Origin of the sequence: Fodinicola feengrottensis (assembly GCF_039530045.1) — a bacterium.
Taxonomy (GTDB): Bacteria; Actinomycetota; Actinomycetes; order Mycobacteriales; family HKI-0501; genus Fodinicola; species Fodinicola feengrottensis.
The window spans coordinates 201,005-258,675 of sequence record NZ_BAAANY010000003.1 but is presented as its reverse complement, the minus strand read 5'-3'; the positions used below and the strand labels follow the sequence as shown (position 1 = coordinate 258,675).

Sequence of the window (57,671 nt, the reverse complement as noted above, 5' to 3'; positions counted from 1 at the left end):
AGCTGTCCCGGCTCGCCGACGCGCTCACCCGCTAGCGCGCTCTGTCGAGCGGCCTTGAGTGGCCATCTGTCGGAAGCTGGCCGCTGCCAGTGGACTTGACATTCGTCATGGCCGAATGATGACAAGTGCTACTTGTTGGAATCGTTTTCCTTGACTAAAACGATGGACCATCCGGCGGCGGTCAGTCCGCGCATTCTCGGCACTATCGCACCGAAAGTCGAGGATTTCCCATGAAACTCAGAACAGCTCTAGCGCTCGCGATCGCCATCCCTTCGGTGGCCGCTGGGTTGGCGCTGCCATCGGCAACAGTCGCCGCCGCGCCGGCGGCACCCCAGCTTTGGGAAGTTGTGGGCGGTTTCGGCAGCCCGGATGCCTGCGACCGTTACGGCAGCGGTGGTGAGGCCATCGGCCGATGGCGAACGTATTACTGCGTGGAGGACGACCGGCCTCTCGGCACGGTTTGGGATCTGTATGCCGACGTCATCTAGATCGTAGAAGCCGGGATCCCAACACACTGCGTGGATCCCGGCTCCGCGAAACGGCCAACCCGCTGTCGTCATCAGGGCAGGATGCCTCTGTGTGTTCGGCTTTTAACAGGTAGTGCTACCTATTGTTCCAGCGCCTTCGGCCTGTCGGAATGAGGACACCCGTCCCGCACCACGCCTGACCGGAGGTTGTGCTCATGAGAAAGACCTTGCGCAGATGGGGTCTCGCAGCGATGACCTGCGGTTTCGCGGTCGTGCTGATGACCGCCGCACCGGGCACTGGGCTAGCTGCCAGCGCGGCACCCGCGCCGGCGGTGCTTGCCACCGACTTCCACGGCATCGTGGCGCTCTCCAACTGCTCGGGCTCGGTGGTGAAGACGCCGACCGCGGCACTCACCGACCCGGCGCTGGTGCTCACCAACGGTCACTGCATCGAGTCCGGATTTCCGCGGCCCGGCCAGGTGATCACCAATCAGGCGTCCAGTCGGACCTTCTCGCTGCTTTCCAAGAACGGGCAGTCCCGGCTCGGCACGCTGCGGGCGAAGAAGGTCATCTACGCGACGATGACCGGCACGGACGTGACCATCTACCAGCTGACCACGACGTACGCGCAAATCCAGCAGACCTACGGGATCGCGCCGCTGGAGCTGTCGGCCAGCCATCCCAGCGCCGGCGTGCACATCGATGTGGTGTCCGGCTATTGGCGGGCGATGTATTCCTGCAATATCGACGGATTCGCGTACGAGCTGCATGAGAGCGACTGGGTCTGGAAGGACTCGATCCGCTACACCTCGCCCTGTCACGTCATTGGCGGCACGTCAGGTTCCCCGGTCGTGGAGACGACAACGGGCAAGGTCGTTGGCGTCAACAACACCACCAACGAAGACGGTGAGCAGTGCACGCTCGACAACCCGTGTGAGGTGGACGCGGCCGGCGGGGTGACGATCCATCAGGGCATCGGCTACGCCGAGGAAACGTACGGCATCCCGGCCTGTCTGAAGGCCGGCAGCGAGATCGATCTGAACCAGCCCGGGTGCACTCTGGCCAGGTAGTAGTCATGCTGTAACGGCATGGCAGCGATGCGAAATCGTCGTTGGACGCATGGGTGTCTGGGTGGCTAGTTTCTCCTTCAGGTACCGATCAAGGAGAGACTTTGAAGCTGATATTGGACAATCCGGCGACCGTACCGGCACCGGTCGGTCCTTTCGCGCACGTCGCCCGCGTCGACGGCACTCTGCTCGTACTATCCGGGCAGATTGCCGTCGACGACGCGGGCGAAGTGGTCGCCCCCGGCGACATCACCGCCCAGGCCGAGCGAATTTTCGAGCTGATCGGCGGGATCCTGGCCGCACACGGCGCCGATTTCGGCTCGGTGGCACATATTCGTACGTTCATGACCAACCTCAATGACCTGCCCGGCTACGGGGTCGTAAGACGACGGCTTTTCCCCACGGATCCGCCGGCCAGTACGACGGTGGAGGTCAGCCGGCTGTTCCGGCCCGGCGCGCTGCTGGAAGTCGAGGTCACCGCGGTCGTGTAAGCCCCTGCTCCCGGGCTGGCCAGTGAAAGGGAAATGAAAGGCAGCCATGCCTACAGTGTCGCCGTCCGCGTTTTCTCTCGACAAACAGGCGGAGACACGATGAGGTCAACATTCAGGAAAGGCACGTCGCTGGCGTGTGCGCTGCTCGCGGCGGCGGCGATCATCGCAACGCTGCCAGTGCAGCCGGCCGCGGCGGATCCAGGTTTTTGCGGCGTACGCGTGCAAGGGCCCTATCCGGATCCCAATTCCAACCCGACCGGCGCCAACGGCATTTTCACGTACCTGGCGAAAAACAAGTGCTCGATCGGCTGGAGTTTCAAGGTCGTGTTCGTGCACGGCAGTGAGATTCCGTGCGCCTATATCGGCCCGTACGCGCTGCACACCTACAGCGCCATCTGGGCGGACGACTGGAATCTCGTTGTCTGCTGAGTCCGGAACCGAGTTGACCGCGAGCGTTTGGAGAAACGAGTCCCACATGAGCGCCCATCCTGTCCGGCCGCGGCGAATCGCGCGCCTGGCCATCGCCGGCACCGTCGCAACCCTCGCCGCTATCGCCCTCCAACCGGCCCAGCCGGCCGCCGCCGATCCGGGCTTCTGCGGAGTCCGGGTCGGACTGGAATCCGGTGTTGACATGAACATGATCTACACGCTCCGTAATCAGTGTCACCTGACCTGGAACTTCCGGGTGTTCATCCCGGCCGTCGGCCGCTATGCCTCGCCGGGCTGCCGGCCGGTCTCCGGCGGGACGTACGGCTCGTACACGGACTTCTACGCCGACGGGAACTGGCGGATCGAAGTCTGTTAGCCACACCCCCCCCTGCCTTTCTGTAGTCGAGTGACTACCGAAAGGCAGGGTTGGGTGTTGTTCGTGACGTCCGCCGCACGCATGGCGCCTTGACCGTGCCTGGATGGGATACTGCTAACAAACCATTCGTGCATCTGGTGAGAGGCGGCGCTGGTGAGCCGGACGCCGAGGCTGACCCAGCCCTGCTGACAACACCCGGGGGACATGCCTGTGCCTGCAACGTCGCTGGTCCGGTCCGACGCCACCCAAGCCCTGACGGCCCTGTTGAGCTCGCGGATCCTGGTGCTCGACGGGGCGATGGGCACGATGATCCAGCGGCACACCTTCAGTGAGCAGGAATATCGCGGCGAGCGGTTCGCCGACTGGCACCGCGATCTGAAGGGCAACAACGACCTGCTGTCGTTGACCCAGCCGGCGGTGATCGGCGCGATCCACCGGGCGTATCTGGACGCCGGCGCCGACCTCGTCGAGACCAACACGTTCAACGCGCAGAAGATCTCGCTGGCCGATTACGGCATGGAGGAGCTCGCGTACGAGCTGAATTTCGAGTCGGCGCGGCTGGCCCGGCTGGCGTGCGACGCGGTCACCCAGGCGACTCCCGACCAGCCGCGGTTCGTCGCCGGCGCGATGGGGCCGACCAACCGGACCGGGTCGATTTCGCCGGACGTCAACGATCCCGGCGCCCGGAACATCACGTACGAAGAGCTGGTCGACGCGTATTTGGAACAGGCGAACGGGCTGGTCGACGGTGGCGCCGACCTGCTGCTGATCGAGACGATTTTCGACACCCTCAACGCGAAAGCGGCGATCTTCGCGCTGGAAACGCTGTTCGAGGAACGCGGCCGGCGGTGGCCGGTGATGATTTCCGGGACGATCACCGACGCCTCTGGCCGGACGCTGTCCGGCCAGGTCACCGAGGCGTTCTGGAACTCCGTACGGCACGCTAACCCGCTGCTCATCGGCCTCAACTGCGCGCTCGGCGCGGCCGAGATGCGGCCGTATCTGGCGGAGGTCTCGCGGATCGCCGACTGCTTCGTCTCCTGCTATCCCAATGCCGGCCTGCCCAATGCGTTCGGTGAGTACGACGAGGCGCCCGACCAGACCGCTGCGATCGTACGAGAGTTCGCCGAGAGCGGGCTGCTGAACCTGCTGGGTGGTTGCTGCGGCACCACGCCCGAGCACATCGCGGCGATGGCGGCGTGCGTGGTCGGCGTGACACCACGGGTGCCGTCCGAGCGTGCGCCGGCCTGCCGGCTGTCCGGCCTGGAGCCCCTCACCATCGTCGACGAGACGCTGTTCGTGAATGTCGGCGAGCGTACGAACATCACCGGGTCGGCGAAGTTCCGCAACCTGATCCGGGACGGCGATTACAACACCGCGCTGTCGGTGGCCCGCCAGCAGGTCGAAAACGGCGCGCAGGTCATCGACATCAACATGGACGAAGGCATGATCGACGGCATCGCCGCGATGGACCGCTTCGTCAAGCTGATCGCCAGCGAGCCGGACATCAGCCGAGTGCCGCTGATGATCGACTCCTCGAAATTCGCCGTCATCGAAGCCGGTTTGCGGTGCGTACAGGGCAAACCGATCGTGAACTCGATCTCGATGAAGGAAGGCGAGGAGAAGTTCCGACGGGAGGCGTCGCTGTGCCGAAAGTACGGCGCCGCCGTGGTTGTGATGGCCTTCGACGAGGACGGCCAGGCGGACAACCTGGAGCGCCGCAAGGCGATTTGCGAGCGGGCGTACCACATCCTGGTGGACGAGGTCGGGTTCCCGGCCGAGGACATCATTTTCGACCCGAACATCTTCGCCGTCGCGACCGGCATTGAAGAACATGCCAACTACGGCGTCGACTTCATCGAGGCGACCCGCTGGATCAAGCAGAACCTGCCCGGCGCGCTGATCTCCGGCGGTGTCTCGAACGTCTCGTTTTCCTTCCGTGGCAACAACGCCGTCCGAGAAGCGATTCACGCGGTCTTCCTCTACCACGCCATCGCCGCTGGCATGGACATGGGAATCGTCAACGCCGGCGCGCTTGTCGTGTACGACCAGGTGGATCCGCGGCTGCGCGAGCGCATTGAGGACGTCATCCTCAACCGGCATCCGGACGCCACCGAGCGGCTGCTGGAAATCGCCGGTGAGTTCGCCGGCGACGGCAAGAAAACCGAGATCGTCAACGAGGCATGGCGAGAGCTGCCGGTCGACGAACGCATCACCCACGCGTTGGTCAAGGGCGTCGACGACTACGCCGAGACGGACACCGAGGAGTTGCGCGCGCTCATCGAGGCCCGCGGCGGCCAGCCGATCGAGGTCATCGAAGGCCCGCTGATGGCCGGCATGAATGTCGTCGGAGACCTTTTCGGCGCCGGCAAGATGTTCCTGCCGCAGGTGGTGAAATCGGCGCGAGTGATGAAAAAGGCCGTCGCGTATCTTATTCCCTTCATCGAGGCCGGAAAGTCGCCCGAGGACGCCGGACGCAGCAACGGCACGGTCATTATGGCGACCGTGAAGGGGGACGTACACGACATCGGCAAGAACATCGTCGGAGTCGTCCTGCAGTGCAACAACTATGACGTGATCGATATGGGCGTCATGGTGCCGGCGCAGAAGATTCTCGACGCGGCCAAGGAAAACGACGCCGATGTCATCGGCCTGTCCGGGCTGATCACGCCGTCGCTGGACGAGATGGTCACCTTCGCCGCCGAAATGGAACGCCAGGGCTTCGACATCCCGTTGTTGATCGGTGGCGCCACCACTTCCCGCGCGCACACCGCGGTCAAGATCGACAAGAAATACCACGGCCCAGTCATCTGGGTGAAAGACGCTTCGCGCTCGGTGCCGGTCGTCGCCGCGCTGCTTTCCGGCGACCAGCGACCGGGACTGCTGGCGGACGTACAGGCTGACTACGACTCGCTGCGTGAGCGATACGCTGCCCGCAGCGAGGCCAAAGTCATCCTCCCGATCGCCAAGGCGCGGGAAAATCGAACGCCGATCGACTGGACTGGCTATCACCCGCCGCGGCCGCGCATGCTGGCCCAGCAGGCGCCGGACGTACACCACGACGACGAGCGACCGCTCCGCTCGGCTACCCAGTTCGTCAAGACCTTCCACGATTACTCGCTCGCGGAACTGCGCGAATACATCGACTGGCAGCCGTTTTTCAACGCGTGGGAGATGAAGGGGAAATACCCGGACATCCTTAACAATCCCGCGTCCGGTGAGGCGGCGCGCAAACTGTGGGACGACGGGCAGCAGATGCTTGACCGGCTCATCGAAGAGAAGTGGATCAGCGCCTCGGGCGTGATCGGGCTGTTCCCGGCGAGCATGGTCGGCGACGACGATATTGAGGTCTACGCGGACGAAACCCGCGCCGAGGTGCGTACGACCCTGCGTGAGGTGCGCCAGCAGTCCGAGCACCGCCCGGGCGTGCCGCATCGGTCGCTCGCCGACTTTGTCGCGCCCAAGGAGACTGGATTGCACGACTATGTCGGCGCTTTCGCGGTCACCGCGGGACTGGGCATCACCGACAAGATCAAGGAATTCAAGGCCGCGCTCGACGACTACAGCGCGATTTTGCTGGAGTCTCTGGCGGACCGGCTGGCCGAGGCCTTCGCCGAACGGCTGCATCAGCGCGTACGCACCGAATTCTGGGCGTACCAGCCGGATGAGTCGCTTGACAACGAGTCGCTCATCAAGGAGAAATACGTCGGCATCCGGCCGGCTCCGGGCTACCCGGCCTGCCCGGAGCACACCGAGAAGCAGACGATCTGGGAGCTGTTGGACGTCAAGACCAACACTGGCATCGAGTTGACCGAGAGCATGGCCATGTGGCCTGGCGCCTCGGTCAGTGGCCTCTACTTCTCGCACCCGCAGTCGCAGTATTTCGTGGTCGGCCAGATTGGCCGGGACCAGGTCACCGACTACGCGGCCCGCAAGGGCCTGACCGTCGCCGCGGCCGAGAAATGGCTGTCGCCCAACCTTGGCTACCGCACCGACGACGAGTAGTTTTTGGCGCCCGAAAGGGCAAACTCCGTGGACCTCGGCTGAACGGCGAGAGCGCCACCCTTACGCTGCAAGTAAACCGGCGGCGAGAGGGTGGCAGTGGAACTGGGTCGAGGCGCTAACACGGCAGTGTCGGGCACCAGCCTGCGGATCGGGGTAGCCGGTGCCAGCCAAGGTACGGTCGATCTGTTTGTCTTGCAGTTGACCGAAAATCGGCGGGTGCGTACGGACAACGACTTGGTGTTCTTCAATCAGCCGGCCTCCCCTGAAGGCGCGGTCCGGCTCACCGACGGCAGCACGGTCGACATCAACCTCGGCCAAGTCCCCGCGGAGGTGGACATGTTGGCCGTCGCGGTTTCGTTGGACGACTCGGTTCCCGGCTCGTTGGCCACCGTCCCGTCGCTAGGCGTCACCGTCTCCGGCGTGGGCGATCCCGTACGCGCGATGGCCGGTGACCTGTCGTCGGAGCGGGCCGCGTTGCTCGTGGAGGTCTATCGCCGGGCCGGCGGCTGGAAAATCCGCAACGTGTCCCAGGGCTGGGCCGCCGGACTGTCAGCGGTGTTGCGGGAGCACGGGATCGACGTGGCGGAGTCCGGCAGCGAACCGCGTACCGCTCCTGGCGAGGAGAAGCTCTCCCTGAAAAAGAAGGAAAAGCTCGACCTGCGCAAACGTGAGGTGGCGAAGGTCCTGCTGACCAAGCAGGCAGCGGCCGTGCGAGCGCGGGTTGTGTTGGTGCTGGACAAGACCGGGTCGATGGGCTCCGCGTACGAGGATAAGGTGGTGCACCGGGTCGTCGAACGAATGGTCCCGGTGGCCGTACAGTTGGACGAGGACGGCACGCTGGAGGCCTATCTCTATGCCAACAACTTCCTGAAACTGCCCGATTTGCGGGTAGGTGAGTTGGAGACCTGGCCGCAGCGTTTCCTGCACATGGAAGACATGCATGAGGGTCTCGACTACGACGCGATCGGTTACACGAATGACGAGCTGCCGATCATCGCGGAGGTGCTGGCCAGCGCGAAGCAGTCACCGTTGCCGACCCTCGTACTTTTCTTCACCGACGGCGGATTCGTGGAGGAAGACGAGATCGCGGAGCTGATGGTCCGCGCTTCCCACGAGCCGGTTTTCTGGCAGTTCGTCGGGATCGGCGAGGCCGACTACGGCGTGTTGGAGAAACTGGACGAGCTGCCTGGCCGATTGGTCGACAACGCCGGCTTCTTCGCCCTCGACGATGTGGACAAGGTCTCCGACAGCGAGCTTTACGAACGGGTGCTGGCCGAATTTCCGGCCTGGCTGCAAGCTGCTCGTACGGCAGGCATCATTCGCTAGTGTCCTCCTCACCGCGCGTCGGGTTTGTTGGGCTTGTGCTGCCGTTTACCTTTGTCCGAGACAGACTTCCGAGGGTGAGGGGCGCGCGTTGCCTGACAGACGGGTTCATCGGCATCAGAAGTTCCGCCCGGACGAGGCTGAATACGCGGCCGCCATGCAGGAGTTGCGCGACCGCGACCGCCTGATGAACGACTTCCTTCGCGCCAGCCTGCGCTGGGTCGCGGATGACCCAGAGGCGGCCTTGGCGGCACTCGCCCCCTTGTGGCCGACCCCTCGCCCCCGCGGCCGCCGCCCCATGTCGGCCACCGACGAGCCCCCACCTCGGTGACAAACGGATTCGCTGTCAGCACACCGATGTTCACTACCAAAACGTCAAGTTCGCGGCGGCGGGGTTGTACGAGGTTTGTCGTTCGGTTCGTGGGTGTCGATGCCGTACAACGTGCGAGCGCTAGACAGGGAGGGCGAGCTTTCCTCGAAGAAGGAGTCGGCATTGATCCAGAGTAAGAACCTCCCTCACATTCGCTCCCTAGTGACCGCCTGCACTGGCCTGCTGGTGACGGCTGCACTTCTCCTTAACCCGGCCGGCGCGTCAGCATCTCCGGCCGCCACTCACGTCGCCGCAAGGCCGGCCGCAGTGACGCAGCCGATGTCACCAGCGGATGAGTGCAGTACGGCCGAATTGCCGCCCGGGGCCTGTCTTTTCCCTGGAAAGATCAGCTGGACCAACTTCAGCTACGTCCAGTCAGCCAATGCCGAAATCCGGCTGACGCTTTATGCCGGTCAGTGGCTGGTGGTCAAGCCGAGGTCGACCGGTGACATCGTCATTTGGAATGCTCCCCAGGTCGGCAGCAACGGCCGCCGGGCGAGCTTCCAGTCCGACGGGAATCTGGCCGTCTACAACAGCGCGAACCAGGCGCTGTGGGCATCCAACACCTCGGCCGGCGGCGAGGCGAACGTGCTGGACATCCAGAACGACCACAACGTGGTGATTTACCAGTACACCGCGCTCGGCTACCGAGTGCGCTTCGCCACCAACACCAACGGCAGGTAAGAACACCCAAGATGGCCCATGCATCAGCGTGGGCCATCTCGGCTTTACGGGGAGGGTGATGTTTGTAGGCGAGACGCTCCCATAATTCATTGCATCGTCACTCGACAAATCCGGTGAAAACCTCGCCCGGTAGCCTAACAAAAGTGACGGTAGCGGTCGATACGAATAAAACGGTCATTGAATGGTTAATGGCTCACGGCGTGCCGTATCGTCGGCAATCGGTGCGTTGATAAAGAATATTTGACTCCCTTCCTACTGACAGATGGCATCGCGGTGGGCTACCGTCTCGTTGCTACTTGTCGCGGGGGCAGGAAGGACAAATAGAACATGGCACGGGGGATTCGCGGGATACATCTGCGTCGCGAACGGTGTTCGCTGATTCGTTTACTTCATTTGTCCAGGCCGCGCGCAGTGGCTGGTGTGGCCGCCTTGGTGGTGGCGGCTGGTGTGCTGCCGGCGTGGGGCGCGCCCGCTGCGGCGGCGCCGGTGGCGGTTCCGCGCAAGCCCGCGGCGGCGGTGCCGTTGTTGGATGAGGCGGCGGCCGCGGTGAGGGCGAAGGCGACGGCCGCGCCTGTTGAGGTGTCGGCGTTGACGAATGAGACGCGGTTGGTGACGGCTAATCCGTCGGGCAGTTTCACGTTGACGGAGAATGCCCGTCCGGTACGCGTGCATCGTGGCACGAGTTGGGTGCCGGTGGATCTGACGCTTGTGCGTGCGGGGGATGGTTCGGTGTCGGCGGCGGCTGCGCCGACTTCGGTGGTGTTTTCTGGTGGTGGTTCGGGTCCGTTGGTGCGGATTGGTACGGGCACGGCGAATGTGGCGTTGAGTTGGCCCGGTGGTTCGCTTCCGGCGCCGTCGTTGTCGGGTGATATGGCGACGTACCCGAATGTCCTGCCGGATGTGGATTTGCGGTTGACCGCGGATGTTGACGGTTACACCGAGGTGCTGGTCGTCAAGACGCTTACAGCGGCGTCCAACCCTGCGCTGAAGGCGTTGCGGTTCGGGTTGGCCGCTACTGGCGTGTCGACCGTGAAGGACCGCGCCGGTGATATTGATTTCCGTGACGGTAATGGGAATGTGGTGTTCCATGCCCCGACGCCGACGATGTGGGACAGCCCTTCGGCGCCATCCAAACAGTCGCCGACTGCGACGGACCCACCGGCGACCGAGCCGGACCGGGTGGCGATGGGTGTGGACGTGTCGGCCAGTGCGCTGACGATCACACCGAACCAGGCAATGCTGACGGGTACGGGAACGCAGTTCCCGGTGTATCTGGATCCGTCGGTGTCGGCGGGGCGGCGGGCGTGGACGAGCGTGTGGGCGAAGTTCCCGACCACGTCGTACTGGAACTCGTCGGAGAATGTCGCTCGGGTGGGGCATGTGTCGGAACAGGGGGACGTGGAGACGAACCGGTCGTTCTTCTGGCTGGCGACGGACCCGGTGAACGGAAAGCACATTCTGTCGGCGACGTTGCGGGTGACGAATGCCTATTCGTACTCGTGTACCGCACGACCGGTGGATTTGTGGTTGACCGGCGCGATCACCTCGTCGACGACCTGGAATTCGCAGCCGAGTTGGATGCGCAAGCTGGGTTCGGTGAACGCGGCGAAGGGATATGACTCGTCGTGTCCGGCGGGTGAGTTGGAGTACAACGCGCTGTCGGCGATCCAGCAGCAGGCGGCGGCGGGGTGGCCTGGTGTGACCGTGGGGTTGCGCGCGGCGGATGAGTCGGACAGTTATGGCTGGAAGAAGTTCACGGCGTCCAACACTGCGATCGTGATCGAGTACAACACGGTCCCGGCGGCGCCTACGTCGATGTCGGTGTCGGAGAACAAGCCGTGTGTGATTGGTGCTGACCGTCCGACGATTGGTACGGCGACGCCGACGGTGTATGCGACGATGCGGGACGCTGATGCCGGCCAGAATCTTCGGGCGCGGTTTCAGTGGTGGACGACGAACAGTGTGCTTAAGGGCGAATATCTCACGTCGTTGCAGAATCCGGTGAACACGGTTTTCCAGGCGCAGGTGCCGGCCGGGATGTACGCCGATGGTGGTGACATTTCTTGGCGCGTACGCGCCGAGGACGGCACCGATGTCGGCCCGTTTTCGACGTGGTGCGAATACCACGTCGACGCCACCCACCCTGAACATTCTCCGACGGTGGCTTCGACGCAGTTCCCGACTGGTGGTCAGTTGGGGAATGGTGTTGGCCGAACCGGGACGTTCACGTTCGGCCCGAACGGTGAGGTGGGTGTTGTCCGGTACGCGTACGCGGTGAATTCCACCACGATGGATGTGAATCGGTCTGTGCCGGCGACCGGATTGGGGATGTTCGGCGCGCTGGCGTATACGCCGACGACGCATCGGGACAACTTCCTGATGGTGTGGACATTGGACGCTGCGAACAACCCGAGTCCGCCCACGCAGTATTTCTTTGTGGTGGACGAGCCGACACCTGTGTCGGGGCAGTGGCTGCTCAACGACGGCTCCGGATCCACCGCGGCGGACAGCAGCGCGGGCGGTGGGCATCCGTTGTCGTTGCCGGCGTCGGGGACGAGCTGGGCGGCTGGCCGGGAGGCCGGCGGTGTCGCTTTCGCTGGTGGTGTGGCGACGACAGGCGGTTCGGTGGTGGATTCGGCGAAACCGGTGACGGTTTCGGCGTGGGTGTCGCTGTCGAATGTCTCGGTGTCCTCTGCGGTGGTGGGTCTTGGTGGTTCGCGTACGACGGCGTTGTCGTTGCAGTACGCGGCAGGTTCGCATTCGTGGGTTCTGCGTTCGACCAGCGCGGACACTGATACCGCGACGGTCACGTCGGCTACTGGTGGCCCGGCGCCGGTCGCGGGGGTGTGGACGCATCTGGTGGGCTTGTATGACCCGGGCGCGGACGGCGCTGCGCAGTTGCGGTTGTACGTGAACGGTGTCCTTGCCGGCTCGGCTGCGGTGTCCGCTGTGTGGACCGCCGGCGGCGGGGTGCGGGTGGGCGGTGACCTGCAGGCGGGCGCGAATGTGTTGCTGTTGCAGGGAAGTGTGGATGATGTGCGGGTGTGGGACCGGGTGTTGACGGATGCGGAGATCGCGGCGTCGGCGACCGAGGCGGTGCTGGTGGGCCGCTGGGGTTTCGATGAGGGAACCGGTTCGACGGCGGCGGATGCGAGTGGGTATGGGAAAGCCGCGACGTTGTCGAACGCGGCTTGGATTGAACGGCCGCCGGGTTTCGCTTTGGACGCCAATGGTACGAACTCGTTCGCGGCTACCAGCGGTTCGGTGTTGCGTACGGATGGCAGTTATACGGTGACCGCGTGGGCGCGGCTGGCGAATGCGTCGAAGTTCGCTGGCGTGGTGTCGCAGGATGGGTCGGTGTCCAGCGGGTTTATTTTGCAGTACGAGCAGGACACGAATCAGTGGTCGTACGTGATCCCGACCAAGGACGCGACGAGTCCGCCGTTGGTGCGGGTGAATTCGTCCGCGCCGGCGTTCGATGCGGGCGGCCCGTTGGAGTGGGTTTTCCTGACCGTCGTGTATGACGCGCCGCATAAGCAGTTGCGGCTGTATGTGAACGGCAACACCACACCCGATACGAACGGCAACGGCGGCCCGACGGTGATGCCCGCGCCGGCGACCATGTGGAACGCGACCGGGTCGCTGCATATCGGCGCGAGCCGCTACAACAGTGTGGTGACGAATTACTGGCCGGGCCAGATCGACGACGTGCGGGCGTACTCGGGTGTGTTGACCGACGATCAGATCTATGGGATTTTCACTGGCTCCGCTTAGAAAATAGCGCCTCTATCGGGCGCGGCTGGTTTGTGTCGTTTGCTTGTCGTTTCGGTCCACGGGCAAGTGTGTGGCCGCTTGGCAGTGGAGGTTCGCGGTGCGTCAACTGTTCACCGGCATGTCCTGGTACGGCGTTTTCGGGGGTGCCCCGTCTCGCCTGCGCGCGCTCAGGCGGCGCGCGCTGATGGTGTTGGCGGCTGGGTTGGCGTTGCTGCTGGCGGCAACGTTGCCGGTGAGCTGGGATCCCCGGCCCGCCACCGCCGCGCCCGCGCCGACGGTGTCGTCGCTACCGAACCCGGATCGGCGGATCGCGACCCGCCCGCTGGCCGCGAACCCAGCTCCACCGGCGCCAGCGCGAGACGCTTTCACTAAGCCTGGGCCGGTGACCTGGCCGGCTGGCACGGCGACCGTGGACGTGCCTGGCGGCGATGTGGGCGGCAGTGCGCTCAGGGCTGGGGCGTTGCCGGTATGGGTGAGTCCTGTGCCAGCGGCGAAACCGGCCCCCGGGTCGCCGAAGGCACAAGCGGCTCCGGCGAATGGGCGCACGGTGCGGGTTACGTTCGCCGATCGGGCCGCGACGCGAAGGCCGGGATTCTGGGCGCGTTGCTGTCGGTCACCGACACCGGGTCGATTCCAGCGCCGGGCGGGCCGTCGAGGGCGAACGTTGTTCCGGATGGGGCGTCGGTGTCGGTTTCGGTGTCGTACGACGGGTTCAAGTACGCGTACGGCGGTGACTACGGCAACCGGCTCACACTGTTTACCGTCCCCGCCTGCGCTCTGAGCACCCCAGCGGCGCCAGCGTGCCGGCTGGTTCCGCTGCTGACCAAGAACAACTCCAGCAAGAAGACGCTGACCGCGAACGTGCCGGCATCCAGCAAGGGCACGTTCGTGGCGGCGGCCGGTACGACGGCGGGTGATTCTGGGGATTTCAGCGCGACCTCGTTGGCGCCGTCAGCGACCTGGTCCGCCGGCGGCTCAGGTGGGGATTTCTCTTGGTCGTATCCGTTGCGGGCACCGCCTTCGACCGGCGGCGCTGCACCGAAGTTGGGGTTGGGGTATTCGTCTGGGTCGGTGGATGGCCGGGTCGCGGCGACGAACAATCAGCCTTCGTGGATCGGTGAGGGTTTCGATCTGCGGCCGGGGTTCATCGAACGAAAGTTCCAGGGCTGCGGCGATGACATGACCGGCGGCAACAACACTGTCAAAACCGGTGACCTGTGTTGGCAGCGCGACAACGCGACCCTGTCGTTGAACGGGAAAGCCGTCGAGCTGGTCCATGACGTGAACCACCCGGATCAGTGGAAACTGCGGGTCGATGACGGCACCAGGGTGCAGAAGTTCATTGGCGCACCCAACGGCGACGGCGGCGCAGCCGGCTCGGGCGGTGACGTGGGCGAGAAATGGGTGGTCACCACCCCAGACGGGACCCGTTACATTTTCGGCGAGAACCACTTGCCGGGGTGGACCACCGGGAAGCTGGAAACGAACTCGGTGGACACCGTCCCGGTGTTCGGGAACCAGCCCGGGGAGCCGTGCCATGCCGCGACGTTCGCGGGATCGTCGTGTCAGCAGGCGTGGCGGTGGAACCTGGACTACGTCGTGGACTCGAACGGCAACGCGCAAGGTTACTACTACAACAAGGAAACGAACTCGTACGGCCGGAACCTGGTCGCCACCGACAACACCCCCTACACCGCCGCGGACAATCTCGCGAAAATCGAGTACGGGTTCCGCGACGGCGCCGCGTATACCGGCGCGACGGCGCAGATCGCGTTTGATGTCACCGAAAGATGCGTCCCGTCCGGGTCGATCACCTGCGCGCCGTCGCAGCTGACGGCGGCGAACGCGGGGTATTGGCCGGATGTGCCGTTCGACCAGATCTGCGCGTCGGGTGCGACGTGCAGTAACCGGTTCTCGCCGTCGTTTTTCACCCGGAAAATGCTCGCGAAAATCACCACCAGGATCTGGGACACCCCGACCAGCAAGTTCCGGGACGTGGATTCCTGGACGCTGGGGCATTCGTTCAAGTCACCGGGGGACGCGACACCGCGGGCGTTGTGGTTGGACTCGATCGCGCACACCGGCCTGGTCGGCGGCACCGCCACCGTCCCGACGGTGACGTTCGAGGGTGTGCAGATGGCGAACCGAGTCGACGGCCTCGACGGGTACGCGCCGTTGAACCGGTACCGGATCTCCGCGATCCACAACGAAACCGGCGGCACCACATCGGTGACGTATTCGGGGAAGATGTGCGCCCGCAACGTGCACATGCCCGCCTCACCGGACAGCAACACGTACCTGTGTTTCCCGTCCTATTGGCAGCCGCCGGGCGCGACCGAACCATTGTTGGACTGGTTCCACAAGTACGTCGCGGTGCAGGTCACCGACGCCGACGGCGTCGGCCTGGCACCCACGATGGTCACCAACTACACCTACTCCGGTGGCATCGCGTGGCATTGGGACGACGATGAGCTCACCCCGTGGAAATGGCGCACCTGGAGCGAATACCGCGGGTATGAGACCGTCACCACCACCAAGGGCGATCCCACCCAGCTGCAGTCCTCGTCGATGACCCGCTATTTCCGTGGCATGGACGGCGACCGCAACGCCGACGGCACCGGGAAAACCGTCAACCTCACCGACACCGACGGCGGCACCGCCCGCGACGCCTGGCCGCTGCAAGGCACCGCCAGGGAAACCGTCACCTACAACGGCGCCGGCGGCCCGATCCTGACCGGATCCGTCACCGACCAAAGCATCTACGGGCCAACCGCGACAGAAAACAAAGACGGCCGCGGCGGCATCAACGCCTACATGGTCGAACCCACAGCCACCCGCGAACGCACCGCCCTGACCAGCGGTGGATGGCGACGCACCCAAGCATCGACCACCTACAACGCGTACGGGCAACCCACCCAGATCGACAACCAAGGCGACACAACGACGGCGGACGATGATCAGTGCACCCGTACCAGCTACGTTGAGAACACCACGGCGTGGTTGGTTAGTTATCCCACCCGTACCGAGACGGTCGCGAAAAACTGCGCCACCACACCAAACCGACCCGATGATGTGGTTAGCGACTCACTCACCAGCTACGACTCGCAGTCGTACGGGACAGCGCCAACTCTGGGAAATCCCACCACCGTTCAGGAAATCAACGGCTGGAACTCTGACACCGCCCAACCAACCTACCTAACTACCGCCACCAGCACATATGACCCGTACGGGCGAATCACGTCCGCCACGGACGCGAAAAACAACAAAACCACGTCCGCGTACACACCGGCCAGCGGCGGGCCGGTCACCGCGACCACCGTCACCAACCCGCTGGGATTCACGGCCACCACAACGGTCGAACCGGCGTGGGGGCTGCCGGTGTCCACTGTGGACGCCAACACTAAACGCGCCGACATCTCCTACGACCCACTCGGGCGGCGGACCCAGGTCTGGCAACCGGACCACCTCAAAGCCACCTACCCGACGCAACCCAACACGCAATTCAGTTATCTCGTACGCACCAACGCTCCCAGCGTCGTGACCAGCCAGTCGTTGTTGGATAACGGCACCTATCTCACGTCGAACAGTCTGTATGACGGATTCCTTCGACAGCGGCAAAGCCAGACACCCGCCGCCGGCGGCCGGCTGATCAAAGACACCATCTACGACTCCCGCGGCCTTACCATGGCGGGCAAGGCGTACGCCGACTCCAACCCGGTCGACACCACCCTCGCCTCCTCAGGCAGCGGCGACGGGGTGATCTCCGACATCACCCGCACTACCTTCGACGGCGCGGAACGTCCGACGACGAGCATCGTGCTGGTTTACAACGTGGAGAAATGGCGCACCACCACCGCGTACGACGGTGACCGCGTCACCGTCACCCCACCGGCCGGCGGCACCCCGACCACCACCATCGCCGACGCCCAAGGCCGCACCACCGAACTGCGGCAATATCACGCCGGCACCGCGACTGGCGCCTTCGACGCCACCACCTACACCTACGACCCCCGCGGCGGACTGTCGACCGTGAAGGACCCCGCCGGGAACACCTGGCGCTACGGGTACGACCTGCGCGGTCGGCAAACCAGCATCACCGACCCCGACAGCGGCACCAGCCACACCAGCTACGACGACCTCAACCAACCCGTGGCCAGCACCGACGGCCGCGGCCAAACCCTCGCGACCGTGTACGACGCGATCGGCCGCAAAACCGAACTCCACGACAACTCCACCACCGGCACCCTGCGGGCGTCGTGGACGTACGACACGCTCGCCAAGGGACAACTCACCTCATCCACCCGCATCGACAACGGCCACGCCTACACCACCGCGATCACCGGCTACGACGCCGCGTACCGGCCACTGGGCAGCACCACCACCATCCCAGCGAATGAAGGCGCCCTCGCCGGCAGCTACACCTTCACCAACACCTACAGCAAAACCGGCCGACCCAGCACCCAGACCTACCCCAAAACCAGCGACCTGGCCGCCGAGACCCTCACATCCATCTATAACAACCTCGGCCAGCCGAGCACCCTGTCCGCTGGCCCCAGCCCATACGTAAGCGGGACCACCTACACCGATTTCGGGGAAACGCAGAAAGTCAGCCTGGACAGCACCAGCACAGGCCTGGACCACTCCTACAGCTACGAAGTCGGCACCCATCGGCTGACCAGATCACGCATCGTCACCTCCGGCGTGCCCGCCGGGCCGCTCCTGCAGGACGACACGTACACGTACAACAACGCCGGCACCACCACCGAAGTCGCCGACGCCGCACCTACCAACCCCGACAACCAGTGCTTTGGGTACGACTACCTGCAGCGACTCACCAATGCCTGGACACCCGGCAATGGCGACTGCACCACCGACCCAGCCAGCACTGCCCTGGGCGGACCGGCGCCGTACTGGCAATCCTTCGCATACGACCTCACCGGCAACCGCACCAGCAAAACCGATCACGCCACCACCACACCCCTGACCAGCCACACCACCATCGCACCCGGCACCACCACGCCCGGCAATGGCGGCGCGACCAACTCGCCCACCACGCCAGGCAACGCAGGTGCGACCACCCCGCCCGGCAACGCCGCGACCAGCCCGACAACACCGGCCCCGCCGCCTGCGGCCACCGCTGCAACGCCGGGACCAGCACAGGCGGCTAACCCCGGCCAGCCCGTGTCGCCGGCACCGCCGCGGGCCGCCGGCACGGCGAGGCAAGCGAAACCGCAGACGGCCAGCGGCGACGTCACCACGACGTACACATACCCAGCGGCCGGCGCGGCCCATCCACACGCCGTGCAAACTGCGACCGTCAACGGCACGAACCGTAACTACACGTACGACCCGTCCGGGAACACCATTAGCGGCCCGTACGCCACCAACGGCGGCACCACCACCCTTACGTATGACGCCGAAGGCAACCCCGTCACCAGCACCGACGCCGGCGGCACCACCAGCTACCTCTACGACGCCGACGGCAACCTGCTCCTGACTCGGGCACCCGACAAAACCACACTGGACTTGGGCAACACCCAGCTGTGCCTGAACACCGGCGCCAGCGCGCCGACCACCACCCGGTACTACAGCTATGCCGGCAGCACCATCGCCATCCGCACCGCCACCACCCTGACCTGGCTAGGCGCCGACAACCACGGCACCGGCGACATCGCCATCAACGCCGCCAACGGTCAGGTCACCCGCCGCTGGTACACCCCGTTCGGCGAAACCCGCGGCCCCACCGGCGGCAACCCCTGGCCCACCAACCACGGCTTCGTCAACGGCACCACCAACACCGCCACCACCCTCACCCACCTCGGCGCCCGCGACTACGACCCCACCACTGGGCGCTTCACTACTGTCGACCCGATCAGGAACCCTAACGATCCACAGCAGCTCAATGGGTACATGTACGCGGACAACTCGCCCGTTAGCTCCAGCGACCCCACCGGTCTGCTGCCGTATATCGACCACGGCTCTGGTGGTGACTATTGCCTCTTCGAGTGCGGCGCTTTCGGTGAAAACAGTGGGAACGACCGTCCACGCGGACACAGCGGAAGTTACAACGAAAAATACAACATTGGGAGCAAGCACACGGGCACAGAGTGTATCGTTCGTGGATACAACTGGTGCGATCATGAAGACGAAAACGCGCGATCGGCAGCCGTCGCACGTCAGGTCGTTGGGACTGCGCTAGGGATCGTCGCCGGCACCGCAGTAGGCGGCTCGCTGGGGTTAGCGTGTTCCCCCTTAGCGTTTCTCGATGACGACCTTAGCGCTGTTTGTGGTACAGCGGGGGGTGCGGCCGGTGGAATGGTCGACTATTCGATCTCGAGCCTCATAACTGGGGATTTCAATTCAGATGACTTTGTCACGAGTGCCGCACTGGGTGGACTAGCTGGACTATTCACGTTGGGTTTCGGTGAGTCGGGGTACAGATGGCTACGAACGCTAGGAAAGCTAACCGAAGAAAGTGACCCAGGTACCGGCATTGCTGCAAACCAGAGGGCTGGCAACGCCGCTCGTGATCGAATAAGCAGCAAGTATCCGGGATCAAAGACTGAGGTAACGTACCCAACGCCAACTGGTCCGCGACGAATTGATGTTCTGACGCCGAGTGGTATTGCCATCGAGTCGAAGGTTGGGCGAGTATCCTTGACGTCGGATATTAGAGCGCAGATCGCCAAGGACCAATATCTCTTGCAGAACAACGCGGATGTCCACGGTGTTCAGTGGCAGTTCTCGCGTAGTACAGTGACCGGTAAGATCGGAGCATCGCAATCAGTCATTGATGCCCTGACCAAGGCCGGAATCACCTATAGGGAGTTACCTTGACAGTTGACTGGAGTTCTTACGAGGTATTCAATCCTGGCATAGAGGGTCTGCCGGAGAACCATTCAAGGAAGGCCGCAAGGCTAGCATATCAAAGACTAATGGACGCGAAACCACGACGGATCGAAATCCTTAGCCGACTGTTGAAGTGTGATGGTATTGATTTGCGGAATACCGATAGCTCCATTCAGCAGGTGAATGACTGGTTCAGGGGAAATGTGTCACCCAATATCGGCGCGCCGGAGCGTCTGCTTCCGGAATGGTATTCTGTGGTTAACGATCTATCGCTGTTCCTCGGCGACGTCATGATAGAGCGGAGCCCGATTCTCTACTGGGAGTTCTACATCTGGGGTAAAAAAAATGTTTCATACCATCGCCACGTCATCATGGGGTTCGCCACGGAGGATCCCAAATATCACACCTGCCTGGACATAGATCGAGCGCTAGCAGTCTACGGACATCGAGTAGTTAGCAGGGAGACGGTCGATTCAGACGAATTTCTCCAGTGGTTGGAGATTGCGGAGCGTAGAGCTGGGACAAGGCCCGACTGATGTATGCCAATGTAGGCGCCATTACCGTGCGGCGATCATTCCCGCGGACTGCATCTTGTTTCTCAGTCTTGGAATGGCATTGCAATCCGCGAGCAGAGCTAGCCATTCCTGATAGGTCTTCTCGGTGACGAAAGATGTGTCATCGCGTACGGTGATGGCTAGGTGGCGAGTCATTCGACGTGATGGCCGGTAGGCCGGTACGCCTCGGACGGATTGTTCGCGAGCATGGTCCACAGATAGGTAGACATTATCTGATTGTCGATCAGATTGACATTCGCGCGGTCAAGGAACTCCTGCGATCGATGGTCGAGAGTCTTGAAGGTGAGGATGGGGAGGACCTGGCAACGAAAATAGGTCGAATGGGCAAGTGAAATTCGAGGACTATCGCCCGTGCCCCCATGGTTCTATGAATTCTGAAGAAGTGGTTCCTTAGGCGTTTAGACGACGACAAGCCAGGCTAGGGGGCCGTACGCCATGAGGAAGATGAGGACGCAGAAGTCGGCGAGGAATCCGAGGCTTTAGAGGAAAGTTCGTCGGACGAGTTGACCTTCTTCGCCGGACAGGCCGACGGCGGCGGCTGCGATGGCGAGGTTTTGGGGGCTGATGAGTTTGCCGAGGGCGCCGGCTTCGCTGTTGGCCGATACGAATAAAACCGGAATCCATCACCAAGTTGGAACCCGGTGAACTGGAGGCCCTGAGGGTGATCGACGTGGACATGGAGTTCTCGTCCGCGATACCTGCCGACCTGGCCGCGCGATATGACGAGGAGGCTCGTCTCATCGAGGTGCTTGTGGTTGATGGCCAAGTGTGGGCGAAGGGCATCGATATCGCGGGGGTAGTCGTCGTCGATCTCACCGATGATCGAGTGGTTGCCAACTTTGACGTGATCGCGCCAAGAGAGACCTGGAAAGTGGGTCTGCCGATCGAGTCTGTCTCGGGTAGCTCTCGTTCCGGAACTATGCGAATCCCGTCCGACGTGATAAGGGAAGGTTCGATAGAACTTCCTGTGGATATTTTCCGGTCAACGGAGAGCCAGATCGTGCAAGTTCTCTTCGGGAAGCCGACCGGCGACTCTACGCTGGCGACTGTGGCGTTGACACAGTCGTGCCGCGCGATTATGGAGAGCCGGCGGCTGTTGGGTTTTGAACTCTCACTTGCGTAGGCAGAGAATTCAGCTATTGCTGAGCGCCTCAAATGCCAGCTTGCGCTATGCGCTCAAGCCGCAGTGCGAGGATCTAATACGTGGTTTGGTGAATGTATTTGCTAGAGGTGCCTCGAATAGCCGATTTGGATGGAATGTCCATCGAGGTTTCGTCGTCAGATGTTCCCGACCAGTTACTTCTGGAGAAGGGGTTCCTCGGGCGTTTAGACGACGACTAGCCAGGCTAGGGGGCCGTACGCCATGAGGAAGATGAGGACGCAGAAGCCGGCGAGGAATCCGAGGCTCCAGAGGAAAGTTCGCCGGACCAGTTGACCTTCTTCGCCGGACAGGCCGACGGCGGCGGCTGCGATGGCGAGGTTTTGGGGGCTGATGAGTTTGCCGAGGGCGCCGGCTTCGCTGTTGGCGGCGGCGGTCAGGTACGGGCTGAGGTGGAGTTGTTTGGCGGCGGCGACCTGTACGGCGCCGAAGAGGGCGTTGGCTGAGGTGTCGGATCCGGTGGCGGCGACGCCGAGCCAGCCTAGTACGGGTGAGAGCAGAGCGAACGCGATTCCGGTGTGGGCGAGCAGAGTGCCGATGGTGTTGGCCTGGCCGGAATAGTTCATCAGATAGGCCAGCGCCATCACGAGCAAGACAGTGAAGGCCGCGGAATAGACCTGTACGAGTCCGGCGCCATATTCGCGTACGGCGTCACGTGCTCGGATCCTCTGGATGGCGAGCGTGAGAAGACCCGTCACCAGCAGCACCGTGCCGGTCGCGGTCAGCAGGTTGAGCTGGAACAGTGGCAAAGCCAGAGCCTTGCCGTTGGCGCCAATCGCGCCGGCGCCGGGCCAGCGGAACTGGATGGTCAGGGTCTGCAGCCAGTCGGAGACCGGATTCTTCAGCGACACCAAGGCAAGCAGGACGATCAGTACGCCGTAGGGTGCGAAGGACGGCAGCCAGTGCCGCTGTTCGTCAGGAGCCTCGTCGGCTTTTTCGTTGGGCGGTGGGAGAATCTCGCGAGGGGACCACAAGCGCAGCAGCACAGCCACGGCTGCCGCTGACAGCAGCGCGCCGATCAGGTCGGCGAGCTGGAAAGTGACATAGTTGGCGGCGGCGAACTGGCCGATGGAGAAGCCGAGGCCGGTGGCCAGGGCGACCGGCCAGAGTTGCCGGAGGCCGCGCTTGCCGTCTAGGACAAGCAAAAGCGCGAAGGGGACGAACAGCGCGACTATCAGCGCCTGCCGGCCGACCATCTCACCGAGCGGTCCGGTGGGCAATCCAGTTGCCTTGCTCAGCGCGAAAATCGGGTTGCCGACCGAGCCGAAAGCTGTCCCGGCCGCGTCCGCGAAAAGGGCGACGGTGGCGGCTCGGATGGGGCTGAAGCCGAGGGCGAGCAGGATGGCCGCGACGACCGCGATGGGGGCACCGAAGCCGGCCATTGATTCCAGCAACGATCCGAAACAGAAGGCCACGACCAGACCTTGTACGCGATAGTCCCTCGACAACAAAAGGAAAGTACGCCGTACGGTGTCGAGGTGCCCAGACCTGGTGATCAGCCGGTTCAGCCAGATGGCGTTGACGATGATCCAGACGATCGGGAAAAGCCCGAAAGCGGCGCCTTCCAGCGCACCGCTGAAAGCGGGCACTGGCGGCAGCCGGAAGATCGGGATCGCCACTACTAATCCGCACACCAGGCTGATCAGCGCGGCCCAGTGGGATCGCATGCGTACGACGCCGAGCAGCACCAGCAGCAGAATCAGCGGCACCGCGGCGACTAATGCCGACAGTACGAGCGAATTAACCACCGGGGCCAGAATTTGATGATGCATCCCGGGCTCCTCGCGCCTTGGGGTGACGACGATCAGGTTAGGGTACGACGACGACCTTCACCGGATCGCCTTCCCGCTCCCGCATGACCCGGAACGCCTCGGCGATCTGGTCCAGCGGGAATCGGTGGGTGACCAGCTCTTTTCCGCGCAGCTGACCGGAAGCGGCTAACGCCACGGCTCGCTGAACGTTGTTCCGACCCTCGCCCCGAGAGGTGTACATCGTGATGTCCTTGCGCACCACCGCACTCAGGTCCAACTGGACCGAATCGCGATAGAACGCAACGAAAAGAATCTTCCCGCCACGCTTGGTGACTTCCGCGCACTGTTGCGGGGTGCCGAGGCCGCCGGACGCTTCGATGGCGAGATCGACGCCCTGTTCGCCGGTCAGTTCCAACACGGCTCGTACGGGATCGACTTCACTGGAGTTAATGGTGTGCCGGACCCCGAGCTTGGCACCGAGCTCCAGCCGGGATGGCCTGGTGCCAACCAAAATCACCCGCGCCGCCCCCATCGCACGGCAGACCTGCGCGGTCATCAGACCGACCGGGCCGGGACCGAAAATCGCCACGTCCTGGCCGACGATGTAACCGCCTGCGACGTCCAGTCCATACAAACCGGTGCCGGCCGTGGTGATCAGCACCGCGTCCTCGGCGGACAGTTCGGCCGGCAGATGGTAAAGCGCGCTGACATGGTGTACGACGTATTCGGCGAAACCACCGTTCGCGGTCATCCCGCTGGCTCGGTGCCCCTTGGCCGGATTTCCGTAGTTGAGGCAAGCGGTGTAGCGGCCCACCAGGCAGTTGGCGCACCGGCCGCAGCCTCGATGCGCCTCGATGCAGACCCGGTCGCCGGGCTGGAACTCGTCCACGGTCGAGCCGGTCTCCACGACCACCCCGGTCCACTCATGACCGGGGGTGAACTCACCAAACGGTGGAGTCTGTGGGAAATGTCCATCGACGATCTTCAGGTCGGTGCCGCACGCCCCGCACATTTCGACTCGTACGAGCACATCCTCGGGACCTGGGCGGGGCACCGGTCGATCGACCACCCGCAGGTCGCCCGGACCGTACAGCACCGCGGCCCGCATGGTGGTGGGCGCACTCGCAATGATCACGTGTTGAGGCTAACGGTCCGGGCTTCGCGGATAACAGTGATTGGGGCGGCCCGAACGAGACATTTTCTTGCGATCGAACACAAGTTCTAGTACGTCTGAGCAGTCTTCAGGCTTTCGGACTCCACGTAGCCGTAGACCTCGGGCAGGATGTAACGCGCTGCAAGGAAACCACCCAGCGCGATCAGCGACACGATCGCGGTGGCCGCCGCCGTGCCGGTCGCCTCAAGCAGCAACGGGAACAGGAAAAGTGTGACGAAGCTGGCCAGTTTCACGAAAACGTAACCGAAACCGCACGCGGTCGCCTTGTAACGAGTGGGCGCCACCATCGCGGTGACGGTCATGCCGTTGGTGCCGGCCCAATACTGGCCCCACATCATCGCGGCCGCGGCGAGCAGTAACAGCCAGCCCACGTTCAGTTGTAGCGCGAAAGCGGCGAGTAACAACGAGACGAACGAGATTCCAAAGCCCCACTGGGAGATGCCACGGTGGCCGATGCGAGAAGTGATCTGCGGCCCGACAAAGCCACTCACGGCGGCGAGGCAGTAGATGGCGCCGGTCATCAGGTTGGTGGCCACGATGCCCTTGGAAATCCCGGCAACGGCTAGTACGGAGGGTAAGTAGAACCCGAAGGCGCCGAACGAGGCCGACTGTGCGGCGTTGGAGATCCAGCCGAAAATGCTGGCCCGTCGACGTACTGGATCAGACCAGATGCTGCGCAGGAAGTTCGCGGTGCTGGGCCGTTTGATGCGGAAATCCTGGTCCGGAAGCATGTCCAGCGAATCGTGGAACATCACTCGCGAGACCTGCTTGGCCTGGTGGAACTTGCCGCGCAAAATGAGCGAAGGCGCGGTGTCGGTGATTTTGAGGCGGCCGAGCAGCAGCGCGAGCGCGGGCAGCGCTCCCAGTGCGAGGCCAATCCGCCACAGCAACGAATGATCGACGCCGGCGACCAGCATCACCGTGACGACGGTGATCGCGAGCACCTCGCCAATGGCGAACATTCCCTGTTTGCGGTTGCCCATCACCTCGCGGGTGCCCCGCGGCATGGCCTCCATGATGTACGCGTACCCGGACGCGAGGTCGCTGCTCAACGGGAATCCGAGCAGAAACCGGATGGCCACTAGTTGCCACATGCTGGTCACGAAACCCTGCAGTGGGGCCAACACTATGAACAGCACCATGGTGGTGATGAAGACCCATCGCCGTCCCAGCCGGTCCGCAAGCCAGCCACCGAAAACGGCGCCGAGCAGGCCGCCCAGCTGGACCGCACTGGACGCGAGGCCCAACATCAGTGCGCTGGGGTGGAAATCGGCCTTCACGAAGACCAGCAGGAACGAGATCGCGTAGATATCCCAGGACTCGACCAGGATCGTCGACATCATCAGCCAGCCGACGCCCTGGCCGTTCCTGGTGCCCTGGCTGTTCATCACCCGGTGGGCGGCCTGATCCGACAGGGCGATCAGTTCCGCGTGGGTGGTGGCTCGAAACGGCTTGGTGGGACTGGACATGAAGTGAGGTCCCCGGGGAGTCACATGCGAACGGGGGCAGAGGTTCTTACGACAAACGAAAAAACTTCCTGGCCAAGATCACTTTAGACGTAAGCGTTACGTCGGTAAACATGGCCCGCGTGTCCATAGCGCAGAGTTGTCAGGAGATGGGCGACCTTTCGTACGTTCGACCCGCTCATCCCTCTTCCTGGTGCCTTTTTTGGAAGGCTGACCGACTGGGCAAGGTCGCTCTGGGTAGCGACTTCCCAGGGTCGAAGGGAAAACCGGAAAAGGGTTGCCGACCGCGCCCGGTGTTCGCTCACGTGTACGCGAGATCAGCCGTCGAGGGAGGTGATGATCGCGCGGGTACGGGCGGTGGTGATGGCAACGGTCAGGGTCTCGATGTCGTACGCGCCGTAATAGCGCTGACCGTTGATAAAGAACGACGGGGTGCCGGAAATGCCGCTGAGGTCCGCGGACTCCAGGTCCTGAGCGACCCTCGCGGCATGGACGTGGCGTTTCAGGTCGTCGTGGAATCGCTGCTTGTCCAGGCCTTGCTCTTCAGCGTATTTCATCAGATCCATGATGCGCAGCTTGTCCTGTCGGGCCAGCAACAAGTCGTGCATCGGCCAGAACGCGCCCTGGGCTGCCGCGGCTTCGGCCGCTTCGGCGGCCAGCTGTGCCTGTGGATGTACGTCGGTGAGCGGAAGATGGCGCCAGACATAGCGCACGTCATCGTCGACAAGCAGGTCTTCGCGTACGGCCACCTCGGCCTGGCCGCAGTACGGGCACTGGAAATCGCCGTATTCGACGACGGTGACCGAGGCGTCCGCCGGGCCGCGAATGTGGTCGCGGTCGGGGTCGACCGGCACGAGGAGATCGAGCAGTTGCTCGGCGTCGCCCAGCAGCGCGACGGCTCGGCGATTCTCCGGAAGCAGCGCCGTGATGCGAAAAACCACCCAGGTGAGCAGCGGCGCGACGATCATGGTCGACAGCACTCCGAGTTTCGCCTCGGCCAGTTGCGGTCCGCTGAAGGCGAGGGTGGCGATCAGCAAGGACACGGTGAAGCCGATGCCGGCGATGGTGCCGGTGCCGGCGACCGACGCCCAGCCGACAGTGGGCTTGATCCGGCCGCCGCTCAGCCGCGACAGCAGCCACGACATGCCCAGAATGGCGACCGGCTTTCCCAGCACATAGCCGAAAAGAATGCCGAGCGTGATCGGGGTGGTGTAGGCCCGTACGAGAAAGTCGCCGTTGATGACGATGCCCGCGTTGGCCAGCCCGAAAAGCGGCACGATGAGATAGCTCGTCCACGGCAGATAGAAATGCTGGAGGCGCGCGTTGGGGGAGAGCGTCGAGGTGAGTCCGGTGGTCGCATCCCGAGCCAGTTCCGGCGTCGGTTGTTCGCGGAAAAGCTTGAAAAGGCCGGTCGCCTGCTCCAGGTTTTCTCGCGCTGGTGAGTAGGCGGACGCGGTCAGGCCAATCGCGAGGCCGGCGACCACCGGGTCGACCCCGCTGCTCAGCAAAGCGGCCCACATGACAATTCCGAGCAGGGCGTAGAGCGCCGGCCGGTCCACTCCGAACTTGAGGGCGGCGATGAGTACGCCGAACACCACCACGGCGATCGCGATGGGCATGATCCGTACATCGGTGCTGTACGCGAAGGCGATCACGATCAGCGCGACGAGATCGTCGACGACCGCGACGGTCAGCAGGAACACTCGTACCCGATCGGGGACTCGGCGGCCGAGCAGCGACAGCATTCCGAGCGCGAGCGCGGTGTCGGTCGACATCGCCACGCCCCATCCGTGCGCGGCTGGCCCGGCCAGCGTGATGGCCAGGTAGATCAGCACCGGGATCGCCATCCCGAGCAGTCCGGCGGCCAGCGGCAGCACGAACCGGCGCCGGTCCCGCAGGTCGCCAAGGTCGACTTCGCGGCGCGCCTCCAGGCCCACTACCAGGAAGAACAGCGTCATCAGCCCGCTGTTGACCCAGGTCCGCAGGTCCTGCGAGATGCCGAAACCGCCGAGCCGAATCGAGAACTGGAGGTGCCAGAACGCCTCGTAGCCGGCGACGCTGACGTTGGACCAGAGCAGCGCGAGCACGATCGCGGCCACCAGCACGCCGGCGCTGCCCGACTCGGTGCGCAGGAACGTACGCACCGGCGCGGCCGCCCGGCGGGTCAGCGGAGTGCGCGTGGACGAGTCCGTCATGGCGCCATCATCGCTGAGTCGCGGGGCGCCGGCCGTACGGGCACCCATGCCTGATCGCCTGTCCGTTCGGCCGCAGCGGCCGGTCAGGCCGTGAGCGAAGGTTGACGAAAGCTGCTGAAACGGAGATCTCAGGCAATGAACAGCATCACCAAAAGGTCGGCACGGACACCGTGACCGTCGGAGTCAGGGACCGCGTACGAGCCGCTTTTCGGGATATTCCAAGAGATGTTTATCTGTCCCATGTGGACCCTGCGAAATGCCTTCGAGACGTGCCGCTGGGATACGGGCCCGATCTGTGCGCCGACCAGCCGTCCGCATTGGCCGCGATGCTGGAGCAATTGGACGTACGACCGGGCCATCAGGTGTTGCTGGTTGGGTCCGGCAATCGCGATATCGACGGATATCTGACGGCACTGATTGGCCACCTCACCGGTCCGACCGGCGGGGTGGCCTGGGCCGACCGGCCGCCGTACGACCGGGTGCTGGTCACCAAGCGCCATCTGAACCGATGGTTCGAGCTGGTGCCGGGTGGACGGCTCGTACGGCCAGTGGAGATTTCCGGCATGTGCCGGACCGTCAGTGTGGAGGCTGATGGGGATCGATGGGTCAGTCGGTCCATTCGGCCGGTGAACTTCGTCTCGATGCAGCAGGGTTCGGCGCTCGCACTGCTGACCGACGGCGACATCGTCGGACCGGACCTGAGTCGACGCGATCATCGCGCGACCGGCCTGACGATCACTCCGGCGGAAGTCGTGGACGGGCTGAGCCTGTGGCTTGAACTTCGTCATGGCGGCTGGTCCTCGACCGGAATTCCGTACTTAATGGAGACCGTACGGGTGATGAGCAACGCCGGCACGGCCGCGCTTTTTCGGCGTACGTCCGGCGAAATCGGCGTGCTTGTTCAGGACTGCATCGGCGGCAGGCTCGCCGACCAGTTGTGCGATTCGGTACGCGAATGGGATGCCGCCGGTCGGCCAGGGAGCGCGGACCTTCGGCTCACCTGGGGTAGCCACCGCGTGCAGCCGGAACTCAGCGGACGGTTGGTGGAGCCAACGAACTAACGGCTGAACGGCGGAATTTCCCCGAAAAGACGCGCCGCTCAGGGGCGCAGGATCAGCCGGATCGGGTTGCCTTCCTTGCTCTGCAGACGTGCCACCGCGTCGGCGGCCTGAGCCAGCGGGAGGACATCGCTGATCGAACCGGACAGGTCGAGCCGGCCGCGGCGGGCGAGCCCGACGAGCTGTTCGACCGCTCCCGGCTGATAGCCGTAGTGGCCGAGGATTTGTCGTTGCAGGAAGCTGAAAGCGGTGCTGTCGGCGACGGTGAACGGCTGCCCGCTGAGGCCGACCAGGACCAGCCGGCCGCCGGCGCCCAGGCAGCCGACCGCCTGGTCGCGGACGGCGGTGACGCCGGCGAAGTCGAAGGCGGCGGACAGCCCGGCGCCGTCCGTCTCGGCCCACATCCGCTGACCGAAGTCCGCGTCGGTCGGGCTGAGCACGACGTCGGCGCCGAGCGCCAGGGCGCGCTCCCGGGCGGCCGGCAGTGGGTCGACGACCACGATCGGGGCGGCTCCGACCAGCCGCAGCAACTGGACGCCGTGTGCGCCGAGACCGCCGGCACCCCAGACGCCAACCGCCTGACCGGGACGTACGTTCGCCGTCTCGACGATCGCGCCCCACGGCGTGGAAACCGCGTCTGGGATGATCGCGGCCTGGTCGAACGGGAGGCTGTCCGGGATCGCCACCAGCGTGGTCGCGGTGGCCAGCGCGTATTCGGCCCACCCGCCGTCGTAGTCGACGCCACGGGTGAGCATCCGGCCGCTCGGGTTTCGCTCGCCGGCCTGCAGGATGACCCGCTGGCCCGGCTGCCAGCCGGTGACCTCGGCGCCCAGCGCGTCGATGGTGCCGGCCACCTCGTGCCCGAGGGTGACGGTGTTTTCCCGGCCGAGCCCCAGGGTGCCGTCGATCAGGTGCACGTCGGACAGGCACACTCCGGCCGCCGCGACCTTGATGCGCACCTGGTCGCGGGCGGGCTCCGGAACCGGCACGTCCACCATCGCGAATTCCCGGGTCTTCACGTTCAGACGCCCCGCGAGCATGAGCGACCACCGTCCTTCCGTTGTCCACCGTCGAGTCCAACGTACGACAGCGACGCGGCCGATCCGGCGGCGGGCCGGTGGACTGGTGTTCGCGGCTGGGTGGTTACGTGCCTGCCCTGGCCGATTTTCGAACCTGCCGGGGAAATGAACGAGGGTATTGTTCAATGTGAGCAGAATTGGCCTGCCGCGACTGGCGCATCTATTGTCGTACGGGAAAACCTGCCGTCAGCGCCAATGATGTTTTTCCGTTCGCGGCGAGGCGGCCGATGGCCGGATCCGGCCACTGTGTCGCGGGTTGTTCTGAGCTGCGTCAATCGGTGTAATCCTGTGGATCTCATAGCCGGCTTAACCGGTATTGATCAACCGCACGATTATTCAGGATTTCACGGGATTCCGCCTCCGGAGAAGGAGCTGGCCCATGTCCGGACGTTCGCGGTGGTGGCTGGCCCCGAAAATCTTCCTGATCATCGCGGTTTTGGCCGCAATAACGCCATCCCAGCCGGCGGTCGCGGGGACCCAGGTGTGCTCGGTCTATTGCGACACCCGTGATCCGTCGTTGGCGCGGCAGGAAACTTTCCCCGTTTCGAATAAGATCGTTAATGGGCGACGTATTGTCCTGCACGTTTCCGATGCCGACGCGATGGCGTGGGCCAGCATCGACGATGGGACGACCGGGGACTCGGTCTGGCTCGACCGGAGCTGGGACGGCGGCACGACGTGGGACGGATTGCTGGGAAAGGCAAGCATTCCCGCGACGTGGACCGGCACTCGTACGCTCATGTACAACCTCGCGGACCCGTCGAATCACCGTCGAGGTCTGCTGCGTGCCTGTGGCGACGCGCAGGGCGTTGCCTGCACGGATTGGGCGTACGTACGAGTGTGCGACGCGGCCTGTGATGGCACCGACGCGTCCGGCGCGGTCGGCGACGATCAGCCGGTGCCGCCGACGACCTTGAATGGCCGGGAGTTCGCCCTGCATATGGACAATCGCGGGATGGCCTGGGCAACCCTTTCGGCCGGCCGTGCCGGCGACGAGGTGTGGTTGGACCGGTCCTGGAACGAGGGCGCCTCCTGGCCGGACGGATCATCGCTGGGACGCCTCAGTGTCGGCTCCGGCGCGACTTCCACCCGGACCGCACTTTTCGCCACCCGAGATCCGAAATCGCTGCTCTATGGCGGTGCCGTACGGGCCTGCGGCCGGGCGGTCGAGGGCTCCAACGGCAGCTGTACGGCGTGGGCTCGGCCGGCCAGCGATCGTCCGGCGGCGGCCGCTGACGCGTTGATGTATTCGTACGACCCGAACACCGCCTGGTGGCCGTCGAGCTGGTGGAACTCGGCCGTCGCGGTCACCACGATGATGGATTACCTGCAGCGGACCGGAAGCACCAGTCAGCGCTGGATTGTCGACCGCACATTCGAGGTCAACAAAGGCGTCTTCCCGGCCGGGGTGAAAAGCAGCGACCCGATCGAGGGAAACTTCGCCAGCCGGGCGATCGACGACACCGAATGGTGGGGCATCGCTTGGATCCAGGCGTACGACCTGACCCATGACGCGAAATACCTGTCGATGGCCCAGACCATTGGGCAGTACGTGCAGGGATATTGGGATACCACCTGCGGTGGTGGGGTGTGGTGGAACCGCGAGCGTACGTACAAAAACGCGATCACCAACGGCCTTTATGTCCGGTTGGCGGCCGCCCTGCACAATCGGCTGCTCGCAGACACCACCTGGTTGGGCCGGGCGATCGCGGGTTGGAACTGGTTCTCGGCCAGCGGCATGATCAATGCCAGCGGATTGGTCAACGACGGCATCGACAGCGGCTGCCACAACAATGGCGGCACGGTGTGGACGTACAACCAGGGACTCGCGATGGGTGCAGCGCTGGAACTGTGGCGAGCCACCGGTGATCCGACTCAACTCGCGGCGGCCCGTCGGCTCGCCGACGCGGCGATCACGTCATCTTCGTTGAGCCCGAACGGCATTCTCACCGAGTCGTGCGACCCGGCCAACACCTGCGACGACAACCAAAAGCAGTTCAAGGGCATCTTCATGCGGTATTTGCTGGATCTTTTGACCGCGACCGGCGACTCCGGATATCGGGGGTACGCCCAACGGCAGGCGGATGCGATCTGGCAGCACGATCGCGATCCGCTGAACCGAATAGGTCAACGCTGGGCTGGGGCGACACCGAACGCCCAGGACTGGCGGACGCAGGCGAGCGGGCTCGGTGGTCTGCTAGGCGCCTGAATCCCATCTCTCCAACGCAAAGGAGCAGCCTCATGCGCAGCTGGAAGATCGCCGCTGTTGGCACCGCGGCGGTGGCCCTGGCCACCGTCGCCGGACTCGCCCTGTTCTCCGGCACCGGCCAGGCGGCCACCGCCGCCCTGGGCAGCAACTGGTACGCCTCCGCGCCGTACGTGATGCCGGAAGACAACAGCCCGCCGGACGTGGCCGCCGTCATGGACGCGACCGGTCAAAAAGCGTTCCAATTGGCCTTTATTCTGGATTCCGGCGGCTGCACGCCATCGTGGGGCGGCACCTCGCCGATCTCGTCGGACACCGCGGCTGGCGCGCTGATCAACACCGTTCGGAGCAAAGGTGGGGATGTTTCGGTCTCCATCGGCGGTTACGGCGGCACCAAACTGGGCCAGAACTGTGGCAGCCCGGCGGCTACCGCGGCCGCGTACCAGCAGGTGATCAGCAAATACAGCCTGCACGCAATCGACTTCGACCTGGAGGAGCCGGAGTACGAAAACGACGCGGCGGTGAACAACGAGCTCGGTGCGGCGCAGATCCTGCAGCGCAACAACTCCGGGCTTTACGTGTCCGTCACGATGCCCGGCACCACCTCCGGCGCCGGCTACTTCGGCACTTTGTTGCTGGACAAGTCCAAGACTTTGGGCTTCACTCCGGACAACTTCTCCATCATGCCGTTCGACGGCGGTTTCAACGGCGCCACGGATCAGATCAACGCGTTGGAAAGTTTTCACGGACTGCTCGAATCGCACCTCGGCTGGAGCAGCGCCACCGCGTACGCCCACGAAGGCGCGTCGTTGATGAACGGCCGCTCGGACACCGGTGAATTCTTCCGGCAAGCCGATTTCCAGTCCGTGTTGAACTACGCGACCAGCCACGGCCTGGCCCGCTTCACCTTCTGGGCGGTGAACCGGGACCGGCAGTGTTCGCCGCCGGACAACAACGGCCAGACCTCCGGCGTCTGCAGCAGTGTCACGCAGAATTCCTGGGACTTCACCAAATACTCGGCGACATTCGCCGGCGCCACGCCACCCACCAGCGGCCCGTCGTCCTCGCCGACGGCGCCGCCGCCGCCGACCTCCGCGCCTCCGGGCGGCGGCTGCTCGGCGGCCGCGTGGAGCGCCACCACGACGTACAACGGCGGCGCGGTCGTCTCGTACGGCAGCCACCAGTGGACCGCGAAATGGTGGAGCTACGGTGACATTCCCGGCGGTCCCGCCGGCGTCTGGGCCGACAACGGCGCCTGTTGAGCAGTGGAAGCAGCCCCAATCCCAGGAGGATTCTTGTGCGAACCAACAGAAGGCTGGCCTTCACCGGTGCCGCGTTCGCGGTCGCCTCGCTGCTGGCCCTGACCACCGCGCTGCTGGGTGCGGCCAGTCCGGCCACCGCCAACACCACCGGCGCGCCGGCCACCAGCGGTGGCATCAAGGTGGCCTATTACGACCAGTGGTCGATCTACCAGAACGCCTTCTATCTCAAGAACGTCGACAACGAAGGCATCGCTGGGAAACTCGACTACATGCTGTACGACTTCGCGAACGTCGATCCGACCAACCTGACCTGTTTCGAGGCGAACAAGGCGGCTTCGCAGGACGAGAACGACCCGAACGCCGGTGACGGCGCCGGAGACTCCTTCGCGGACTACCAGAAGTCGTTCGGCTCGGACATCAGCGTCGACGGCACCGCGGACGTGTGGAACCAGCCCATCGTCGGCAATTTCCACCAGTTGCAGGAGTTGAAGGCGCGGCACCCGAACCTGAAGGTGCTGCTGTCGATCGGCGGCTGGACGTATTCCAAGTTCTTCTCCGACGCGGCGGCCAGTGACGCGGCCCGCAAGAAACTGGTCTCGTCCTGCATCAACATGTTCATCAAGGGAAACCTGCCCGTACAGGGTGGCTATGGCGGCGACGGTACGGCGAAGGGCATCTTCGACGGCTTCGACATCGACTGGGAATACCCGGGCGGTGGCGGCCACACCGGCAACCACTCCAGTGCCGCCGACAAGCAGAACTTCACCGCGCTGCTGGCCGAATTCCGGTCCGAGCTCAACACGCAGGGCTCGGCGGACGGTAAAACGTACGCGCTGACCGCTGCTTTGGGCGCTGGGCAGGACAAGATCAAGAACCTGGAGACCGACAAGATTGGCCAGTACCTCACCTTCGGGGACCCGATGACGTATGACATGCACGGCGGTTGGGAGGCGACCGGACCGACCAACCACCAGTCGCCGCTGTTCTCCGGCCCGAACGACCCGATGGCCCCGATCCCGCCGGGCACCGCGAAATACAACGTCGACGAGGCCATCAAGGCGTTCACCGTCGGGGATTCCCAGTACGGCATTCCTGGTGGTTTCCCAGCCGCCAAGCTGAACATTGGCGTGCCGTTCTACTATCGCGGCTGGACGGGCGTACCAGCCGGCAGCAACCACGGGCTCTTCCAGACCGCCACCGGTCCGGCGCCAGGTGCGGCCGACTCCGGAAACGTGGCTGGAATCCGGATGTACAAAGAACTTTCCGGGGTTGTCGACAACCCGAGCGACACTTTCTGGGACGACAGCGCGAAAGCCTCCTATTTCTACGACGGCACGAATTTCTGGTCGGGGGAGAACACCCGGTCCATCCAGGCCAAGGCCGACTACCTGCACTGCAACGGACTCGGCGGCACCATGATGTTCTCGCTCTACGACCTCGATCCGGGCACCACCTTGTTCAACGCGGCGGTAACCGACACCGGTGGCTCGGCGGCGAGCTGCCCGGCCGGCCCCACGCCGACACCGAGCACGACGTCAGCGGGACCGACTCCGCCAGCCTCGCCGACACCGACTCCGCCGGCCAGTCCCAGCCCCACTCCGACTCCGCCGGGCGGATCGGGAGCTGTCACCAACGGCACTTTTGAGACCGGCAGCCTCACTCCGTGGACCTGCACCGCTGGCTCGGGCAGCGTACAAGGCGGCACTGTCCACAGTGGAACGCACGCTTTGTCAGCAACACCAAGCAACAGTGACACCGCTCAATGCACCCAAACGGTGGCCGTCAAACCGGGAACGGCTTACACACTGACCGGCTGGGTGAACGGCAGCAACACCTATCTGGGCGCCACCGGCACCGGCGGAACGGATCCCTCCACCTGGGCCACCACCAGCGGCGGCTGGCAGAAACTCACGCTCACCTTCACCACCGGCGCCGCCACCAGCAGCATCACCGTCTTCACCCACGGCTGGTACGGCACCGGCACGTACTACGTGGACGACATCGCCCTCGCGTAGCGGTGGACGTTTTGGCCGCGATGCCTCATCGCGTGCGCCACCCGCACGCGATCAGGCATCGCCGCCAAAGTCACGGGAGATATTCCCAGAAACCTCCGGAACCGTCGCTCGTCCTCGCGACCCAGGGCGGCTCAGCCTGGGGGACTATCGGCCGCTCGGTACGGGCTCGGCCACGACGGGCTGCGGTACGGTCGTACGCCCCTTCTGGTTGGGCATCCAGATGACGCAGATAATGGCCGCTGCCAGGGCGAAACTCGCGCCGACCAGGAAGCCCAGCCGGAATCCGCCGGTCAGCGCGACCGGGTCGGACGCGCCGGCGGCCAGCAGTGCGTGAGTCCGAGTGCTCGCGAGGGTGGCCAGGATCGCCAACCCCAACGCGGATCCCACCTGCTGGCTGACATTGACCAGGCCGCCGGCGAGCCCGGAGTCGGCGGCTGGCACTGCGGTGACCGCGGAAATGTTGATGGCCACCGACGCGAGACCGCCACCGGCCGAGACCACAATGGACGGACCGAGAATGTCGGCGAGGAAGCTGCCGGTCGGACTTACCTGGCTGAACCAGCCCAGGCCGGCGGCGGCCAGCACCAGCCCGGTCACCATCGCCGTCTTCAAGCCCATTTTTGTGACCACTCGGGCCGAAATCTGAGCGAAAATCATCACGCAGACGGCCTGCGGCAGGAACGCCAGTCCGGCGGCGAGCGGCGGATAGTGCAGGGCCTGCTGCATGTAGAGCGAAAGGAAATAGAGCATCGAGAACATGCCAGCGCCGAAGATCAGCAGGGCAATGTTGGCCACTGTTGGCACCCGCATCCGGAAGAACCGGAAATGCACCAGCGGAGCCGGCGACCGGATCTCGATGACGACGAAAACCCCCAGCAGAACCGCCGCTGTCAGCAGGAATCCAATCGTACGCACCGAAATCCAGCCGGCTTCCTGGGTGCCAACCAACGCGAAGACCAACAGTGAAAGCCCGGCGGTGACAGTCACCGCACCGGGAAGGTCCAGCCGGGGGTGCCCCTGTTCGCCGCCACCGGCCGGCAGCAGTCGTGGCGCGAGCAGCGCGACCACCAGCGCGACCGGTGCGTTCACCCAGAAAATCCACGGCCAGCCAACCGTGTTGGTGAGCACTCCGCCGAGCAGGACACCGGCCGCGCCGCCACCGCCGGCGACCGCGCCCCAAACGCCCATGGCCGTGTTTCGCTCGGCTGGTTCGGTGAAAACGGTCGCTACCAAGGAAAGCGCGGCGGGCGCGAGCAGTGCGCCGCCAACGCCCTGCAATGCACGTGAGGCGATCAGCAGGCCAGCGGTTGGTGCGGCCCCGTTGGCCAGCGACGCGAGCGCGAAAACCAGCAACCCGGCCATGAACACTCGACGCCGGCCGAACAGGTCAGCTGCTCGCCCGCCCAGCAACAGAAAACCGCCGAACGCCAACACATAAGCGTTGACGACCCAGGAAAGACCTTGGTCAGTGAAATGCAGGGACGTACCAATAGCAGGCAGTGCGACATTGACGATTGTCATATCCAGCACCACAATGAACTGTGTGGCGGCGAGCAACGCCAACACCGCCCATCGACGGTCGAGGATTTTCATCGAAAACTCCGCTCCTTGATCGGTGAAAACGCAGAGACGTACCCATCGCCGGCAGCGAGACATTGACGATTGTCATATAGCCGCATCTACTCAGACGGTGAGCTCGGCACTCGTTTTCGCTGCCCTTTGGTTCGGCGCTGTCTCGACGGTTGGCGGTTTGAGGTGTCTGGTGGCCACGGCGACCGGGACCGCGAGGGCTGCGATGACCAGGCCTGCGATCACCGCGGACGAGGTGGTGAACGTACTGATCGCCAGGCCGCCCGCGGTTGAGCCGAAGGCGATGCCCACGTTGATCGCAGAGGCGGGTAGCGAAGAGGCCAAGGCACCTCCGGGCCCAGCCAGGCTGACTACCCGGTACTGGATCGATGGGGTCATTCCCATCGCGAACAGCCCGAGAGCCGCCAACGCCAGGGCTACCAGGGCGGCGACTGCGCCGACGAGGCTGAGGGCCAGCAGGGATACTGCGACACCGATGGTGCCGACGAGCAGGGTGCGCGCGGCGTTTCGGTCTGCGTACCGGCCGCCGCCGAAGGTGCCCACTGCTGTAGCTATTCCGTACACCAGCAGGAAGACGCTGATCAGCGGACCGGAGATTCCGGTGATGTGCTGCAGGAACGGCACGATGTAGGTCACTGCTGCGAAGATCGCGGCGAACGTCAGGAAGTTGAGTCCGAGCACGGCTAGTACCCGTGGGGCGAATGCATATCTGGCTTGGCCTGCTGCGCCGCCGGTACTGGGGACGGATGGGACCAGCGCCAAAATCGCGATCAGCGCGAGAACGCCGAGTACGACAACCCCGACAAAGGAGCCACGCCAGCCCAGCGCCTGGCCGACCCACGTCCCCAGCGGCACGCCCACGGCGGCCGACACCGAGACGCCGGACAGGACCACGCCCATGGCCCGTCCCCTGCGCTCAGGCCGCACGATCGTCGTAGCTGCCACAAAAGCGACCCCGATGAACAGCCCTTGCAGCGCGCCGCCAACCGCCCGGGCGGCGATGAACAGGCCAAGGCTGGAAGTCAGTGCAGGCACCAGGTTGGCCAGGACAAACAGCGCGAGGGCGCCGATCAGTACGGTCCGCTTGTTGAGTTTGATCGTCGCGGCGGTCAGGACGGGGCCGCCGAGCGCCAGCCCCAGGGCGTTGGCGGTGAGCAACCCGCCGGCGGAGGGGATGGAGACGCGAAGGTCGGCCGCTATCAGGTCCAGTACGCCGACCACGAGCAGCTCGGCACTGCCCAGCACGAACGTAGCGAGGAACAGCGTGACGAGAACGACGTTCGCCCTTCGCTGGCTCAACGCCTCTGGTGGGGAGCTTATGTGAACCATGGGAATCTCCACTCTGTGCCGGTCGTGCAGAGTGCCAACGACCTACTCAGAGCCTTCAACAGTCCCAGTTGGTGAACAATGACCAGTCTCTAATGGGCAGTGCCGAATCGGTTTATCGATGAGCCGAGATTTCCTCGACAAACGCCCGAATGGTGGTGTTTTCGTGGGCCGTTCGCCACATCGGCAGCAGCACCATCGGTGCCAGGCCATTGACCTCGACCACTCGCATGTCCGGGCGCGGATAGCGATCCAGCAGCCCGACGAAAGTCACATGCAGCGCTTTCGTACGGGTAACGATGGTGAAAATATCCTCCAGAACTGGTTCCGTCCGGCCCAACAGCCCGGGCAGATCCTGTTCGGTCCGGTGGATGGGTCGGCCGGCCGGGGTGGTTCGCGGCACCCACGCCTCCACGTATTTCCCGGCCGGGCGGCTCGGATCGACGATCTCGTAGTCGGCGAGTTCCTCCACATCGATCGTCGACCGGTTGGCGAACGGATGGTCCTCGCGTACGAGCACGCCTCTCGGGAGGCGAATCAGCACCGGGCCGACAGACAGGCCCGGCTCGGTCAGCGCGTCCCCGGAGCCGCCCGGTGACCAGCACAGCACGACCTCGGCCGTACCGTCGTCGAGATCGGCCCGCGGCACCATGGCATGCCGCATCGGCAGCGCGACCACCGTTGTTCGGCAGTGCGGATACGCCCGCTCGAAGGGCGCGATGAGCTCGCTCGCGAGCGAGCCGCCGATCGACTGCATGTAGCCGACGCGAAGCTCCGCGGCGACCTCCCGGGACGCCGCCCGGGTGTCCCGCACGGCAAGGAGCAGCTGCTCGTACGGCTGCTGGACGGTCTGCCGGAATCGCTCGCCGAGCGCGGTCAGCGTGACGCGGCGGCTGGTCCGGTCGAACAGCGGTCCGCCGAGCTCGCGTTCAAGATCGCGAATAAGCTGGCTCACGCGCGCTTGGCTGACATGCAATCGGGTCGCTGACCGGCCGAAATGCAACTCCTGCGCGAGCACCAGGAACGTCTCCAGCTCCCGGAACTCCATGCCGCCAGCGTACTGGATGTGGTGTCTATACGTGCTGTCTAGTGGGCCGCCGGCTACCCTTCCCAGCATGGCGCGAGAGACCCGGCGGGAGGACCGCGAGCTTCGCCGGAACATTCTGGACGCCACCACGCGGCTGCTCGGCCGGTGCAAGTTCGCCGACCTCACCGTCGCGGACATCCTCGCCGAAGCCGGGATTTCCCGTGGCAGCTTCTATTTCTACTTCCAGGGCAAACATGAGGTGCTGGCCGAGCTGGTCCGGCAAGCGATCGACCAGGGCCACAAAACGTCGGCCAGCTGGCTGGGGCACCGGGACGAATCGGATCGCCGTGCCGCGATCCGGCGGTCGATCGCGGACGGCGCCCAGCTGTGGAGCGAGCAGGCGGCGGTGTTGCGCGCCATCGTCGAGCACTGGCGCGACGACCCCGCGCTGGAGGAGCTCTGGCGCGGCCAGATGGACAGTTTCGCGAAGACCACCGCCGAGCGCATTGACGCGGACCGCGCGGCCGGGGCGATCAGCCACCACGCGATCGACTCGCAGACCCTCGCGGCCACCCTGACCTGGCTCGGCGAGCGGCTCTACTATCTCGCCGCGACCGGCACGCCGCCATTCGACAACCAGTCCGAGCTGGTGGACGTACTGACGCATATGTGGATGACCACGCTCTATGCGGAAAGTCCTCGGTGACTATACATACTGTCTAGACAGTATGTATGTTCTGTCGTCGAGGGCATCTCTGCGAAAGGACACCATGGTCACCAGGCGCAACATACGTTTCACTGTCGACGGTCTGAGCCTCGCCGGGACTCTGCACGAACCCGATACCAGGGACGCGGGCGCCCGCCCAGCGGTGCTGGTCGCGGGCCCATCGCCGCAGGTCAAAGAGCAGGTCCCGGACACGTACGCGGTACGGATCGCGGCTGCTGGCTTCCCGGCCCTGACGATCGACTTCCGCGGCTTCGGTGAGTCCGAAGGCCAGCCCCGGCTGCGCGAGATGCCGGCCGGCAAGCTCGCCGATCTACGAGCGGCCGTCAGTTTCCTGGCCGCCCAACCGGACATCGACGCCGACCGGATAGCGATCGTCGGGATCTGCGCCGGGGCCGGATACGCGCTCAAAGCCGCCGCCCAGGATCCGCGGCTGGCCGCGTTCGCCGGCATCGCAGGCTTCTACCCGGATCTGCGGACGCTGCGGGACGCGATGGGCGAAGACGGCTACCGCGCCGCGCTCCGGCAGGCGATCGAGGTGCTGGCGGAAGAGGATCGTACGGGCGAGGTCGGGTATCTCCCACACGTCGGCCCAATCGGCGCTCATGCCCTGCTCCAAGGCGGCGAGGTGTACGAGTTCTACGGCTCTGAGCGAGCCGCCTCTGCGAACTATCGCAACGAAATTACCGCGGACACCATGTACACGATGCTGACTCTCGACACTGCGACGGCCGCCGACCTGGTCGGTGTCCCGGCACTGATCGTGCACGGTGAAAAGGACGGGGCATGTCCGCCGGAGCGGGCCGTCGCGGTCCACGATCGGCTGGCCGGTCCGGCGCGGCTGGAGTGGCTCCCGGTCGACACCCACATCGGTTTCTACGACGACGAGGCATCTATCGGTCCCGCGATCGCCGCTCTCACCGACTTCCTCGACAAATCCCTGTAACCGGGTTGGCGAGGGCAACCACGCGGAAGTGGGGACGCGGGTAGCCGGGAGGCCCTACCCTTCTCAGGCGAGACCGCGAATGTCTGATGGGAGCTGGTTCGGGCGATGTCTGGCGACGCGGAAGTCGGTGTCAGCGCTGGTGAAGTGCCGGCCGGACCGAGTGATGCGGAGCTGATCACCGCAGCCAGAAGCGGTGAAGCCGACGCGTACGAGACGCTCTACCGCCGGCATTGCGAGGCCGCGCGGCGATACGCGTTGAGCCTCGCCGGCAATCCGGCTGACCGCGACGACCTCGTCTCGGAGGCGTTCGCCAAGGTGTTGTCGGCGTTGCGAGCCGGCGGCGGCCCGGATCTGGCGTTCCGTTCGTACCTTCTTTCGGTCGTACGGAACGCCTTCTATGACCGGACGCGGCAGGAGCGCCGGGTCGACGTGACCGACGACATGGAGCGGCACGACACCCCGGTGGCGTTCGCTGACACCGTGGTGGACGGCTTCGAACGTACGCTCGCGGCCCGCGCGTTCGCGACGCTGCCAGAGCGGTGGCAGATGGTCCTCTGGCACACCGAGGTGGAAGGCGACTCGCCCGCCGAAGTGGCCCCGTTGTTGGGGTTGACGCCGAACGGCGTAGCGGCATTGGCGTACCGGGCTCGCGAGCGACTGCGACAGGCGTACCTGTCCGTCCACTGCGCCGACGTCCCGCAGAACACGGTGGTCGCGGGCACTACCTGCGGCTGGACCACCGAGCATCTGGGCGCCCGGGTGCGCGGTGGCCTCAGCAAGCGGGAAGCCACCAAGGTGGATGCCCACCTGCACGATTGTGCGCAATGCGAGGTGCTCTACGGCGAGCTGGGCGAGCTCAACTCGGGCCTGCGTGGCGTACTCGCTCCGCTGATCCTGACCGCTGCCGTCACCGGCTACTTCCTGAAGCCGGCTGGGATCATCGCCGGTGCTGGCAGTGGTCTCGCGGGCATCTGGCACGGAGTGGTGTTCGGCGCCCAGCGGACCAAGGACTTCGCCCGGCAGCCGGCCGGGGTGGCGACGGTGGCCGGGGCGATCGTGCTGATTGCTCTGGCGGCATTCGCATTTGTGCTTTCGGACAGCCCGCAGAAACCGACCAAGCCGCCGGCGGCCGCGGCAGCGGCACCGCCAGCAGCGCCGCCAGGAGGCGGCGGTGGTACGGCGCCGCATCCGCCGCCAGCGGCGCCGAACGCTCCGGCTGGCCAGCCACCGGCCGCGGTGAAGCCGCCGCCCGGGGTGGTTCCGTCTCTTTCCCCATCCGCCGCGCCACCGGCGTCGCCGTCCCCGCAACCGTCGGCCAGTGCATCACGGGTGCCGCCGACGCCGCCCGCTCGGAGTGGGATTCGAGTGCGCGTACGGGTAGGTGTCCCGCCGCTGCATGTCGGCGTGTCGGTCGGCGTCGGCGGGCACCGCGGGTTGGTGGGCGTTGGGGTGAAGATTCGGATCGTGCCGCCGGTCATTCAGGACTGCCCGTTGCTGGCGTTGCACTGCGATCAGCCGTGACGTGGGCTATCGCTGGGTCGCGTCGCGGGCTGCGGTGATGAAGCGGCGGCCGAGACGTTTTCGGGCGCCATAGTCGATCAGGCCGACTCTCAGATCGATTTCCATGGTCAGCCGTGCCCCACCGGCGGCCGGCTGGACGGTCGCCTCGACGACCATTCCCCAGGTGAGCACGCTGGTGCCAATAGTGAAGGTGACGACGCCGTTCTTTTGCTGGTAGAGGGGATTTTTCCCCTTGACCGCTTCGATGGCGGCCGGGATTGCCTTCCACAGCTGGGCCGGTGGTACGGGGAAATCCTGCTGGACTGTGGTCACGCTTTCCACGGTAGCTGATGTCGGCAAGGGCGAGTGGATTTCCGTAGATGGTGGCAGGGCTTGGACGGCCGGTTGGATTTTCTATGCGGCGAGTTGGTTGATTCCGCGGATGGGTCTTCGTCCGTCGGCCCAGCCGCTAATTCTACCGCCACCACCGACAGTTCGACCGCGTTTCGCCTATCAGGAAATGCTCATTTTCTCAATGCCACCAACAAAACGTAGAGCGAGCGCGTTCACGTACAAGCAGCGCGTACAGGGCAACTGAAAGGCCCAAGAAAGGGCGCCTGGCTAGTGTCGGTATCGCTCGGGCGATCGCCTGAGTCCGATCATTTTTCCATCCAGACTATGTGGAGGAACAATCATGCGTAAAACTTTGACCGGCTCGCGCTCGGCGAGAGTTGTCCGGCGGGTTTCGTTGTCGGCGGGGCTCCTGCTGGCCTCTGCTGGGATCCTCGCCACCACAGCGACGCCGGCGTCCGCGGACAGTGGGTCCAGTGTGGCGCTCTGGATTCGGGCGTCTGGCGGGGTGATCAACTGGGAGCAGTGGATCGAGGATGAGCCGGCGGGCGTGTACAACGTCCATTTCTGGCGGGCCGGCGGCGGCTGGGATTACAACACTCCTGCGTACAACTATGCCCTGCGAGTGGTGCCGGGGAACGTCTACAACGTGCCAGTGCCGGCCGGTGCGGTGGTGTGTGGTGAGCTGTGGAACCACAAGCCTGGCGGCGGGTACGGCTCCTGGGGCCTGCCATGTGTGGAAATGAGCTCATAGACGTTTCGCGACGAGTACGCCGGACAGGAGCAGAGGCTCCTGTCCGGCCTCGCTGCTTCAGCTGACCGGGGCGAGGGTTTTGCGGCGGCTGCCGCGAAAGGCCAGCAGGGCGATCGCGATCATGCCGATGCCGAAGACCAGGCCGGCGGTGTAGCCGCCGGCGATGCCGACCACCTTGGGCGCCGGCGGTGACAGCGATGCGAGCACTGTCACGAAAATCGCCACGCCGAGGGTGTTGCCGATCGGTGGGGTGGCCTGCAGGACACCGGAGGCGACGCCGAACTCGCCGTCCGGGATCCCGGTCATGCCGAGCACCATGGCGGCCACCGAGATGAATCCGGTGCCAACGCCGAAGAGCAGAAAGGGGCCCAGCACAACGGAAAGGAAGGTGCTTGTCGCGGAAACCTGCGTCAGCCACGCCATGCCCGCCAGCATCAGGACCGCGCCGGCCACCATCACCGGTTTCGGGCCGGTACGCCGCAGCAGCCGTGGCACGGCCCGGCTGGCCACCAGATACGGGACGGTGGAAGGAAGAACCGCGAGGCCGGACTGTAGCGGGGTGTAGCCCAGCACGGTTTGCAGGTAGATCGTCAGGAAGAACAGCGCGCCGCCGTTCGACGCGAAAACCAGCGCGCGCATTGCGTACGCACCGGAGCGTTCCCGGTCGCGGAACAACCACAGCGGCACGATGGGCTGGCTGGCTCGGCTCTCCACCGCCACGAAGGTCGCCAGCAGGACGGCGGCGACGGCGAGAATGGCGACTGTCAGCGGCTCGGTCCAGCCGTTCTCGGCGGCTCGGATGAAGCCGTACACCAGCAGGGTCATGCCGGTGGTCACGGTCAGTGCGCCGGCGAAGTCGAAACGGGCCCGGCGGCGGCTGGACTCGCCGATGCACAGCGGGGTGAGGATCACGATCGCGATGCCGACCGGGACGGTCACGAACAGCGTCGCGCGCCACGTCCACGCGGCAAGAACACCACCCAGGACCAGCCCGAACACCATCGCCACACTGTTCGTGCTAGCGAAGATGGCGATCGCGCGGGACCGCTGGGGGCCTTCGTCGAAAGTGGTGTTGATAAGCGCGAGGGCGCCCGGGCCGGCGAGCGCGGCGCCGACGCCCTGAACGGCCCTGGCGGCCAGCAGCCAGCTCGGCGTGAGCGCGCAGCCGCCGGCCACCGACGCCAGGCTGAAGAGCATGACTCCGGTGAGGAACACCCGGCGGTGGCCGAGAATGTCGCCGGCCCGGCCACCGAGGAGCATCAGCCCGCCGAAGGCGAGGGTGTACGCGTTCGCCACCCACGACAGGTCAGCCGCGGAGAATCCCAGCCCGCGTTGGATGCTGGGCAGTGCCACATTGACGATCGTCGAGTCGACGACCAAGGTGACCTGGCAGGCCACGATGACGATGAGAGCCAGTCGCTTGGCCGCGTTTTCCCGCACCACCGATGGTGATCCGGCCGAACGGCCACGCGCAACCAGCTGTTCAGGCCAAAATTGGCCATTCCGGCAGAAACAAAACTCGCCGATCCCGGCACGAGGGATCGGCGAGCAGTTCGACGCGAATTAGTCGTTGGCGGGCGTTTTGATGAGGAAAGCCCCGAAAATCGCGACTAGCGACACGATGGCGGCGACCAGGAAAGCGGTGTGGATGCCGCCAGCGGTGCTTTCGATCGCGTTGGCACCAGCGCCGGCGAGGGCGGCGGAACGGACGCTGAGGATGGCGACCAGCAGGGCCACCCCGGCGGCGCCGGCGAGCTGCTGGGTGGTCGCGAAGATCGCGCTGCCGTACGAGTAGAGCTTCGGCTCGACCGCGCCGAGACCGCCGGTGAACAGCGGGGTGAAGACGAAGGCCAGCCCGGTGCTGAGCAGCAGGTGGAAAACCAGCACCAGCCAGATCGGGCTGGTCGCGGTGAAGAACGTGGTCGACCAGAGCGCCGCGCTGGTGATCACCGCGCCGGGCACCAACAGCTTGCGGATGCCGAAGCGGTCGTAGAGCCGTCCCACCACCGGTCCCAGCAGTCCCATCAGCAACCCGCCGGGCAGCAGCAGCAAGCCGGTGACGACCGGCTCCAGGTGCAACACGGTCTGCAGGTAGATCGGCAGCAGCACGATGGTGCCCAGCAGGGTCATCATCATCAGCGCCATCATCGCCGAGGAGAGCGTGAACGTACGCGACTTGAACGTACGCAGGTCCAGCAGCGCGCGATCGGTGCGCTGCAGGAGCAGCTGGCGAACCACGAAAGCGGTCAGCCCGACGCCACCGACCACGAACGGCAGCCAGAGCGGGAGCACGGATGGCGCAGACGAGGTCTGGCCGATGCTGCTCAGCCCGTACACCAGGCCGCCGAACCCGAAGACGGACAGGATCACCGACGGGATGTCGATGGGCGTGTGGCTCTGCTCGCCGACGTTCTTCATCTGCCGTACGCCGATGACCAGCGTGACCAGCGCGATCGGCAGCACTGTCCAGAACATCGCGCGCCAGCCGAGCAGGTTGAGCAGGATGCCGGAGATGGTCGGGCCGATCGCCGGCGCCACCGAGATGACGATCGACAGGTTGCCCATCACCGCGCCGCGGCGGGCCGGCGGGACCAGCGTCATGACGGTCGTCATCAACAGCGGCATCATGATCGCCGTACCGCTGGCCTGGATGAACCTGGCAGCCAGCAGCACCGGGAAGCCGGGAGCCAGCGCGGCGGTGAGGGTGCCGGTGCTGAAGAGCACCATGGCGATGCCGTAGAGCGTACGAGTGTGGACGCGGCGGATCAGGAAGCCGGTGATCGGGATGATCACCGCCATCGTCAGCAGGAAGCCGGCGGTGAGCCATTGGCCGGTGTTCGGATCGACGTTCAACTTCTGCATCAGCACTGGCAGCGCGACGCTCATGATGGTCTCATTGAGCAGCACAACAAACGTCGAGACGAGCAGAACGCCGATGACCGTACGGTCGCGGGCGCTCATCTTGTTCGGGTCGGTGACAGCGGGGTCACTGAGCGTTGTCAGGTCCACGGACCGCTGCCCTTCAGTACGTTCGTCGACGTCGCGCGCGGCGCTGGTCCGGCGAGCTGTGTCGTTGGTTGGCATGGTTATGGCCCTTCGATGTCTTGCCTGAGGTCTTGTAGCAATAGGGACTGTGTACTAGGCCAGAACTCATCGCCGCTACCAAGATATTTCAGTTCCCCGCGTGATGGTGTAACCGCTCTCACTCTCTATCAGCCAGATGGCAGCGCACTCAGCGCTGCTGCCGATCGTGGAGTGGACCGAAGAAGGCGGCTTCGGGAGGGGAAGTCAGCATATGGCGGCACATCAGCCGATGCGGCCGGGCCCTGGTGACAGGGCGACGGCGGTGACCGCGAGAGGTCCCGGTCACCGCCGCCATTCACCGTCTTCCGAACCGGCGCCCTTCGCCGCGGTTGGCGAGGGGGCAGGCTCACCGCCGCGTCGGGTCACCGGCCGGAAGAACGGTCGATCAGGGTTCTTGTCCGTTGGTCACCTCCGGTCGCGTCGAGGCCTCTAAAGAATAGCGATCGGCGGTTGGGTACGGGGAATTGTTCGACTGCGGATAAATCAGGGCTTTTTGTGGCGCGGATCCGTCAACACCGGCAGCCGGGTGGCGACCAAGGCCGACCGCAGGACCTGAATGCCATGTGCGGTGGCTGGATTAATTCCGGTGAGCTCGCGAATGCGCTGCAGTCGATAGGTGAGGGTCCGCCGGTGGATGTGCAGCGCTTTGGTGGTCCGCTCCCGATCCAGTCCGCAGTCGAAAAGAGTTTCCAGCGTGTGGGTGAGATCTTTCCCGGACCCCAACGGGGTCAGCAGGTCGGCCAACCGCTGCCGGACAGCCGGTTGCCGGGCGACCGCCAACTCGATCAGCAACTCCTGCATTTGGTACGGGCGCAGTCGTACGTCGGGCATCGCGGCCACCAGCAAAAGCGCTTCGCGGGCTTCGTCCACGGCGGCTGGGACGGCTTGCGGCGTCGGCGCGAAGGCCTGCGTCGCGTACATTCCCGGGCCGGCGGTTCTTCCCAACGCGAGGACCAGGTCCGCGATCCCGACTCGGGCGGGCGCCGCATTTTCCAACGTGGGAAGCAGAATGATGAGTTCGCCGGAATCCGCTCGAAAAAGCGCGTCGGGAAGGGCAGCTCGTACGGTGGCCGCGCACCGGCTCCAGTCGACGCCGTTTCGGGGTCGGCACAGCAGCACCAGAAATCCAGTGGCCGGATCGACTCCAGCGGTGGTCGCGACGGTGGGCGCGGGCGTACCGTCCAGCAGGTTTTGCAGCAACAACTCACGAGCTGGCCGGAGATCGCCGGTATCGCGGCACACCTGGAGATAGGTGTTCGTGACCGCCTGGACGGCCCGGTCGAGCTGGTCGACTCCCCAGGAAGTGAAATCGATCAGTTCGGCTCGGTCGTCCGCGGCCGCGGAGGCGAAACATTCCCGCAGGCCGGTCACATATGCCACCTCGAATCCGGCCCGAATGTCCGCCAGCGGGAAATGGTCCGTCGCGCGGCGCTGGCCAATCATGGCGAGCAGACTCAAATCCTCGGCGGTGAAAGGCTCGTTCGTCATCGCACGTTTCAGCGTGACGTCCCATGTCTCGCGGACCTCGTCCAGCAAAAGGGCGCATTTACTCGCGGGTAACCGGTGATAACCGGGGACGAGGGTGATCATGGCGTCGTGCATGGTGATCGTGGTGCGGTTCTGTCGGGTTCGCAGTCGGTGCAGGAAACCGCCGGTGGTCATGGTGCCACTTTCGTCACGGCTTCCGGGTCCATTTTCACGGCATTCCGGAAGATGTTTTCGGGAAGTCAGATATCGATTTCTCGATCGAGAGTAGAACTGTCGACAGTGAGTGTCAAGGCATAACTGTCCGTGACGCGGAGGGTACATTTCTACCGGCCTGGGTAGTTCTTCGGCAATAAAACTGCGCGTATTAACAACTGTCGCCAGGGCTTGGGCGGGGTTGTAATGGTCAGGTAGACATCCGATTTGGCGGGTAATGCCAGAAGCGTCTGGTCTCGGGGTTTCCGCGCGCTGGGGGAACAAGTGCACATCATCGCGGTCTCGAAGGTCCATCCGAACGAAACAGGAAGTGGGTGCGCGGTGGCGCCGTCCGCCGGGAACGACCTGGCCGTCGACCAGAATTCCGTGGAGCTGGTACGAATTTCCTCACTGGTACTGACAAGTTGGCCGCGGCTGAGTGGGGAAATCGCCGAACACTCCCGGCTGCTCGCCGAGCTGAACGACAACCTGCCGCCCATTCTTGTGCACCGGCGGACGATGCGGGTGATCGACGGAATGCACAGAGTGCGGGCCGCGCAGCTGCGCGGCCGCAGCCACATCGCCGCCGGCTTCTTCGACGGCTCCGAGCGGGACGCGTTTGTCCTTGCCGTACGAGAGAATGTCGCGCATGGTCTGCCGCTGTCCCGGGGCGACCGCAAGGCCGCCGCGGTGCGGATCCTGCAGTTTCATCCGAACTGGTCGAATCGTACGGTCGGCGAGGCGGCTGGCCTTTCGGAAGGCACCGTACGCACGATCAGGCGGCAGTCCATGGTGGAAGGTGTTTCCGGTGACGAAAAACGCGTCGGCCGGGACGGCAGGACCCGGCCGTTGAACAGCGCCAACGGCCGACGCCGGGCCAGCGCGCTTATTCTCGCCGATCCGGGCGTGGCTCTGCGTGCGGTCGCCCAGGCCAGTGGAATTTCGGTGAGCACCGCGCACGACGTCCGGCGGCGCGTTCAGCTGGGGGAGGACCCGGTGCCGGCTGGCCAGCAGGGCGGCGCCCGGCCGCTGCGGCTTTGTGCTACCGAAAAAGAGACCGGTCCGGCCGGCGGTCGGACCCGGTTGCGGGCGCTCAAGGACGATCCTTCGTTGCGCTACAACGAGGCCGGCCGGGATCTGCTGCGCTGGCTGGATGCGCACCTGGTCGAACCCACCGACTGGCAGGGCTGGCTGGACAGCGTCCCGCCGCACTGCACGGACGTGGTGGCCGCGCTGGCGCTGGAATCCGCGCGGGCCTGGCAGGCGCTGGCGACCACTCTCACCGGCAACGCACCTTAACGAAGAAATTCAACCTCGAAAAGACGCCAGTCGAACACCAGAGGTCTCTCAGTGGCGGAGTTGTCGGTACGCCGTGATGGCTCCCGGATGCAGCGGAATCCGGCCGGTGGCCAGCAAAGTCGGGGTGTCCAGGAACTGGGTGCCGACAACCTCGGGCGGGACGAGCTGGGCGGAACGGGTGACCAGGACGTTGGTCACCGCCGCCGCGATGGCCGGGTCGAGGTCGGCTCGGCAGGTCAGCAGCGTGGCCACCCCGACCGTACGGACCGCGAGCTGTTGGCCGTACACCCCTGGAGGGGCTACCGCGGCATCGTACAGATCCGGGAACTTTCCCTGCAGATCAGCGAGAACCAGCTGAAGATCGAGCATCCGTACCGGAAACTTTCGGGCCAGGGCGGACAGCAGCGGAGTGGGTATGCCGCCGGACCACAGCAGGGCGTCGACGGACCCGGTCCGCAACGCGACGGCCGCCTGGGCGATCGGGTAATGGCGGACGTCCAGGGCATGGTTTTCCAGCCCCGCCACCGCCAGCAGACGTTGGCCGGTGAAAGCAGCACCTGAGCCGGCGGCGCCCAGCGAGATGCGGGCGCCGGCCAGATCGGCGAGTTGCTGAATCCGGCCGCCAGCAGACACCAGCAGTTGCAGGTAGTCCTCGTACGTCCGGCCGAGTGCTCGCAGCCAGCTGCGGCCGGGCTCGCCGGTGGCCGAGTCGAGCAGCGTCAGCGCGAGGTCGGCCGAGAAAGTCGTCAGCAGCCGCAGATTTTGCTGACTGGCATCGGTTTCCACCACGGTGGGCCGCAGTTTCGGTTCGGTGGCGGCGATCTGCCCGGCGAGCAGGGTGGCGAAGGCGTAGAAAAGCCCGCCGCGCTCGCCGGCCGCGATCCGCAGCGAGGTGGTCGGTCCGCGGTAGGTCTGCGGCCCGCAGGCGCCCAAAACGCCGAGCGCGGCCGTGCCGGGGACGGCACGTAACAACAGCCGGCGTTTCATGGTGTCCTACTTTCCCTGCGCCCGGGCGATCGGAAGCTCCAGTACGACGGTCAGGCCGGCCGGATCGGTGTGCCGCAGGGAAACTCTCCCGTGATGCGCGCGGGCGAGTTGGTCGGCTATCGCGAGGCCCAGGCCGCTGCCCGGCTGTGCGGATGTACGCGCCGACCGCCAGAACCGCCGGGTCGCCGCTGCCAGCTCGTTCGCCGGCAGTCCCGTACCGTTGTCACACAACACGAATCGGCCGGTGGATCCATGCCGCTGGATGCTCGTACGCACCTCGGCGCTTCGCCCCGCATAGCGGATCGCGTTGTCCAGGAACACATCCAGCATCTGCCCGAGGTCGAGCTCGCTGATCGCCACCTCACCCGACCAGCTGTTTTCGTCGGCACATAGGGTGATTTGCGACCTGCATGCGGTTGGCCGCCAGGCGTCGACCCGCTCGGACAGCACCCACCAGCCGGTGCACCGAATCTCCGCGGCCTGCGCGCTGGTGGCGGTGCCGACCGCGAAACTGTCCGCCCGGGCCAACTGCAGAAGGCCGTCCAGCAGCTGTTCCAGCCGGCTCAGCTCGGTCGCGGCCGCGCCCAGCGCGAGCCGGTTTTTCCTTATAGAGCCAGGATCGGTGGCGGCCGCATCCAGTCGCAGGCGCAACGCGGCCATCGGATTGCGCAGCTGGTGGGAGGCGTCCGCGACCAGGTCGCGCTGCTGTTGCGCGGCTTGCGCGAGTGCCTCGCAAAGCCCGTTGAATCGGGCCCCGAGCTCGCGGATTTCCGGCGGTCCGCTGCGGCCGGCCACCCGCACATCCCCGGTCCCGGCCGCCAATGCCTGGGTCGCGGCCTGCAACTCGCGCAGCGGCTGCAGCAGCCACCGGGTCAATCCCAGTGCCAACAGGGCAAAAGACAGCGCGACCGCGGCGAGGCCTGCGCCGACCACGCCCCACGAAACCGCCAGATCCGCCGCGGCCAAGCGCACATTCGCGTCCAGCACGACGGCGCCGCTGACTGTCGTCGGGCCACCTACTGGGAGCGCGAAGACCACGGTTCCCCTCGACCAGGGCAGGAGCAGGGGCGGAGCCGCGATTTGTTGGCTGCGCAGGGCATTCGCGGCCGCGGCGGCGATGGCCGGACGGGTGAGCGAGCCGGATCCGGTGGCCGCCAGCTGGTCTCCGCGGCTGTCCACGAGCACCAGGCCGTCGCCGTAAACGGCCGTGTAGCGCGCCATTTCGGTGGTCACCCTCCTGATGCCACCGGGAGAATGATCCAGCGCCAGCGTCACGAACCAGGCCAGGTCGTGCTGTCGCTGGGCCGCGAACGAGGCCGTACGTGCCGACGCGATCATCAGCGCAAGCGGGACCGCGAGAGCGGTGCTGACCACCAGGGCGAGAACTAGGACCGCGGCGAGGAGTCGACTGCGCATCCTGGTGATTCCTCCAGCCGAAAACCGAATCCGCGAATGGTGGTGATCAGTCCGGGGCGGCCGAGTTTGCCCCGTAGAGCACCGATGTGGACATCCAACGACCGGGACACCGCAAGATACGCGTCTCCCCACACTTCGTCCATCACCAGCTGCCGGCTGACCGCCTCCCCGACCCGGCGCGCGAGGGACGCCAGAATGCCGAATTCGATCGGGGTGAGCGCGACCGGCGTGCCGCCGACAATGACCTGCCGGGAATCCAGTTCAATGTGGATATCCGCGATCTGGACGACGGCGTGAGCGTCGGCGCGGACCGTACGTCCGCGTCGGCGTACCGCTTCGATTCGGGCCAGCAGGACGGTCAGGCCGACCGGTTTCACCAGGTAGTCGTCCGCGCCCAGGCGCAGGCCGCGGATCACGCTCCGATCGTCGTTTCGAGCGGTGAGCACGATAACCGGCACATTGGAGATCCGTCGGAGTTTGCGCAGGCCATCGAGACCGTCCAGGTCCGGCAGCCCGAGATCCAGCAGCACCAGGTCGGCCATGGTGTGATCGCGCAACATGTCGTCCGCGCGGCGAACCCGCAGGGTTCGAATCGCGAAACCGCGCAGCCCGTCGGTCAGTGCGTCCGCGACTCCGTCGTCGTCCTCGACCACCATCACCCGCATGTCGTTCTCATCTCAGTCGAGGTTTTCGGTGTCGCGGTCTATCCAGGATCGCTGCGAAGTTTCCCGCATTCGTGCGTACACCACGAAAGAGACCAGTATGCAGGCGGTCACATACCAGTAGAACCAGTTCTCGTGGCCCTGCTGTTTCAGTGCGAGCGCGATGTATTCGGCGGTTCCACCGAAGATCGCGGTCGCCAGCGCGTACGGGAGGCCGACACCCAGGGCCCGGATATGCACCGGGAAGAGTTCCGCCTTGACCACCGCGCTGATCGAGGTGTAGCCGGCCACGATGACCAGGGCGGACATCATCAGGACGAAGGCCGTGAGCGGATTGTGGGTGCCGGCCAGCAGGGTGAGAATCGGTACGGTGCCCAGTGATCCGGCGATCCCGAAGAACAGCAGCAGCGGGCGGCGCCCGATCCGGTCCGACAGCGCGCCGTAAAGGGGTTGCATCACCACGAAGATCAGCAGCGCGACGAAGTTGATGGTGGTCACCGAGGTTTTGTCGATGCCGCTGGTGTTGATCATGAATTTCTGCATATACGTGGTGTACGTGTAAAACGCCACCGTGCCGCCCATGGTCAGGCCCACCACCAGGAAGAACGATCGGGGGTGGCGCATCAGCGACCGGATGGTCCCGCGTCTTTCGGCGGTCTGTGGGCCGGCCTGCCGGAAACTGGCCGACTCGTCCATGGTCCGGCGCAGCCACACCACGGCGACGGCCGCGAAAGCGCCGACCGCGAAGGCGATTCGCCAGCCCCACAGGGTCAGCTGCCGATCGGTCAGCAGGTGCTGCAGGCCGATCTGCAGGCCGAGCGCCACCAACTGCCCCATCACCAGGGTCACGTACTGGAAAGCCGAGTAGTACCCCCGACGGCCGCGCGGTGCCACCTCGGACAGATATGTTGCCGCGGTGGAATATTCGCCGCCGACCGAGATGCCCTGGACGAGCCGGGCCAGCAGGAGTAATGCTGGCGCGGCCGTACCGATGACCGCATAGCCGGGGTTCGCCGCGATCAGTAACGCACCGACCGCCATCAGGCTCACCGACAGGGTGAGTGCGGCCCGCCGGCCATGCCGATCGGCGTAGCGACCGAGAATCCAACCGCCGACCGGCCGCATCAGGAAACCGACCGCGAACACCCCGGCGGTGTCCAGCAGCTTGGCGGTGAGATCGCCGGACGGGAAGAAAGTCGCCGCGAAGTAGACGCTGAAGGCGGCGTACGCATACCAGTCGTACCACTCGATGAGATTGCCGAGAGAACCCCTGACCACATTGCCGGCAACGCTGTGCCTGGTTCGTACGACCATCGAACTCGCGGAATTCAAAAGATCTCTCCTTTGCTGGCGTCAGCGTCACCTTGGTGGCCGATGTGCCGCGGAGCAAGGAAATGACGGCGTTCTTTACAGTTCCTTAGGAACACTCGTGAGCGCCGCGGGCGTATCCTGGGCAAACTGCCAGGGTGGGTAACGCCGGTCCGGAGAACTGCCGAACTCGGAAAAAAGAAAAAATCTTCTGGTCTGGATTGTTTTCTGTTGGCGGTCACGGGTAATCTCGGGTCCCTTGTTGGCGGAGCAAAATGTTTTCCGGATTTCCGTGAACAGTCAACGATGAATGTTCCCGACAGGGGAGACATGCAAATGCCTGGTCAGACGGACTCCACTCCGGAGCGATTCGGCGCCGCCGCGCAGCAAAACACCGTCCCACTTCCCGTCGACCCGGAGCCGCCACCCGAATGTGGTCGACACCGCCGCCTGGATATCAGGCATGCGCGGATGAGCGCGGTCGGGTGGGCACGAAGATTCTGGTTGGTGAGCCTGCTAACCCTGCTGTTGGGAGCGGTGATCGTCGGGGGCCTGGTCGCGATCGTCGGGGTGTATCAGCCAGCGGACTCCGTGCCCGGCGCATCGGCGACGGCCGCCAGGGCCGTGCCGGCGAGCCAGCACCCCCGTTCGCCAGGTTTTCCCTCGGAGGCCGCGAAAGCCGTACGGGCCACCTTGCCGAGCGGCCATCGGTCCACCCCTGCGCCACCCAAGCGCGACCCCGACGGAGGCAACTCGTGGATTCCGCCGTTTCTGCGACCTTGGCTGTCGCCGGCCCGGTGAGCTGACCGATCATCCTGCGATCGTACGAACGAAAGGAGTGTCTGCTGTGCTTATCAAGCCGGACGAAGACGCCGGGGCCGGTGGCCTGCGGGCGTCGCCGGACCGCTGGCTGGGTGCCAATGTCAGGAAAGGAGCCCGGGACGGTACGTATGTGGTGATCATCCGCGAAAGCCGGTTCGCGTATGCGGTCGCCACTGAAATCGAAGCTCGGGCGGCGGCTCGCGACCGCAGCGTTTCCGCACTTGTGCCACCCCTGCGTGGCCGGGATTTCACTGCTCCCGCGTACGAACGGCTGGTGGGCAACTGGTGCGCGGAGCACCTGCCGGCCGGCGAGAGTCCGGTGCTGGTCGCGCTGTGCGAGGACGGATTGCTTGCGGACCTGCGAAATCTGGGCCTGACCAGCTATGTGGGAATGCCTCCGGGCAGTGAGCGTAAGAAACTGCGCGGGCAGGGCGACTCGTACACGTTGATGGTGCCGGTCACCACCGCGCGTGGCTTTGTCCGGGCGGTGATGGCGAACTCGCTGCCGGCCACCCCGGCCCGGCCGGAACGCAAAATCTGGTCCCGTCCAGGTCATGCGGCGCCTACGATCGGGCCCCGGTTGGCCAGACTGGGTTTGGTGGGCGCCACCGGCATCGCCAGCGCGCTGGTGTTGGCGAACATCTCGGCGGCGGCCCCGGTGATGCCCACACCGCTGGCGCTGGCGCCGGCCCCGGTCGTCCAACAGGGTGGTGCCGGCGCTGCCCCGGATTCCGTAGACCCGGCGCAGGAACCCCTGCATTCACCGCAGAATTCCGTTGCTCCGCAACAGAATCCGGCTGCCGTGCCGCCGGCGGGTTCGCCGTACACACCGCAGCACGCGGCGGCCGAAAGTGGTGGACTGGTGCCGACGCTGCTGTCGGCGCCGGCGCCGCCGGCGCCTCCTGGCGGCGATCAGGGGAATCCGGTGGGATCGGCGGCGGGAGCGGCCTGGAACGGCATCGTGAACGCGGTCGGCAAGACCTGGGACGCGATCCCGAACGGTTACGGATACAACGCGCGCCTGGGGGTTTACGACGGCCCGGGCGGCATGGTGGAACTGACGTTGGGCAAGGACGAGAACGGAAAACCCGCGGCGGCACTCACCAGTGGCCTGGGTTACGGCAAGGGCGGTGCGGTCGTCTACGGCCGGCTGGTGCCGATGCCCAAACCCGGAAACAATGTTCTCTACGTCCAAAAGGCGAACAACGGACCCATCGGCTTGCCGGGATCGACGTACAACGACGTGGGTTTTGGCTGCGATCAGTACGGCCGAAACTGTCACCTCTTCGAAAACTCCCGGGTGGGAAACGGAAAAGGTCGGGTCGGTGGCGTCTGTGAACAGTCCCAGACCAAGGACGAGTGCCAGCCGATCATCCAGTTCGGGGCGAAACCGCTCGGTAAGGGCAACGAGTCGGATATCAACGTGACGGCAACCTGCGTCGCCACCAGCGAGGGCGTCGACGGAAGCTGCCTGCCACCGGGCAGTGAGCCATGGCTGGTGAGCAAGATGCTGCGCTCCCTGCAGAAGATGACGCCTCCCGAGGCGCCGTCCGAAGCAAGCCCGGAAACTCCGGCCGAGGGCTCGCCGGCCGGCGAGGATCCGGTGTACGGCCCCGATGCGCAGCCTCCGTCCGAAGCCGATCCGAACGGCGGGGACGAACAGGCACCCCCGGACGAGCAGGCTCCGCCCGCGGAACAGGCTCCACCGGACGAGACCGTACCGGCTGAGGGTGCACCAGTTGAGGGTGCTCCGACTGAGGGTGCACCGGCCGAAAGTGGTCCGGCGGACGAGGCGCCGGCTGAAGGTGCACCGGTTGAGGGTGCGCCGACCGAACAACCGGCCGAAGGTGCGCCGGCGGAACCCGGCGCGGTGGAAGGCGAGACCGGTCCGGTCGAAGGGCCGCCGGCCGACCCGCCGGGGGTGGCTGGGGATGCGGGTGTTGCCGGGGATTCGTCGAATGTGTCGGCCGAGGGCAGCCCTCCGGACGTACGCACCCCGACCGAACCGTCCAGTTCGGACTGGGGTGACTGGTTCCGGAGGCTGCCGCCGGTCGGCGCGCCGACGAGCATCGCGGGCAGGCTCAACTGGGCTGGTTTTCTCTATTCCATGTTGGGAGCCGACTCGGCTCCGCCCACTGACCCGGCCAACGTGCCACCCGGCTCGCCGGGTGCGCCTTTCGGCGTCAAGAACGGTGTTTACTGCCAATCCGAGGCATGCCCCGAATCGGCGCCAGCGCAGGCGGGCGTCAACGGTCAGGGTGATACTCCGAACAACCTGGGCGTGCCGGACGGCAGCGCGGCCGCGGACACCGGAAACATCAATGATGAGGCCGTTCCGGGGCAGGCTGGGGTGAATGGTCAGGGTGATACGCCGGACAACCTGGGCGCACCTGACGGCGGTTCGTACCCGGACAACGGAA

Annotated in this window: 43 protein-coding genes and 2 pseudogenes (1 of these 45 cut by a window edge); 26 read left to right on the top strand and 19 right to left on the bottom strand. The window is 65.1% G+C overall.

The features are described 5' to 3' along the window. From ABD301_RS05560 to ABD301_RS05515, 10 genes are all read left to right on the top strand, one after another. Positions 1-35: the end of a TetR/AcrR family transcriptional regulator gene (locus tag ABD301_RS05560; protein ID WP_344307746.1), read on the top strand. Its footprint begins 592 nt before the window's first position; the window shows 35 of its 627 coding nt (coding positions 593-627); its start codon lies off the left edge, out of view; its stop codon occupies positions 33-35. 195 nt (positions 36-230) lie between these two features. Then, the gene (locus ABD301_RS05555; protein ID WP_163572175.1) at positions 231-488 is read left to right on the top strand and encodes a hypothetical protein; all 258 of its coding nucleotides are present in this window, start codon (positions 231-233) and stop codon (positions 486-488) included. 194 nt (positions 489-682) lie between these two features. After that, positions 683-1,537: a S1 family peptidase gene (locus ABD301_RS05550; protein WP_344307744.1), complete on the top strand. Its 855-nt coding sequence runs from the start codon at positions 683-685 to the stop codon at positions 1,535-1,537. A 101-nt stretch (positions 1,538-1,638) separates the two neighbouring features. Beyond that, positions 1,639-2,025: a RidA family protein gene (locus ABD301_RS05545; RefSeq protein ID WP_163572174.1), complete on the top strand. Its 387-nt coding sequence runs from the start codon at positions 1,639-1,641 to the stop codon at positions 2,023-2,025. A 99-nt stretch (positions 2,026-2,124) separates the two neighbouring features. Further along, positions 2,125-2,454: a hypothetical protein gene (locus ABD301_RS05540; RefSeq protein WP_163572173.1), complete on the top strand. Its 330-nt coding sequence runs from the start codon at positions 2,125-2,127 to the stop codon at positions 2,452-2,454. A 46-nt stretch (positions 2,455-2,500) separates the two neighbouring features. Beyond that, positions 2,501-2,830, top strand: coding sequence for a hypothetical protein (locus tag ABD301_RS05535; protein WP_163572172.1), 330 nt, complete (start codon positions 2,501-2,503; stop codon positions 2,828-2,830). Positions 2,831-3,040: 210 nt separating this feature from the next. Then, a complete protein-coding gene (gene metH, locus ABD301_RS05530) occupies positions 3,041-6,835 on the top strand; it encodes a methionine synthase (RefSeq protein WP_425551890.1) in 3,795 nt (1,264 codons plus the stop codon). A 90-nt stretch (positions 6,836-6,925) separates the two neighbouring features. Then, positions 6,926-8,161, top strand: coding sequence for a vWA domain-containing protein (locus ABD301_RS05525; protein WP_344307737.1), 1,236 nt, complete (start codon positions 6,926-6,928; stop codon positions 8,159-8,161). An 88-nt stretch (positions 8,162-8,249) separates the two neighbouring features. Next, positions 8,250-8,489, top strand: coding sequence for a hypothetical protein (locus ABD301_RS05520; RefSeq protein WP_163572171.1), 240 nt, complete (start codon positions 8,250-8,252; stop codon positions 8,487-8,489). A 201-nt stretch (positions 8,490-8,690) separates the two neighbouring features. Then, complete coding sequence (locus ABD301_RS05515) at positions 8,691-9,212, top strand: hypothetical protein (RefSeq protein WP_163572170.1); 522 nt, start codon at positions 8,691-8,693, stop codon at positions 9,210-9,212. A gap of 389 nt (positions 9,213-9,601) precedes the next feature. Here the strand turns inward: ABD301_RS05515 and ABD301_RS05510 are convergent, their stop codons facing one another. Then, complete coding sequence (locus ABD301_RS05510; RefSeq protein ID WP_163572169.1) at positions 9,602-9,850, bottom strand: hypothetical protein; 249 nt, start codon at positions 9,848-9,850, stop codon at positions 9,602-9,604. Between the two features lie 55 nt (positions 9,851-9,905). Here ABD301_RS05510 and ABD301_RS05505 point away from each other — a divergent pair, with 55 nt between their 5' ends. Next, entirely contained in the window at positions 9,906-12,986 is a 3,081-nt protein-coding gene (locus ABD301_RS05505; protein WP_344307734.1) for a LamG-like jellyroll fold domain-containing protein, read from the top strand. Positions 12,987-13,088: 102 nt separating this feature from the next. Here ABD301_RS05505 and ABD301_RS05500 read toward each other — a convergent pair whose 3' ends face one another. After that, on the bottom strand, positions 13,089-13,355 hold the full coding sequence (locus ABD301_RS05500) for a hypothetical protein (RefSeq protein WP_344307732.1): 267 nt from the start codon (positions 13,353-13,355) through the stop codon (positions 13,089-13,091). A 99-nt stretch (positions 13,356-13,454) separates the two neighbouring features. Between ABD301_RS05500 and ABD301_RS05495 the strand changes: the two genes are divergently transcribed. From ABD301_RS05495 to ABD301_RS42310, 3 genes and pseudogenes are all read left to right on the top strand, one after another. Then, on the top strand, positions 13,455-19,823 hold the full coding sequence (locus ABD301_RS05495) for an RHS repeat domain-containing protein (protein ID WP_344307730.1): 6,369 nt from the start codon (positions 13,455-13,457) through the stop codon (positions 19,821-19,823). After that, the gene (locus ABD301_RS05490) at positions 19,820-20,371 is read left to right on the top strand and encodes a hypothetical protein (protein ID WP_344307728.1); all 552 of its coding nucleotides are present in this window, start codon (positions 19,820-19,822) and stop codon (positions 20,369-20,371) included. The genes ABD301_RS05495 and ABD301_RS05490 overlap by 4 nt, the downstream gene beginning before the upstream one ends. Positions 20,372-20,544: 173 nt before the next feature. After that, positions 20,545-20,742, top strand: a pseudogene (locus tag ABD301_RS42310) (Imm8 family immunity protein); the annotation flags it as partial. A 147-nt stretch (positions 20,743-20,889) separates the two neighbouring features. Here the strand turns inward: ABD301_RS42310 and ABD301_RS05485 are convergent. Beyond that, complete coding sequence (locus ABD301_RS05485; protein WP_344307780.1) at positions 20,890-21,030, bottom strand: L-lactate permease; 141 nt, start codon at positions 21,028-21,030, stop codon at positions 20,890-20,892. Between the two features lie 41 nt (positions 21,031-21,071). Here ABD301_RS05485 and ABD301_RS05480 point away from each other — a divergent pair, with 41 nt between their 5' ends. After that, a complete protein-coding gene (locus ABD301_RS05480; RefSeq protein WP_344307726.1) occupies positions 21,072-21,533 on the top strand; it encodes a hypothetical protein in 462 nt (153 codons plus the stop codon). Positions 21,534-21,736: 203 nt separating this feature from the next. On the opposite strand, the gene ABD301_RS05475 is transcribed toward ABD301_RS05480, so the two are convergent. The 4 genes from ABD301_RS05475 to nhaA form a co-directional block, all read right to left on the bottom strand. Continuing rightward, on the bottom strand, positions 21,737-23,341 hold the full coding sequence (locus ABD301_RS05475; RefSeq protein WP_163573174.1) for an L-lactate permease: 1,605 nt from the start codon (positions 23,339-23,341) through the stop codon (positions 21,737-21,739). A 37-nt stretch (positions 23,342-23,378) separates the two neighbouring features. Then, positions 23,379-24,455, bottom strand: a complete 1,077-nt coding sequence (locus ABD301_RS05470) for a zinc-dependent alcohol dehydrogenase (RefSeq protein ID WP_344307723.1) — start codon at positions 24,453-24,455, stop codon at positions 23,379-23,381. Positions 24,456-24,541: 86 nt separating this feature from the next. Continuing rightward, entirely contained in the window at positions 24,542-25,963 is a 1,422-nt protein-coding gene (locus ABD301_RS05465; protein WP_344307721.1) for an MFS transporter, read from the bottom strand. A 314-nt stretch (positions 25,964-26,277) separates the two neighbouring features. Beyond that, positions 26,278-28,155, bottom strand: a complete 1,878-nt coding sequence (gene nhaA / locus ABD301_RS05460; protein WP_344307719.1) for a Na+/H+ antiporter NhaA — start codon at positions 28,153-28,155, stop codon at positions 26,278-26,280. Between the two features lie 170 nt (positions 28,156-28,325). Between nhaA and ABD301_RS05455 the strand changes: the two genes are divergently transcribed. After that, positions 28,326-29,216 carry a class I SAM-dependent methyltransferase gene (locus ABD301_RS05455; RefSeq protein WP_163573179.1) on the top strand — a complete coding sequence of 297 codons (891 nt, stop codon included), beginning with the start codon at positions 28,326-28,328 and terminating at the stop codon, positions 29,214-29,216. Positions 29,217-29,254: 38 nt separating this feature from the next. Here the strand turns inward: ABD301_RS05455 and ABD301_RS05450 are convergent, their stop codons facing one another. Next, complete coding sequence (locus tag ABD301_RS05450; protein WP_344307717.1) at positions 29,255-30,253, bottom strand: zinc-binding dehydrogenase; 999 nt, start codon at positions 30,251-30,253, stop codon at positions 29,255-29,257. Between the two features lie 418 nt (positions 30,254-30,671). Between ABD301_RS05450 and ABD301_RS05445 the strand changes: the two genes are divergently transcribed. From ABD301_RS05445 to ABD301_RS05435, 3 genes are read left to right on the top strand one after another with little or no spacing between them, the layout of a single operon-like run. After that, positions 30,672-32,501, top strand: coding sequence for a glycoside hydrolase family 76 protein (locus ABD301_RS05445; protein WP_344307715.1), 1,830 nt, complete (start codon positions 30,672-30,674; stop codon positions 32,499-32,501). Between the two features lie 32 nt (positions 32,502-32,533). Then, entirely contained in the window at positions 32,534-33,760 is a 1,227-nt protein-coding gene (locus ABD301_RS05440; protein ID WP_344307713.1) for a chitinase, read from the top strand. A 35-nt stretch (positions 33,761-33,795) separates the two neighbouring features. Continuing rightward, a complete protein-coding gene (locus tag ABD301_RS05435) occupies positions 33,796-35,775 on the top strand; it encodes a glycosyl hydrolase family 18 protein (protein ID WP_344307712.1) in 1,980 nt (659 codons plus the stop codon). Positions 35,776-35,919: 144 nt separating this feature from the next. On the opposite strand, the gene ABD301_RS05430 is transcribed toward ABD301_RS05435, so the two are convergent. The 3 genes from ABD301_RS05430 to ABD301_RS05420 form a co-directional block, all read right to left on the bottom strand. After that, positions 35,920-37,368: an MFS transporter gene (locus ABD301_RS05430; protein WP_344307710.1), complete on the bottom strand. Its 1,449-nt coding sequence runs from the start codon at positions 37,366-37,368 to the stop codon at positions 35,920-35,922. 90 nt (positions 37,369-37,458) lie between these two features. Further along, positions 37,459-38,694, bottom strand: coding sequence for an MFS transporter (locus ABD301_RS05425; protein ID WP_344307708.1), 1,236 nt, complete (start codon positions 38,692-38,694; stop codon positions 37,459-37,461). Positions 38,695-38,806: 112 nt separating this feature from the next. Next, positions 38,807-39,739, bottom strand: coding sequence for a LysR family transcriptional regulator (locus tag ABD301_RS05420; protein ID WP_344307706.1), 933 nt, complete (start codon positions 39,737-39,739; stop codon positions 38,807-38,809). Between the two features lie 67 nt (positions 39,740-39,806). Here ABD301_RS05420 and ABD301_RS05415 point away from each other — a divergent pair, with 67 nt between their 5' ends. The 3 genes from ABD301_RS05415 (at position 39,807) to ABD301_RS05405 (ending at position 42,909) form a co-directional block, all read left to right on the top strand. Continuing rightward, the gene (locus ABD301_RS05415) at positions 39,807-40,424 is read left to right on the top strand and encodes a TetR/AcrR family transcriptional regulator (protein WP_344307704.1); all 618 of its coding nucleotides are present in this window, start codon (positions 39,807-39,809) and stop codon (positions 40,422-40,424) included. Between the two features lie 64 nt (positions 40,425-40,488). Then, on the top strand, positions 40,489-41,388 hold the full coding sequence (locus ABD301_RS05410) for an alpha/beta hydrolase (protein ID WP_163573186.1): 900 nt from the start codon (positions 40,489-40,491) through the stop codon (positions 41,386-41,388). Between the two features lie 105 nt (positions 41,389-41,493). After that, complete coding sequence (locus tag ABD301_RS05405) at positions 41,494-42,909, top strand: RNA polymerase sigma factor (protein WP_344307702.1); 1,416 nt, start codon at positions 41,494-41,496, stop codon at positions 42,907-42,909. 6 nt (positions 42,910-42,915) lie between these two features. On the opposite strand, the gene ABD301_RS05400 is transcribed toward ABD301_RS05405, so the two are convergent. Then, entirely contained in the window at positions 42,916-43,221 is a 306-nt protein-coding gene (locus ABD301_RS05400) for a hypothetical protein (RefSeq protein ID WP_163573188.1), read from the bottom strand. A 361-nt stretch (positions 43,222-43,582) separates the two neighbouring features. On the opposite strand from ABD301_RS05400, the gene ABD301_RS05395 reads away from it, so the two are divergent. After that, positions 43,583-43,993, top strand: a complete 411-nt coding sequence (locus ABD301_RS05395; RefSeq protein ID WP_344307699.1) for a hypothetical protein — start codon at positions 43,583-43,585, stop codon at positions 43,991-43,993. 57 nt (positions 43,994-44,050) lie between these two features. Here the strand turns inward: ABD301_RS05395 and ABD301_RS05390 are convergent, their stop codons facing one another. The 3 genes from ABD301_RS05390 to ABD301_RS05380 form a co-directional block, all read right to left on the bottom strand. After that, on the bottom strand, positions 44,051-45,433 hold the full coding sequence (locus ABD301_RS05390) for an MFS transporter (protein ID WP_163573190.1): 1,383 nt from the start codon (positions 45,431-45,433) through the stop codon (positions 44,051-44,053). A 123-nt stretch (positions 45,434-45,556) separates the two neighbouring features. Further along, positions 45,557-47,077, bottom strand: coding sequence for an MDR family MFS transporter (locus ABD301_RS05385; protein WP_344307696.1), 1,521 nt, complete (start codon positions 47,075-47,077; stop codon positions 45,557-45,559). A 483-nt stretch (positions 47,078-47,560) separates the two neighbouring features. Next, a complete protein-coding gene (locus tag ABD301_RS05380) occupies positions 47,561-48,739 on the bottom strand; it encodes a PucR family transcriptional regulator (protein ID WP_344307694.1) in 1,179 nt (392 codons plus the stop codon). A gap of 303 nt (positions 48,740-49,042) precedes the next feature. Between ABD301_RS05380 and ABD301_RS05375 the strand changes: the two genes are divergently transcribed. Then, entirely contained in the window at positions 49,043-50,056 is a 1,014-nt protein-coding gene (locus ABD301_RS05375) for a ParB/RepB/Spo0J family partition protein (protein WP_344307692.1), read from the top strand. Between the two features lie 48 nt (positions 50,057-50,104). On the opposite strand, the gene ABD301_RS05370 is transcribed toward ABD301_RS05375, so the two are convergent. Genes ABD301_RS05370 through ABD301_RS05355 form a run of 4 tightly spaced genes read right to left on the bottom strand, consistent with a single transcriptional unit; the run spans position 50,105 to position 54,435 of the window. Continuing rightward, entirely contained in the window at positions 50,105-51,043 is a 939-nt protein-coding gene (locus ABD301_RS05370) for a TAXI family TRAP transporter solute-binding subunit (protein WP_163573193.1), read from the bottom strand. 6 nt (positions 51,044-51,049) lie between these two features. Continuing rightward, positions 51,050-52,459, bottom strand: coding sequence for a sensor histidine kinase (locus tag ABD301_RS05365; RefSeq protein WP_344307689.1), 1,410 nt, complete (start codon positions 52,457-52,459; stop codon positions 51,050-51,052). Then, entirely contained in the window at positions 52,429-53,124 is a 696-nt protein-coding gene (locus tag ABD301_RS05360; RefSeq protein ID WP_163573194.1) for a response regulator transcription factor, read from the bottom strand. Before ABD301_RS05360 ends, ABD301_RS05365 begins: the two co-directional genes overlap by 31 nt. Before the next feature lie 12 nt (positions 53,125-53,136). Next, positions 53,137-54,435 (bottom strand): MFS transporter, encoded by a 1,299-nt coding sequence (locus tag ABD301_RS05355; protein ID WP_344307778.1) that lies wholly within the window; start codon positions 54,433-54,435, stop codon positions 53,137-53,139. 330 nt (positions 54,436-54,765) lie between these two features. Here ABD301_RS05355 and ABD301_RS05350 point away from each other — a divergent pair, with 330 nt between their 5' ends. After that, entirely contained in the window at positions 54,766-55,230 is a 465-nt protein-coding gene (locus tag ABD301_RS05350) for a hypothetical protein (protein WP_344307686.1), read from the top strand. A 46-nt stretch (positions 55,231-55,276) separates the two neighbouring features. Further along, positions 55,277-57,671, top strand: a pseudogene (locus ABD301_RS05345) (hypothetical protein); the annotation flags it as partial.

Excerpts from the sequence above, each read along its gene's own strand:
- ABD301_RS05425 (WP_344307708.1), bottom strand. The coding sequence starts at position 38,694 with ATGGTTCACATAAGCTCCCCACCAGAGGCGTTGAGCCAGCGAAGGGCG.
- ABD301_RS05355 (WP_344307778.1), bottom strand. The coding sequence starts at position 54,435 with ATGGTCGTACGAACCAGGCACAGCGTTGCCGGCAATGTGGTCAGGGGT.
- nhaA (WP_344307719.1), bottom strand. The coding sequence starts at position 28,155 with ATGACGGACTCGTCCACGCGCACTCCGCTGACCCGCCGGGCGGCCGCG.
- ABD301_RS05380 (WP_344307694.1), bottom strand. The coding sequence starts at position 48,739 with ATGACCACCGGCGGTTTCCTGCACCGACTGCGAACCCGACAGAACCGC.
- ABD301_RS05395 (WP_344307699.1), top strand. The coding sequence starts at position 43,583 with ATGCGTAAAACTTTGACCGGCTCGCGCTCGGCGAGAGTTGTCCGGCGG.
- ABD301_RS05450 (WP_344307717.1), bottom strand. The coding sequence starts at position 30,253 with ATGCTCGCGGGGCGTCTGAACGTGAAGACCCGGGAATTCGCGATGGTG.
- ABD301_RS05410 (WP_163573186.1), top strand. The coding sequence starts at position 40,489 with ATGGTCACCAGGCGCAACATACGTTTCACTGTCGACGGTCTGAGCCTC.
- ABD301_RS05440 (WP_344307713.1), top strand. The coding sequence starts at position 32,534 with ATGCGCAGCTGGAAGATCGCCGCTGTTGGCACCGCGGCGGTGGCCCTG.
- ABD301_RS05415 (WP_344307704.1), top strand. The coding sequence starts at position 39,807 with ATGGCGCGAGAGACCCGGCGGGAGGACCGCGAGCTTCGCCGGAACATT.
- ABD301_RS05465 (WP_344307721.1), bottom strand. The coding sequence starts at position 25,963 with ATGTCCAGTCCCACCAAGCCGTTTCGAGCCACCACCCACGCGGAACTG.
- ABD301_RS05445 (WP_344307715.1), top strand. The coding sequence starts at position 30,672 with ATGTCCGGACGTTCGCGGTGGTGGCTGGCCCCGAAAATCTTCCTGATC.
- ABD301_RS05365 (WP_344307689.1), bottom strand. The coding sequence starts at position 52,459 with ATGCGCAGTCGACTCCTCGCCGCGGTCCTAGTTCTCGCCCTGGTGGTC.
- ABD301_RS05370 (WP_163573193.1), bottom strand. The coding sequence starts at position 51,043 with ATGAAACGCCGGCTGTTGTTACGTGCCGTCCCCGGCACGGCCGCGCTC.
- ABD301_RS05495 (WP_344307730.1), top strand. The coding sequence starts at position 13,455 with ATGGGTGAGTCCTGTGCCAGCGGCGAAACCGGCCCCCGGGTCGCCGAA.
- ABD301_RS05360 (WP_163573194.1), bottom strand. The coding sequence starts at position 53,124 with ATGCGGGTGATGGTGGTCGAGGACGACGACGGAGTCGCGGACGCACTG.
- ABD301_RS05420 (WP_344307706.1), bottom strand. The coding sequence starts at position 39,739 with ATGGAGTTCCGGGAGCTGGAGACGTTCCTGGTGCTCGCGCAGGAGTTG.
- ABD301_RS05475 (WP_163573174.1), bottom strand. The coding sequence starts at position 23,341 with ATGCATCATCAAATTCTGGCCCCGGTGGTTAATTCGCTCGTACTGTCG.
- ABD301_RS05535 (WP_163572172.1), top strand. The coding sequence starts at position 2,501 with ATGAGCGCCCATCCTGTCCGGCCGCGGCGAATCGCGCGCCTGGCCATC.
- ABD301_RS05350 (WP_344307686.1), top strand. The coding sequence starts at position 54,766 with ATGCCTGGTCAGACGGACTCCACTCCGGAGCGATTCGGCGCCGCCGCG.
- ABD301_RS05550 (WP_344307744.1), top strand. The coding sequence starts at position 683 with ATGAGAAAGACCTTGCGCAGATGGGGTCTCGCAGCGATGACCTGCGGT.
- ABD301_RS05430 (WP_344307710.1), bottom strand. The coding sequence starts at position 37,368 with ATGAAAATCCTCGACCGTCGATGGGCGGTGTTGGCGTTGCTCGCCGCC.
- ABD301_RS05405 (WP_344307702.1), top strand. The coding sequence starts at position 41,494 with ATGTCTGGCGACGCGGAAGTCGGTGTCAGCGCTGGTGAAGTGCCGGCC.
- ABD301_RS05385 (WP_344307696.1), bottom strand. The coding sequence starts at position 47,077 with ATGCCAACCAACGACACAGCTCGCCGGACCAGCGCCGCGCGCGACGTC.
- ABD301_RS05555 (WP_163572175.1), top strand. The coding sequence starts at position 231 with ATGAAACTCAGAACAGCTCTAGCGCTCGCGATCGCCATCCCTTCGGTG.
- ABD301_RS05540 (WP_163572173.1), top strand. The coding sequence starts at position 2,125 with ATGAGGTCAACATTCAGGAAAGGCACGTCGCTGGCGTGTGCGCTGCTC.